Source organism: Shimia aestuarii (genome assembly GCF_022814865.1).
GTDB classification, from domain to species: Bacteria; Pseudomonadota; Alphaproteobacteria; order Rhodobacterales; family Rhodobacteraceae; genus Shimia; species Shimia aestuarii_A.
Map to the genome: position 1 here is coordinate 56,087 of NZ_JAKVRD010000007.1, position 55,904 is coordinate 111,990.

The following is a 55,904-nucleotide window of genomic DNA, read 5'->3' on the forward strand; positions in this document are numbered from 1 at the left end:
AGGCCTTTCTCGCCGACCTTGCAGCGGCGCGGCGCATGATCTAACGGAGCAATCGCCCGCCAACCTCGATTTGAGCGATCAATAACTCTTCCCAAGGACATTTCGACCCGGCCCGTGTGAAGCTCGGCGCATGAAATACCTTGAGAAGAAACCAGCCGAAGATGAGGCGCGCGGCTCATGCGGCGTCCTCCTCGGATTTGGACGCACAAAGCTCATCGACAGCTTCGAGAACTTGGGTCCAAGTGCTCATATTCGGACTGGTGAGGTCGGATTTCCATCGCTGCCAGGTCGACCGTGCCATGGGAACGGCTTCGCAAAGCTCCGAAACCTGCTTCCCGTGACGCTTAAGGCGATCCTCGATCTTTTCAATCTGGGGCTTCAAAGACACGACATGACCTTCCACTTGAGCGAATTGAGCATTTGTAAGCACGTTTGCTCAATTTTAGTCAAGTGCATTTTTGCTCAATGCGCAAAGTTGCGCAAAGTGAGACAATGACAAAATGAAAGACTGGGCGATCGATTACATCCTACATGTCCTTGAAAAGAAGGACTGGTCAGCAAACCGTCTCGCGACTGAAGCGGGGGTTGCGGCGTCAACCATCAACCGACCCCTACGGGAAGCGGATAATTGGGATTATCGCCTCTCACGAAAAACGATCATGAAGATACAGGCCGCATCCGGTATCGACCCGACACCCTTTATTCCAAAGGGTTTTTCTGAAGAGGTCGCGCTCTTTTCGCACACCCCTCCCCCAAAAATCGGGAGCAGCGAGATCGCTGCACGTGAAAATCCTCCCCCACGTCAACCGCCCCACAACGTCAATGAAGTGCGGATCACGGTATCAGGTCCAACCGCCCAGATCGTGGCAACAGTGAACAAGGAAGGCATTGAAAGTCTTCGGAAAAAGCTGGACGCACTCGAATCAATTCTCGACACCCAATAATTCTTGTTGAGCATTATTGCGCTTTTCTGCTTGACCTAAATTGAGCATTTGTGCTTAGCATGCCCCCATCACAACCGATGGAGGCCCCCATGCCGACACAGAAACCTATCGAGCCCCTTGAGGTCGTAGAGAACCCTGAAGAGTTCTGCGACCGCCCGTCCCTCCTGCGTGCCTCCTGGGCCGAGCTGAAAGCCCGGCGCGGGCAGAGCGTCAACTTCGACACGATCGGTGATCCTGCCTATCGCATCGAGCAGGGCCCTGCGCCCGAGCCGCGAGTCATCCCGATCACGCACGGGGATGACGCAGCATGAGCGCCCCGATCGATCTCTCCGCCCGCCGCGCTGCGCGTCGTGCAGCTGCAAAACTGCCGACCCTGCCGCTGACCCCGACCGAGATGCTGCCAGACGATGTGCTGGTCGATCTTGGTGAATGGCGCGTAAGCCTTTCCGAGCAGGACATTGCCGCTCTGGTCATGTATCTGCCCGAGATCTGTGGCGAGATCATTGCATGGCGCGCGGGCCGCAAGCCCGAAGGCATGTTGAAGACGCTCGGCATCCTCATGCCCAACGCGCGCCTCTTTCATCTCGCCAACGGCGGACCGGAGCGCGCCATGGGCCTGCTTTCCGCCGCCGATCACGCCGAGGTCCACGAACATCTACCCGCCCTGTGCAGCGAGTTGCTGATCTGGCGGGCCATCGAACGCGGGGCCGTCAAACCTGACGCCGCAAACTCGGGCGGAGGCGACTGCTCGACCTCCGCCCGCTCTTTCCAGTTCACGTCCCGCCGATCCTCCAAGCTCCCCTCCCAGGGCGGGACACGCGGGGGCGCAAAATCCACTCACGGAACCTGCGCCCCCGCGCCAAAAACTTTTGCAGCCTGCGCCGATGAAGACCACGGCACCGCGCTCGACCAGCTCGACCGCGCGCAGCTGCTCGCCATCGCGATCCTCGTCGGGATCACGGTCTTAGTCTCAGCCTACGCAGGAGTGTTCCCATGAGCGATACGACACCAGACGCAATCGACGCATCGCTCAAACGCGCGCGCGGCGATCTCCCTCCTCCTCCTGATGTACTCGACGTCATTGATATTGATTGCGTGCCTGTCGAGGCGCTCTTCGTGGACGAGAGCTATCAGCGCAAGGTATCGCAAGCCTCGGCATCCCGTATGCGCAAGATCGCGCGCGAGTTCGACTGGTCGCGCTTTGGCGCCCTGATCGTCTCGGGGTCATATCGGGACGGCTATGCCGTGATCGATGGCCAGCACCGCATGCTCGTCGCCCGCGCGCTTGGCATCCGGGAAGTGCCCGCCGTTGTTCTGAAGTCCGAGATCGCCGAACAAGCGCTCCACTTCGTCGGAATCAATACCACACGCACCAGCGTCGCCTCGATCGACAAGTTCCGCGCCCGTGTGACCGCAGGTGACAAGACCGCAGAAACGGTCGCCGATATCCTCCGCGACCTTGAAATCTCCTACGACCTTCCCGCAGGTGTCCCGCTCGGTGTGCGTCAGACGCGCGCCGTCAGCCTTCTGGAGAAACTGGTGAAGACACTCGGCCGCGGCGAGGTCTTTACCACCCTGCAGATGATCATCGAAAGCCAACCCGAGACCCCCGGCCTCCTCACGGCCTTCGCGATCGAGGCCACGGCCATGACGCTTCACAGGGTGATCGAGGGCGAAGGCGATACCGAGCGCCTCTTCAAAGTGCTCGAGGACACCGACTTCGAAGACCTGAAGGATCGCGCCGCCGGCATCACGAAACAGCGCGGCAGCGGCAAGCAATCCCACGAGGGACACGCGCTCCTGCTCGCGACCTACAACAAAGGCCTGCACAAGAGGATCAGCTGATGGTTTCGGTGAGCACAGCACCCCATTCGAACCGCGCCCGCGAGATCGCATTGGCGGTTCACAAATTCCGCCTGCGCGACTGCACAACAGGCGAGTTCCTGCATCTCTCCGGTCAAGGCCGCACCCGTGACATCAAGCTCTCGTGGCTCGGCTTCTCTCACCAGGCGCAAACACTGCGCGATCGAGCTCTTGCGCGCGGCGAACCTTGGCCCTTCACCCCGATCCGCCGGTCTCTCTTTGAGATCGACCGCGCCAGTCAGGTGATGGAGTAGCAGCAAGGGAGTGCACGGACCCGCGCCTAGCGACCCTCCAAACGGATGACGCACGGGATGTTTGGCCAGCAGAGGGGCGAGGTTGATCGCTTTAGGAATGGGCTTGGTGCGGGTCGATATACCAGCGGCGAAAGTCGCGAAATACGTCCGGGGGCAACACGCCTGAACCCCCTTAACAAAGCTGGCACTTCAACCAAGGAGAAATACGCATGAAATTCACCTACGAACTCGACCAAAGGGTCAGACTTCTTATGACCGAGGAAACCGGCGTAATCATCGGTCGCGCTGAATACCAGACCGGCCCAAATAATTACTACGTTGCCTACAAGGCTGCGGACGGCCGGCAGATGTGCGCCTGGTGGGAGGAAAACCTGATCTGCGCAGAATCTTAGCGCCCAACAGCGGCGACGAGATCAGCATCGGAGAGCGCTTCAGGCGAGCGCTCTCTATCCCACCTATCGGAGAACTGACATGACAAAGACTGAAACCATCCAAAGCACGAGCGACGACCGCATCAAGAACAACGCGACGCGGCACACCTACCGCACCCTCTCTGACGCCGAGAAGGAACTGATGCAGGGCATCAAGGACCGTGGCGCGGAGCTGATCGAGGCGATCTGCATCATCGCCGGTCACCCTGTCCCGGACGACATGACCCCGCTGCCCGAACGCAACCTCGAACTCGCGCGCCAGCACATCGAGGACGGTGTTATGCGCGCGGTCCGCCACATCACGGCATGACGTCATAGCTGGCAGCCCCATCGAAACGCTGGGGCTGCTCCTGAGGAATACAGAATGAATTGGTTTGCCAATCACCGCCAAGAATGGATCGCCCAGATGCTGCGCACCTACGGCTTCGTCAACCGTCAGCACCTGATGCGCCACTTTGGGATCTCAAGCGCTCAAGCGGCCGTCGATTTCAGAACTTTCAACGACCAGAATCCCGGCGTCATGATCTACGACGCGCGCCGGAAAACCTACGTGGCATCAGAACCGCCACAGTCTTTCACATAAGGGGACGAAGTTCATGACCCACGAAACCCGCATGATCCCGAGCGACAAGCTCTACCTGCACCCGTTCAACCCGCGCCAGGACACCGACGAGGCCGACACCCTCGCCATGGCCGAAAGCATCGAGACATGCGGGCTGATCCAGAACCTCTCGGGCTATGCCGACGAGACAAGCGATGGCATCGGCATCGTGGCCGGCGGCCGCCGCATGCGCGCGATCCAGCTCCTTGCCGAGCGCAACGGCGGTGATCCGATTGAGGTGCCCGTGCGCGTCACCGAGGACTTCTTCGAGGCCCGTGCCTGGGCCGGCGCCGAGAACTCCTCACAGAAGCCCTTGCACCCGGCCGACGAGATCCGCGCCTACGCCCAGATGGCAGACCAGGGCGGCACCGTGCCGATGATCGCGCGGGCCTTCGCCGTGCGCGAAGGCCACGTCAACCGTCGTCTGAAGCTTTCAAAGCTTCCCGAGACCGCCCTCGACGCCCTGAAGGAAAACCGCATCACGCTCGATGCAGCCCGCGCCCTGACAGTTTGTGATGATCCCTCAAGCGTCCTTGCCGTGCTCGAGCAGATCGATGGCAAGGACATCTCGGCCGAGCGCATCAAGCAGATGCTCACCCCCGATGCGATCCCCTCGACAGATCGGCGCGCGGTCTTCGTTGGTCTAGACACCTACCGCGCAGAGGGCGGCGCCCTGACCGAGGATCTATTCGCCGAAGGCGCGCGCCTTCACAACGAGGAGCTCCTCGACACCCTCTTCAAGACCAAGCTCGAAATGGAATGCGAGCGCATCAAGGAAGAGGAAGGCTGGCAAAACGTGGTGCCGGTTCTGGACCATTACGTCACCTACACGCACACCGAAAAGCTCGAGCGCATCTACCCCACCCCGGTTGACCTGCCCGAAGCCGACGCCGAGGAGCTGGAGCAGCTGGAAGAGATCGGGATCGCTGGGCTGTCCGAGGAAGGCCAAGCGCGGCTGAAGGAACTCGCCGAGCGCGAGCGCGGCGACTATACCGACGAGGACCGGGAGACCGGCACTGTGTTCGTCTATGTGCGCCACAGCGGAGAACTTCAGGTCGAGCGCGCCTATGTCTCGAAGAAACGCGCCAAGAAATCAGCCGACACCGAAAAGGCCGGCGGCGGCGAGAAACCCCGCATGCCGCAGAACTGCCTCGATGATCTGCGCTCCGTCCAGACCCTCGCCCTGCAAACCGCGATGCTCGGCAAGCCCGACCTCCTGCTCGACATCCTCGCCTGGCAGATTGAGAGCGGCGTGAGCACCTGGTCCGCCCCGCTGGATGTGAAACTCGGCAAGACCGCGATCGAGCCCGAGAAATCGAGCAACACGACGATCGACGGACGCCTGGTCGCGGTCGAGGAAACGGACCACGACGCAAAGTTCTCGGCCGAGCAGCTGCACGAGTTTCAGCTTAAGGGCAAGAAACACCGCAACGCGATCCTCGCCGCCGGCCTCGCCCGCGCCATCACGGCGCCCGGCTTCACGGTCAGCCGGGATCTCCTCGACCTGGTCGAGATCGATATCCGCAAACTCTGGACCCCCGACGCCGAGAACTTCTTCTCGCGCATCCGGCCTGACCTCCTCGACGGGATCTGGGCCGACCTGCTCGAGCTCGAGGACGACGACGAGCGCCGCGCCGACTTTGCCAAGCTCAAGCGCGCTCAGAAGGCCAAGGAACTCGAAGACCTCTTCTCCAACGCATCCGTACAGGAAGCCCACGGCCTCAGCCGCGACCAGGTCGCCCGCATCGACGCATGGCTGCCCGAGGAGATGGAGTGATGGACGGAATCGAAAGCATCTCGGCAGAGCGCAAACGGCAAATCGAACAAGAAGGCTGGACGCATGAACATGACGACCAGCACACAGACGAAACCCTTGCCCTCGTCGCTGCGCTCTACGCGGCGCCGTTCCCACTGCTTACAGAGGAAGTCGAACAACACGATGACGGCCGGTCATACTTTGCCTTCATGGACCCTTGGCCAGCGAGCTGGGACAGTAGCTGGGATAGGAGAAGCGATCACAGCCGCCGGCGCCAGCTTGTGATCGCAGGGGCGCTGATCGCGGCGGAAATTGATCGCCTGGACCGTGAGGGGGCGAGAAATGCCTGACAAACCGATCCTCTTTTCCGGCCCGATGGTGCGCGCGCTTCTCGATGGTCGCAAGACGCAGACGAGGCGGGTGGTGAAACCGCAACCGAAATGGACCAGTGATGCGTGGCATTGGCAGTCGTCCCGCTATGACAACGGCTTGGGGGCTGACTACTTTCACACACCGCACGTCGCCGGGATCATGTCAGCATGGGTCAAGGCTATGCCCTACGCCATAGGAGACCGCCTCTGGGTGCGTGAGGCCCACTACCTCACCGACGATGGGGAAAGCGAATATGCCGTTTTTGCCGAAGATGAGGCAGGCGTGGCAGAGCACTTGCAGAACATGCAGACCACCATGACCAGCCACCCGCAGATTGACTGGTCAAAGCATATTCGCCTACGCCCCTCTATCCACATGCCCCGCTGGGCCTCGCGCCTGACGCTGGTCGTCACCGATGTGCGCGTGCAGCGGGTGCAGGAGATCAACCGAGGCGACGCAATGGAGGAAGGGTGCCCATTCCCGAACATGGCGGATGGCCAAAATCCCCGCGATTGGTTTCGCGCCCTCTGGGACAGCCTGAACGCATGTCGCAACTTCGGATGGGACGCAAACCCGTGGGTCGCCGCCTACACCTTCGCCGTCCAAAAGTGCAACATCGACCAGATGGAGATCGCAGCATGAGCAAGACACTGATCGCCGTAGACGAAGATCGCCTTGATCGCATCGAGGCACAACAAAAGGCCATTCTTGCAGCCCTTCAGGGCGCCCGAGTGCAGCCCGCTCCGGAGTGGGTCAGCATCACGGAGGCCAAAGCGATACTTGGCGTCTCCAAGAGCACGATCTACCGGAAGATCGAGGATGGTGAAATCGAAGTAAAGGGCCGTGGAAAGACCAGGAAGGTGCGGATCGGCTAGTCCAGCCGCCGCGCCAGATCCTCCGCGCTCTCGTTGTAATAGACCTGCAGCATGGCGATGTTTCGATGCCCTACCGCCCGCGCAAGAGCCAGAACATCCAGCTTTCGAGAGAGCCTTGTAATCGCGGCATGACGAGAGTCGTGAAACGTCAGACCATCGACCCCTGCTTTTCCCTTCACCTTCCGAAATAGCGCATCGAGCTGCTGAGAGGTCAGATCAAAGATCGGATCCGCATCAGGCAGATCCCGCAATAGTCGCACCGCTTCAGATGACAGAGGAACCTCCCGCGCAATCCCGCTCTTGGTCTTCTCGAGCCGCGCAACGCGCCGCGCTAGGTCAACCCTGCCCCATTCCAACCCGACGATCTCGCCCGCCCGCATAGCTGTCTCACAGGCAAACAAGAACGCGTGAAACGCTCGCGCCGTTGCATTGGTGAGATCCTTTCCCGCGACATGACTCATTCGCTCGAGCTCGTCATCGGTCGGCAGCCGATCCCTCGGAGGTGGTGATGCCGGCTTCCTGACATCGGCCATAGGATTGACCTGCATCAGCCCCCACTCCTTACGGGCCTGAGTGAGAACGGCCGCGATCAGCACCATTTCACGCCGCACGGTCCCTGAGGAGACCTCCTGAAGCCGTCGATCGCGCCAAGCGGCGAAGTCCTTTGGCGCCAGGTCGCCGAGCCGGATCCGTGCGATCGGATCGCGCTGGAGCTTCTCGAGGCGGATCACTTCCCACCTGTGCCCGCGCTTGCCTGGAGACGCTTCCCGCGCGTATCGGTCCATCAGCTCGCCAAAGGTGAGTGCGGCCGCATATTTATCCCCGTTCAGGATCTTATACTCTTCCCGCGCAGCCCAATCCTTTGCTTCTTGCTTGCTGGCAAATACCTTCGATCTGCGAATCCCCTTTCGCTCGATCAGCGCGCGCCATCCTTTGTTGTGTCTGATAATCGACGCCATATCCCTCACCTGTGCGTGATCCGTGAGGGATATGGTGCGTGAATTTGGGAGCGGTTTGCAATCAACCATTCCCAAAAGCGTATATTTTTCTCAAGTGTGGGAAAATTTGGGAGGCAGTTAGTCCCGCCTATTCTCAGTGGTGGTGCCCAAGGTGGGACTCGAACCCACACGATGTTGCCATCGGGGGATTTTGAATCCCCTGCGTCTACCATTCCGCCACTTGGGCCTTGTCCCTGATCTAGCCGGGAGCGCGCGGAGGGTCCAGCCCCAAAAAGCGCCGGACCCTATCAAAACATAATCTGTACGAGCCAGAGCGTGATTGGCGGAAACGCGACGAGCAAAAGCACCCGCACAAGGTCAGAGGCGATGAACGGTGCGACGCCGGCATAGGTCCGCGTGATCGGGATATCGGGCGCCACGCCGTTGATGATAAAAAGATTCATCCCCACGGGCGGCGTGATGAGCCCGACCTCCACCACGATCAGCGCCAGCACCCCGAACCAGATCGCGGTTTCCTCAGGCGTCAGCCCGAAATCAAGCACCTCAATCACCGGCAGGAAGATCGGCACCGACAAGAGGATCATCGACAGCGAATCCATGACACAGCCAAAGACGAGATAGGCCAGAAGCATCACCGCAAGCACAATGAGCGGCGACAGATCGGCAAGCTGCACCCAATCGGCCAGCAATGCGGGCGCGCGCGTCAGGGCAAGAAAACCTTTGAAAAGCTCCGCCCCAAGCAGGATCAGAAAGATCATCGCCGTGGCCTTGGCCGTCTCGAGGATCGACTCCCAAAGACCCGCCCAAGACAGGCGACGCCCGATCACCCCATAAAGCGTTGTCGCCACCGCCCCAAAGGCCGCGGCCTCATTCGGGGTAAAGAGGGCCTGTGCGCCGGGTTTGACCCAGTTCCAATCGCCGACGATCCCGCCCATGGTCAGGCCAAAGATCGCCAGAACCGGCCATGTGGCGGCCAGCGTCTTGAGCCGCGCCTTCATCGGAACGGAGGGCGCGGTATCCGCCGATCCGGGCCGCAACCTGACATAGAGTGCCACCGTAATCATATAGCCAAGCGCCGCGAGAAGACCTGGAATGAGCGCCGCCATGAACATCTTGACGATGTTCTGCTCGGCCATGATCGCATAGATGACAAGGATGACACTCGGCGGGATCAGGATACCAAGCGTGCCGCCCGCCGCGAGAACCCCGCTAGAAAGCGCATCGGAATAGCCGCGCTTGCGCATTTCCGGCAGCGCCACCTGCCCCATCGTCGAGGCCGTGGCCAAAGACGAGCCACAGATCGCGCCGAACCCCGCGCAGGCCCCGACCGAGGCCATCGCCACACCGCCACGCAGATGGCCAAGCCAATCGCTCGCCGCACGAAACAGGGCCGAGGACATGCCTGTCCGCGTCGCCACCTGCCCCATGAGGAGGAAGAGCGGCACGATGGAGAGGCCTTGGTTGGAGAAAGTTTCGTAGCTCATGGTCTTGAGCTGGGCCATCGGCGCATTGGCCGTACCCATAATAAACCACGTACCAAAGAACCCGGTCATCGCCATGGCAATGGCAATCGGCACCCTGAGGAAAATGCCAAGAAGCATGAGGCCAAAGGCCGAAAGAGCCAACTCAATCCCGGTCATACCGCATCCTCTCGGCCCGTGGCGCACCAGTTGAGGCTCCGCCAGACCGTATAAAGCGAGACCAGCGCGAAGAGCGTCGCCCCCAGAAGCGCAAAGCCATAAGGAATCCAGACCGGGATTTCCAATTCATAGGTGGTTTCAGGGTAGAACGGCTTATAGCCCATGGAAAGCGCCTCGCGCAGCGCATCGCTGCCATAGGGGAATTTCTCGGCAAAACCGAACCAGAGCTGGCGCAGGATCACCAGTGCCGCGAGCGTGATCAGAACATCCCCAAGCAGCCCCATCAACGCCCGCGCCCGCGCCGGGAAATGATCAGTGAGGATGTCGACCGTGACGTGGCCGCGTTTAAGTTGGCAATAGGGAAGAAAGGAAAACACCGCCAGCGCACAGCCATTGGCGACAAGTTCGTAGTCCCCCGGCACCGGCTGAAGACCATAGCCAACCCCGGCCCGCCCGATGATCGACACCACGGTCATGGCCGAGATCGCAAGCAGGACCAAGCCGCCGCCATAGGCCATGACCCTTGCAAGCATATCAATGACGCGGCCCATGCGTTTCTCAAGACGGGGGGCGAAATACATATCAGGGCTCCAGAAGCGGACCGCGCGCGTTCAGCGCGGCAATATCCATGCCTGCGATCTTCTTGTATCCGGATGCAAGCTCTTGCCGTTCGGAAAGCGGCATCACGGTTTCAATATCGTCAAACCCGTCCGGCGCGCGCGCCTCCACGATGTCGAGAACCTTGTCCGGACCGTCGCCGCGATTGCGCAGGACGAGCGCATTGACCGTCTCGCGGCGCGCCTCCTCATAGGATTTGAGCGCCGCTTGCGTGGCCCCATGCGCCTTGATCTCGCGGGCCAGGATGCGCGCATCGATGATCCCCTGGCTCGCCCCATTCGAGCCGATCGGATACATCGCATGCGCCGCATCCCCGAGAAGCGTCAGCGGTCCAAAGCTCCATTGCGGCAGCGGGTTGCGATCCACCATCGGGAATTCATAGATCGCCTCGGCATCGCGGATGATTTGCGGCACGTCGAGCCAGTCAAAGGTCCAATCCTCGAACGCCGGCAGAAAATCCTCGAGCTTACCGGGGCGATTCCAGTCCTGTTTGCGCCAATCGTAATCCTCGGGCATGGTCAGATCCGCGATCCAGTTCAACAGGCTGCCGCCGTCTTCTGTATCGCCGATTGGATAGATGACGAACTTGCACCGTTTCACGCCCGCCATCGCCATCGACCGTCCCGTCAGGAACCGCGGCCCCTTGGTCACGCCGCGCCACATCATCGTGCCGCCCCAATGGGCCGGACCCTCGTCCGGATATTGCCCGGCGCGTAGGACCGAGTTAATCCCATCTGCCGCGATAAGAAGGCTCCCCTCCTCTGCGCCAAGCGCCGTCCCGGTCTTGCGATCTTCGAGACTGACCAACACGCCGGTCTCCGTTTCCTGCCATCCCGTGACCGCATGGCCCATCTTCACCACGTCGGCCCCGCAGCGTTCGATCAACGTCTCCAGAAGGAGCATCTGCAAACCGCCGCGATGGATCGAGAACTGTGGCCAATGATAGCCCGCATCCATACCGCGCGGCTCGGACCAGATCAGTTTGCCCTGACGCGAGAAATAAGCGACCTCTTCGGTGCGCAGCCCCACCTTATCGAGCCCATCCTCAAGCCCCATCTCGATCAATTCGCGCGTCGCATGCGGTTGCAGGTTGATACCGACGCCAAGCGGCTTGATCTCGCGCACCGCCTCGTAAATCCGGAACGGCACACCGATCTGGTGCAAGGAAAGGCCAAGGCTCAGACCGGCAATCCCGGCGCCTGCAATCAATACGGTCATCTGTCTCTTGGTCTCCGGCCATCCCACGAATGCTTGGACAGTGGATTCCTTTACCCATCGCCAGAGGTCAACCCCTTATCCTGTCGCGGTTGTGATGTGACTTCGCCGAAAACAAAGATTCGGGGCTTGAATTTCGCGGCCAATTGCGGCCCAAGAGAGGAAACCAACCGGGATCCGCGCCGATATGCTCAATTCGCTTTATCAATGGACGCTTCGCCTTGCCGATCATCCCCGCGCGCTCTGGGCGCTGGCCCTGATCAGTTTCGTCGAAAGCTCCTTCTTCCCGATCCCGCCCGATGTCCTGATGATCCCGATGATCCTGGCACGACCCTCGCGCGCGTGGCTGATCGCGACCGTTGCGCTCGTCGCCTCGGTGCTTGGCGGTTTGCTGGGCTATGCAATCGGAGCCTTTGCCTTTGAACAGATCGGCCAACCGATCCTGACCAGCCTCGGCAAAGCCGACGCCGTGGCCGAGTTCAACACCCGGTTCAACGATTTCGGCTTCTGGGCCGTGCTCGCTGCCGGGGTGACGCCCTTCCCGTTCAAGGTCATCACCATCATGTCGGGGTGGACGGGCATGCCGCTCGCGACCTTCGTTGTGACCTCGATCCTCGCCCGCGGCCTGCGCTTCTTCATCGTCGCCGCGCTCTTGTGGAAATATGGCGCACCGATCCGAGACTTCATCGAGAAGCGCCTCGGCCTGATGGCAACGCTCTTTGTCCTGCTGCTTTTTGGCGGCTTCTTCGTCACGAGGTATCTATGACCCGTTCGTTTCTGACCCTGCTCCTGACCGCATTCTCCGTGCTCTCGATCCTCGGGGCTTGGGGGTTTCAGTTCATCGGCGGGCTTGATCCTTGCGCCATGTGCTTCTGGCAACGCTATCCGCACTGGGCCGCCGCCGGCTTCGGGCTCCTGATGCTTGCGATGCACAAACGCCTTTTCGCACTGCTTGCCGCCCTTTCCACCTTCACCACCGCCGCCATCGGCGCCTACCATTCCGGCGTCGAGCGCAAATGGTGGGATGGCCCGGCGAGCTGTACCGGGCGTGGGCTCACGAATGACGGCTCGGGCAATCTCCTCGATTTCGCCAATGCCAAACCGCCCGCGCTTTGCGATGAAATCCCGTGGGAAATGTTCGGCGTCACCATGGCGAATCTGAACGCCATCGGCTCTTTCGTCGTGGCGCTTCTATGGATCTACGTCGCCTTCATGCCCAAAGACGCCCGCTAGATTCTTCACCCCGCCTTGCGCGTCGACAAGAGGAGGCTCGTCTCGCTCGTCGCGACGCCTTCGAACTTGCGGATGCGCGCCAGAACCGCATCCAGCGCCTCGAGCGTGTCCGTGCCAATCTCCACGATCAGATCCCAACGCCCATTGGTCGAATGAATAGCGCGTACCTCCGGCAGACCGCCAAGCTGGCGGGTGATCCGCTCTGCGCCGCGCCCCTCGATCCCGATCATCATCAGGCCCCGCACCGAGTCACGATGCGCATCCTGACGCAGCACAACCGTAAACCCCACAATGTCGCCCCGCGCCCGAAGCCGCTCGATCCGTCCCCGTACCGTGGTGCGTGACACCCCGAGCAAGAGCGCAAGATCCGAAAGAGAGGCCCGTGCATCATGCCGTAGAGCCGAAACAAGCTTGCGATCCAGATCATCCATTTTGGCGCAACCCACCTCCGTTATGTCAGGTTGAGGCCCAGTTTGCGCAAAATGTCGGCTGTTATTCAACCCATTTCGCACGCATCTTCGCGTCAGACCCGGAAAATGGAAACGCGACATGACCACCAAACCCATTCATCTGATCGGGGTGCCTATGGATTGCGGCAAGCGGCGACGCGGCTGTCTCATGGGGCCCGACGCCTATCGCACCGCAGGCCTCTCCGAGAGCCTCATCGACCTAGGCCATACCGTCACCGACACAGGCAATGTTCAGCCCGGCGCTTTTGCTCCCGAGGCCAAAGACACCCATCTGCACGCGCTCAATGAGACCGTCGCCTGGACCCGCGCGCTACAGAAAAGCGCCGAGGCGGCGATGGCCGACGGTTTGCCGATTTTCATGGGCGGCGACCATGCGCTCTCCGCTGGCACGGTGAGCGGAGTCGCGGCTCATGCGGCGCGCGAAGGCCGTCCGCAATTCGTGCTCTGGCTGGATGCCCATACCGATTTTCACACCCCCGGCAGCACGGATTCCGGCAATCTCCACGGCACCCCGGTCGCCTATATCAGTGGTCAGAAAGGTTTCGACGCCTTCCCGCCCCTGCCCGCTGCCGTGCCAGAAGAGAACATCTGCCTCCTCGGGCTGCGCTCGGTCGACCGCGCCGAACGTGCCGCGATCGAAAAGACGGGAATCCACGCCCATGACATGCGCGAGATTGATGAGCACGGCATCGCCCGTCCCCTCGCCGCCTTCCTCGACCGCGTCGCAGCAGCCAAGGGTATGCTGCATGTGAGCCTCGATGTGGACTTTCTCGACCCCGATGTGGCCCCTGCCGTCGGCACGACCGTTCCCGGCGGCGCTACGGTGCGCGAGGCGCATCTGGTGATGGAAATGCTCTATGACAGCGGGTTGATGACCTCTCTCGACCTCGTGGAATTGAACCCTTTCCTCGATACCCGCGGCCGCACCGCCAAACTCATGGTGGACCTCGCCGCGTCGGCCCTTGGCCGCAACATCTTTGACCGCGTGACCCGGAGCTACTCATGATCCAACCCTCTCACAAAGCCCTCGTCCCCTTCGTCAGCGTCGAAAACATGATGCGCCTCGTGCATCATGTCGGCCTTGAGAAGATGCTCACCGACCTCGCCGCCTATATCGAGGACGATTTCCGCCGATGGGAGCTTTTCGACAAGACCCCGCGCGTCGCCTCGCATTCCGATGTCGGCGTGATCGAATTGATGCCGACCTCGGATGGCGAGGCCTATGGCTTCAAATACGTGAACGGCCACCCCAAGAACACCTCCGAAGGGCTTCAGACCGTGACCGCCTTTGGCCTGCTTGCCAATGTCTATACCGGTTACCCAACGCTCCTTACGGAGATGACGCTGTTGACCGCACTGCGCACCGCCGCCACCTCAGCAATGGTCGCCAAGCATCTGGCGCCAAAGGGGTCTTCGACCATGGCCATGATCGGCAACGGGGCGCAGTCCGAGTTCCAGAGCCTCGCCATGAAGGCCATCGTCGGCATCGACACCGTGCGCCTCTTTGACCGCGATCCAAAGGCGACCGAGAAATGCGCAGCGAACCTCGAAGGCACCGGCCTCACCGTGATCCGCTGCACCTCGCCGGAAGAAGCCATCGAGGGCGCGCAGATCCTCACCACCTGCACCGCCGACAAGCAATATGCCACCATTCTCAGCGACAACATGGTCGGCGCCGGCGTGCATATCAATGCCATCGGCGGCGACTGTCCGGGCAAGACGGAACTGGCCAAGGGCATCCTCGAGCGCTCTGACGTCTTCGTCGAATACCCGCCTCAGACCCGCATTGAGGGCGAGATCCAACAGATGCCCGAGGACTTTGCCGTGACCGAGCTTTGGGAAGTCATCACCGGCGCGAAACAAGGCCGCCGCGATGCGCGCCAGATCACGCTCTTTGACGGGGTCGGCTTTGCCATCGAGGATTTCTCGGCCCTGCGCTACGTGCGCGACACGGTGCTCGAGACCCCGTTTCACCAGGATCTCGATCTTCTTGCCGATCCCGACGATCCGCGCGATCTCTTCGGGATGCTGACCCGCGCGGCGGGCTAGGCCACCATCGCCGCCAGCCATGCATAGAGCGGCAGGCCAAGCGTCAGGTTGAACGGGAAGGTGATCCCGAGCGAGGCGGAGAGGTAGACCCCCGCCTTCGCCTCGGGCAAGGCAATGCGCATGGCGGCGGGCACGGCGATATAGGAGGCCGACGCCGCCAGCGTCATCATCAGGAACACGCCCCCCTGCGACAGGCCGATGGCCACCCCCGCGCCGAGGCCGAGGACGCTGCCGATCACCGGCATGAGACAGCCGAAGGCAAAGAGCCCGAGGCTCAGTTCGCTGCGATGGCTGAGAAGGCTGCGCCCTGCCGAAAGGCCCATGTCGAGGAGGAAAAGGCAAAGTACGCCGGTAAAGGGCACGACGATGAATTCATCAACCTGTTCAAGTCCCGGCTTGCCCGTCACCGCGCCGATCACGAAGGCCCCGACAAGAAGAACGATAGAACCGTTGGCAAGGATATCGCGCAAGAGCGTCGCGTCGAGCTTGGTGCCCGGGCGGCTCCGCGCCGCGAGCCAGAGCGCCGAGAGGATCGCCGGAACCTCCATCACCGCGGCCACCGCCACGATGTAGCTCTCCGAGGAAATCCCTTGTGTTTCCAGAAGGTTCGACGCCGTCACGAAAGTCACGATGGAGATCGAGCCATAGTGCCCGGCAACCGCCGCCGCATCGAGCTGACCAAGCCGCGTGAGCGCGCGCAGGAGGATATAGGCGAGGAACGGCATCAGGAGCGAGAGCACCGCCCCCGCAAAGAGCGTCGCGATGAGCTTGCCAGAGGCCCCGGACTCGGAGACACCCACACCGCCTTTGAAGCCGATGGCAAAGAGGAGGTAGATCGACATGACCTTCGCCGCGCCCACGGGAATCGAAAGGTCGCTGCGCATGACCGCCGCCACGAGGCCGAGCGCGAAGAAAAGGATTGTCGGAACGAGAAGATTGTCCGCCAGCATGGTCAGGGCCGTATCCATCACGGGCCTCCTTATTTTTCGTTATTTCACTGGGCTGGCGGTATGGCTTGAACCAAATCATATCTCCAATATATTGTTTCAACGATTTTGATAGTTTTGGACTATGTAAATGCGCCCAACCCTGCGCCAGCTTCAATATCTCGTCGAAGTCGCGGATTGCGGGCGTTTCGGACTCGCCGCCGAGCGGCTCAATATCAGCCAGCCAAGCCTCTCGACCCAGATCGGAGAGGCCGAGGCCGATCTCGGCGCGCGGGTCTTCAACCGGGGGCGCCACGGCGCGACACTGACCGAGGCCGGGGTCGAGATCGTGCGCCGGGCGCGGCGCATCCTGAACGAGATGGAAGACCTGCGCGCCTCCGTGACGGGCGACGGGATTTTTGACGGGCGCCTGCGCCTCGGCGTGCTGCCGTCCATCGGCCCCTACCTCCTGCCCGGCGTGGTGCGTGAATTGCACCGCGACCACCCGAGTTTTCGCCTCGTGATCCGCGAGGAGGCCACGACGGATCTTGAGCAGGGACTGCGCGCGGGACGGCTCGACATGATCCTGTCCACGCCAGAGGATCACCCCGGCACGCTTCAGACGCCGCTCTTTCACGAAAGCCTCTGGGCCGCGCTCGCCCCGGATGACCCGCTTGCCGCAACTGACGCGCCTCTCGCCCCCGACGCGCTCGCCGGGCGCAGCCTGCTGACCATCGGGCCGCGCCATCGTCTCTCCGGGATCGTCGCGGAGCTCGCCGCGCAGGCCAATGCCCATGTGCCGGATGAGTATGAAGGCACGAGCCTCGCCGCGATCCGTATCATGGCGGCGGCGGGAAATGGGGTCGCGGTCCTCCCCCGGCTCTATGCCGCCGCCGAGGCGCGCCGGATCGGCGATACCGTCATGCGCCGGATCGACGCCCCGCGCACGCAGCGCACGATCGCCCTGATCCAGCCCGCCGCGTTCGAACCCCGCCCCGGCACCGACATCCTCGCCGGCGCGCTGTCGCGCGAGGCCAACCGCCTCATGGATGATCTCTGATCACGCCTCAAGCTCGGCATCCCAGTAGAGAAAGTCGAGCCAGCTTTCGTGCAGGTAGCCCGGCGGAAAGCGCCGCCCCATATTGCGCAGCTCTTCTGAGGCTGGCTGCCGGGGCGGCTTGCGCAGGTGCATCCCTGCCTGACGCAAGGATTTTGACCCCTTGCGCAGGTTGCAGGGACTACAGGCTGCAACCACGTTCTGCCAGCTCGTGACCCCGCCCGCCGCGCGCGGCACCACATGGTCAAAGGTCAAATCGCCCTTCGCGCCGCAATACTGACAGCGGAATTCATCCCTCAGAAACAAATTAAAGCGCGTGAAGGCCACGCGCTTTTGGGGTTTGACATAGTCTTTGAGGACGACGACGCTCGGGATCCTGATCTCGGTCGAGGGGCTTCGCACGACCGCATCATATTCCGCCACGATATCGACCCTGTCCATGAACGCCGCCTTGACCGCATCCTGCCAAGGCCAAAGAGAGAGGGGGTAATAAGAAAGCGGCCTGTAGTCCGCATTGAGCACAAGCGCCGGGTGCTGACGCATCCCCGCCGGTTGCCGTGTGAATTCTGTCCTGAAATCGCCGTCCATTGTTCCGAGTCGCCCTTCGCCTCGCCTGCCCAGTCTCATGGCACCGAGGCGGGCGAACCCGCCCCTGCCTGTACCCACTATATCTCGTGGCAAGCATCTGACAAGCCTCATGATATATGCGGATGACAACAGGGATAGAGTGTGTCCGTAACGCCCATATGACAGGCAGACGCGCAGAAAAAAGGCCGACACCCCAAGGGCATCGGCCTACGATCTGTGGCTTTGCGTCGTCGAAAGGGCTCTAACGGAACCCGCGCGCGTCAAGCGCCAGCGTGATACCAAGCGATACGCGCACATCCGATTGCCCGATCATCGACCCAAGCGCTTCGCTGCCAATGGCATTCGTCGCCGAAAGATCGATGCTCGCACTGCTGTTCTTCGGATAATAGCGCAGGCCCGTCGCCCACACAGTGCGCTGTCCTGCACTGACCGGTGTCACTTCGCCGATGACCTCAAGGCCCGGCGCGATCTCATAGTTCACACCAAGACCGAGACCATAGTACTCTTTCGAGCTAAAGGCAGCCGCCTTCGGACTTGCCATAAGGGCGAGTTTCGGGCTCGCCTTATACATCATCGGCATCGCAATGAAGAACGTCCCATTCTTCGACCCGGACCGATCACGACCCAACTTCGCCAGCATCGAGAGAGAGAACGGGCTACCGTTGTTCTGATCCATGAAGCGCAGCTTCAGACCCAGCGCATAGCTTGCGGCGCGGCTCGGGATCGTGCCAACCGGCACCGAGCCGTCATTGGCAAATTTCTCATAGCTGACATCGATTTGCCCGTCATAGTCGGGGCTGAACTGAAGCTCGCCAGCATAGGCGCCATCCGATCCGCCGCTCGCGCGCCCAACGAATATCCCGGGCGTGAGCGTATCCGCGGATGCAAGGGTAAAGCCGTCGCGCTGCAAATGGCGTTGCCGCATGGTCAGCGGTTCGGCTGCAAGACCGCGGTAGTTCGGCCGATAGGCCGGACCGCGCCCCGGCGTATAGGTCATGGTCGCACCAACCATAAACTGATCGCCATCGGGGAACATGGTCATGATCCGCGTCGCGGGAGACACCCCAAGCCCGTTGGTCACAAAAACATCAAGCGCCCCTTTGGGAGAGATGTTGAACCGCGCCCCAAGTGTTAGAACCGGTTTCTTCTCAATCGCGCCCGCGCTCGAGATCGAATTGCCTCCCGAGAGCGGAACATTCACCGCCCCATAGGTGGTCCAACGCAGCGACGGTTTATAACTAAACCCAGCCCCGAGGCTCGCCACCGTGCCATAGAACGGCAGCCCGCCAATCGTATCGGGCAGCGCGCTGACCCCCGGCGTCACATGAAGTTGCAACGCATCGGACACAGAATAGCTCACCGGTACGTGCAGCGAACCCACCACATGCGAATTGCTCGCCGCAGTTGGGATGCCGAAATAGGGAGAGCGGAAGATGAACTGCTCGACCGAGCCTTGCACAGCCACTTTCCAAGGGCCGGATTCGACAAGGCCAACCTTGCCCTCAAGGCTCGTGGTGTGGAACCGAATCTGCGAGGTCACACCGCCAATCGGTGACACGGGCGGATCATGAAACTCCGAGTGTCCGATCCCGATCTGGAACCGGGGACTAACCGCATAGGTCACACCGCCGTAATAGGTCTGGTTCGCGGTGCCAACTGCGGCCTTGCCCGGCGCGGTCTGGTGCGATCCAACCCAAAGCCGAAGCGTGCCAGCCGGCAAAAGGTTCGCGGTGGTGAAATTGACAAAGCGATCCGGATGCATCTCGACGGGGGTGCGCAATCCGGTCCCTTGGGCCGCAACCGCCCCCGCGGTCATCACGAGCCCCGCTGCGAGGCCGAAAAGCCTCTTGTTGTTGGACGGTTTGAAAGGCGTTTTGGTAAATACGGTCACGGGTTTCTCCGGTCCTGAAATGGGCGCATCTGCCCCATCTATAGGCCATTGCGCGTGGCGCACGAAACCCAAAATGCCCCGCCGACGCAATCCCGCCGAGGAACACGATGGGCCGTGCATAAATGTCACGCGCTTCAGAGGCTAAGCTTGTCGCGCATGAAGGCAAGCGCCACCGAAAGACCGTCCGGTGCAATACCGTGGCCAGTGCCTTTCATGATATGGGCGTAGACATCGGTCCACCCGGCCTTTTGAAGTGCCTCTGCCGCCTCCGGCAAGGACTGTACCGGCACCACATCATCGGCATCCCCATGCACAAGAAGCACCGGAGGACGGCAAAGCGCCTCATCCTCAAGCGTTTCCGGCGCAAGAAGCCGCCCGGAGAAAGCCACGATCCCCGCCACCGGGTCTTCCCGACGCGGAGCGACATGCAGGCTCATCATCGTGCCTTGGCTGAACCCGAACAGGACAACCTGCTCTGGCAGCACGTCCTCGTCGACCATTACACCATCGAGATAGGCATTGAGATCGTCGATCGCCGCCCGCATCCCGCGCTCGCTTTCTTCTTCCGACGAGCCGTCGATCCACGGGATCGGAAACCACTGGAACCCGAACGGCACCCCGGCACAGCTTTCCGGCGCATCCGGCGCAAGGAAAAGCGTGTCCGGCAAATGCTCGGCCAGCGGATCAGCAAGCCCGAGAAGGTCCGCCCCATTGGCGCCATAGCCATGCAGGAAAATCACCACCGAACGGGTGGTGCCCGATTGCGGCTCCTTGCGGCCACTGGTCAAAACACGAGTCATCTGATCCCTTCCCTGTCCTTTGCATGATGGTAGTAAGCCCACAAAAGCCGCGCTGCAACCGCCCGCCACGGTGCCCAGCCCTCGGCCAGCTCGCGAAAGGCGCGTTCCTTGGGGCGTTCGTCAAGCGCAAAGAGAACCCGCGCCGATTCCTGAAGCGCAAGATCGCCCGGCGCGAACACATCCGCCCGCCCAAGCGAGAACATCGCGTAGATCTCTGCCGTCCACACACCGATCCCGCTCACCTGCGTGAGGGTCGCGATCACCTCTGCATTCGGAGCATCTCGCAACCCTTTGAAATCAATGCGCGCTTCAGCCAAAGCACGGGCATAGCGCACCTTCTGACGACTCAGGCCACAGGCCCGCAACGCGTCATCGCTCGCCCACATGATCTTGCGCGGCCCGGTCAGACGCGCCGCCCGCATCCGCTGCCAGATCGCCTCCGCCGCCGCCACGCTGACCTGCTGGCTCACGATCGCGCTCAGAAGCGGCTCGAACCCGTCCTTCTTGCGCCGAAGCGGCAAGCTCCCGGTCACGGCAAGCGCCTCGGCAAAGCGTGGCTCTTGCGCAGCAAGCCACGCCGCCCCTTCCGCCACGCAGGCATCGCTCTCGATAATCCGTCCGACCGTCATCTCATTCGCCCCCGCGTCCCGCTGGACGCGCTTCACATATCAAGCTAACGCTTTGTCCATGATTCATACCGTAGACGATAGCACCGCCAAACGCAGCGTGATTGTGCTGGTCCTGGCACAGGCTTTTCTCGGCGCCCAGATGCCGATGATCTTCACCATTGGCGGCCTCGCCGGGCAATCGCTCGCCTCCAATCCCTGCTTCGCAACTCTGCCGATCTCGCTGATCGTCATCGGCTCCATGCTTGCCGCGACACCGGTCTCGATGATCATGCAGAAATATGGCCGCCGCGCGGGCTTCATGCTCGGGGCGATGGGCGGGGCGATCGGTGCGGCCATCGGCGCCTACGGCCTCTACCTCAACTCCTTCACCGTCTTCCTCATCGGCAGCCTGTTTACCGGCATCTACATGAGCGCGCAGGGTTTCTACCGCTTCGCCGCCGCCGATACTGCCTCCGACGCCTTCCGTCCCAAGGCGATTTCCTATGTTATGGCCGGGGGCCTCGCCGCCGCCATCATCGGCCCACAACTGGTCAAGGTCACAAGCCAGTCGATGGTGATTCCCTTCCTTGGCACCTACCTCACCGTGATCGCCATCAACGTGGTCGGCTCCGCGCTCTTTCTTTTCATCCACATCCCCCGCCCTCAAGCCCCAAGCGCCGATGCCCCCTATGGCCGTAGCCGCTGGGAACTCATCACCACGCCGCGCATTGCCGTGGCCGTGATCTGTGCCATGGTCTCCTACGCGCTGATGAACCTGGTGATGACCTCAACACCGCTCGCAGTCGTCGGCTGTGGCTTTGAGGAAGGCATGGCTGCGGATATCGTCTCGGCCCACGTGCTGGCGATGTATATCCCCTCCTTCTTTACCGGCCACCTGATCGCCCGCTTCGGCACCGAGAAGATCGTCGCCCTCGGCCTGCTGATCCTCGCCGGGGCCGGGGTCGTCGCTCTGCAAGGCGTGGAGCTCGAAAACTTCTTCATCGCTCTGATCCTCCTGGGCGTGGGCTGGAACTTCGGCTTCATCGGCGCAACCGCCATGCTCGCCGGGGCGCATGAGCCGCATGAACGCGGCCGCATGCAGGGCCTCAACGATCTTCTCGTCTTCGGCGGCGTCACCATGGCCTCGCTCGCCTCGGGCGGCTTGATGAACTGCTCCGGCGGCACGGCAGAGGTCGGCTGGACCTCGGTGAACCTTGCCATGGCCCCGTTCCTGATGCTCGCAGGCGGCGCGCTGATCTGGCTCGTGCTGCGCCCCAAGGAAGACTGAGCAGGGCCTTTTCCTCTTGCCGAAAATATCCCGGGGTGAGCGTTGCTTTTGCTCCGGCAAAAGCAAGGTGAGGGGCTGGCCCCTTCCTCGCGCCAAAGGCGCTCATCCTGTGCGCGCCCTCGGGCGCGCGCCGCTTACCAACGGCCCGTGAGCGCCCGACGCATCAACCCGGCCTTGCGCGCAAATTCGCTCGCCGCCAAGTCGCCCGACGCCACACGGCCCGGGGCTTCAATCGCCCGACGCAGCACGCCTTCAGCCTGCCAACCCGCCAACAACGCCTGACCAGCCGCGCGCGACACCGCGCCACGCTGCGCCCGCGCTGCCAATAGTCGCGCAAGCGCTTCGCGGGCAAGCTCCGCAACCGCCTCGGGGCGCCCATCGACAAGCGGGAAACATCCCCGCCCCTCAAGGTCAGGGATCGCCAAAAGCCAATTGGCCACACCAACCCCATAGGAGAAATCGCGCACGACACGCTCTTGCGCTGCGCCAAGCGCGCGCGCCGCGACCCCAAAAAGCCCGCCGGTCGTGGCGTCGATATGCGCGGCAAAGGCAGCCTCATCCTCGAACGGCTCGCGGTAAAGATCCCAACGCCGCGCTTCTACGGCCGCATCAAGCACCGCCGCGCCTTCTGGGTCGAGCCATGCGGCAAGCGGCGTCACAACCTCGTGGCGCCGCACCCTGCCGCCGCTGCCGATCTCCTCGAGCGCATCGCGCCACCATTGCAGGCGCATCTCGCCGATCATCGCTTCCTGCGTGACCCACGGCGCGCGCGCGATCTCGATGGCAAAGGCATGTAGCGGGAAAAGCACCTCGCGCGCCGCCGGATTCGCGGCCATCGTGGCAAGGAACCGATCCGGATCACCCTTCTGCACGATCAGCGCGCAAGCCCCAAGATCGTCCCCTGCGCTCATGACAAAAAGCCCCGGATCAACTCTGCGGTGCGCGCCGCGTCAACCACGCCGAGATGCGTCACCCCGTCGAGCACATGGTACTGCCCGCTGTCATTGACCGGCGCAAGAAGCGGCTCATAGCCTTGCGCAACAAAGCTCTCGTCATCCTTACCTACGACCAAAAGGAATTCGGGCAACGCGGCTGCATCCGCAAGATAGTCTCCGCGCGGCGCATAGGATTGGTTCAAGCGCCAGGAATAGGCCAGCGTCGCCTCGTTCCCGCGCTCCCCCTCACGGATGGCTTTCGGCATGGCAAACTGAATCACCGTCAGATGGTCGAGCGCGTGAATGCCCGCTGTATTCAGCATCGACAGGCCAATAATCCGCCGCAAGAGCACATGCGCCCACCCGCCGGATTTCGCCCGCGTCGTGGGCGCGTTGTGCTTGAGGAAAGGCGCGAGCAAAACCGCCTTGTCGATCATCCCGCCATGCGCGCCGCCTGCAAACCGCACGACAAGCCCGCCGCCAGAACTATGACCGAGAAGGACAACCTCCTGCCCCGGCTTGCGTTTGGCTGCGATCAGATCGGCCAGATCGTCCTCCAACTGGCCCATATAGGCGATATCACCGCGCATCCCCGGCCCGTTGAAATGGCCACGTAGATTGACCGCCAAGACATCCGCCGCCCCCTCGAGCCGCGCCGCAAGACCGGCGAATTGCCCGCCATGCCAGCCCGATCCATGCACCATGACCACAAGCGGCACATCTTGGCGCGATGCGGGCAACGACCAGGCGCTGAGTGTCTCGCCATCGCGCGCCTCGACCTGATCAAGCACCATTTCGGCGCGCGGCCTGTCGGCTGTCACATCATCAAAGCTCATCTTCCCCGCCGGGAGATCCTCTGGATCAACGGGCCTCTGCGACAGGATAAGAACGATCGGAATGATCGCGGTAATTGCGATCGAAATCAGGAGGAATTTCAAAATCGAAAAAAACAAAAACAAGACTCCCATAGGGGTTAGATCTGAACCCGCGCATCCCGCGTGAGCTTCCAGTTGATCGCATCAAGAAGCGCATCGAAAGACGCATCAACGATGTTCGCCGAAACCCCGACCGTCGCCCAACGCCGCCCGGCGTCATCCTCGAAGTCTATGATGACACGCGTCACGGCCTCAGTGCCGCCATTGGTGATCCGCACCTTGAAGTCGACGAGTCGCACCGCGTCGATGCTGTCCTGATACGGGCCAAGGTCTTTCTTGAGCGCCTGCCAGAGCGCGTTGACCGGCCCCTCGTCGCTCATGTCATGCTCATGCTCGTTCTTGAAGAAGGAGGTGACCTTCGCCCCGTCCGGCATCTGCACGGTGATCACCGCCTCGGATTCCACGACGAGCTGCCCGCGCGCATTCCGGCGGCGCTCAGAGATCACCCGGTAGCGCTCCACGTCAAAGTACACCTCGGTGAGGCCAAGCTCTTCGCGCGCCAAGAGCTCGAAACTCGCCTGCGCGGTGTCATAGCTGAACCCCTCGGATTCCCGCGCCTTGATACGGTCGAGGATACGCCCCAGCGCTGGGTTCCCCTTCTCGACCTCAAGGCCCGCATCCGCCAACCGCTTGCGCAGGTTCGACTGCCCGGCTTGGTTTGACATGGGGATGATGCGCTCGTTGCCGACAAGGCCCGGCTCCACATGTTCATAGGTCGACGGGTCCTTGAGGATCGCGCTCGCATGAAGCCCCGCCTTGTGGGCAAAGGCCGAGGCCCCCACGTAAGGCGCCTGTTTCATCGACACACGGTTCAGGATATCGTCGAGCAATCGGCTCGCCCGCGTGATCCCTTTGAGCGCCTGACGCGTGATCCCGGTCTCAAACCTCGAGGCATAGGGCTCCTTAAGCAAGAGCGTCGGAATGAGCGTCGTCAGGTTCGCATTGCCACAGCGTTCGCCAAGCCCGTTGAGCGTTCCCTGCACCTGTCGCGCGCCCGCATCCACCGCCGCCAGTGAGTTGGCCACCGCGTGTTCGGTATCATTGTGGGTATGGATGCCCAGATGATCGCCCGGCACGCCCGCTGCGATGACCGCCTCGGTGATCGCCCGAACCTCGCCCGGTAGCGTCCCGCCATTGGTATCGCAAAGAACAACCCACCGCGCCCCAGCGTCATAGGCCGCTTTCACCGTCTCGATCGCATAGGCCGGATTGGCCTTGTAGCCGTCAAAGAAATGCTCGGCATCAAAAAGCGCCTCCCGGCCTTGCGCGACAAGATAGGTCAGGGATTTCGCGATGTTCTCGACATTCTCCTCAAGCGTAATGCCAAGCGCGGTCGTGACATGGAAATCATGCGTCTTGCCGACAAGGCACACCGCCGGCGTGTGCGCATTCATGACCGCCGCAAGCACGTCATCGTTCTCCGCCGACATCCCCGCCCGCTTGGTCATGCCAAAGGCGGTGAACGTCGCGCGCATCTCGGGGCGGGCCTCGAAAAACTCGCTGTCGGTCGGGTTCGCGCCGGGCCAGCCGCCCTCGATATAGTCGATCCCCAACTGATCAAGCACCTTGGCGATCTGCATCTTCTCGGGCGTCGAGAATTGCACGCCCTGCGTCTGCTGCCCGTCGCGCAGCGTCGTGTCATAGAGATAGAGGCGGTCCTTGGTCATAGCAGCCCCTCCAGCTTGGCCGGATCGAACCCCGCCGCCGGGAGCAACTCGACCCCTGCCTTGCTCATCCGTACCTCAACGCCCGCCGCAACCAGCGCCGCCTTGAGGCGATCTACTTCGGAGAAGTCCTTGGTTTCCATGGCTTTGGCGCGGGTGTTGGCGAGCAGGATTTCATAGTTGGAAAGATCAAAGTCCGGGGCTTCGTCCCATCCACCCATTTCATCTGTTAACAAGCCAATTAGTTGAGCTCCGCGGAGCAATGCCGCAGCTTGTCCTTCCTTTGCATACACCCTCAGGAAATACATTGCGCTGCCAAAGTTAAGGTCGTCGCACAGTGCTTCTAGAAAGCGAGGAGGCATTTCTTCTTGCGGAGTAACTCCGCGGCAAAGGGCACGCCACTTTCGCAATGTTCTCTCAGCCTGCGCTCGTTTGTTCTCGGTCCAGTTCATTGGCTTTCGGTAGTCGGTCGAGAGGAACACGAACCGGATCACCTCGCCTGGCACGCCCTGCTCCAACAGATCATGCACGGTAAAGAAGTTGCCCAGACTCTTGGACATCTTCTTGCCCTCGACCTGCAACATCTCATTATGCAGCCAGTAATTCGCAAACCCACCACCGTCCTCGGCATGGCCCGACGCACAACAGCTTTGCGCGACCTCGTTTTCATGGTGCGGAAACTGTAGATCGTTGCCACCGCCATGGATATCAAAGGTCTCGCCCAATAGGTCCTTGGCCATGGCCGAGCATTCGATATGCCAGCCCGGACGCCCCCGCCCCCACGGGCTATCCCAACCGGGCAAATCCTCCGAAGACGGCTTCCAAAGCACGAAATCCATCGGATCTTCTTTGTAAGGTGCAACTTCGACCCGCGCGCCCGCGATCATGTCATCGACCGAACGACCAGAAAGCGCGCCATAATGCTTGTAGGCCCGCACACGGAACAGGACATGCCCATCCTTGGCATAGGCAAAGTCATCCGCGATGAGCTTTTCAATCATCGCGATCATCTGCGGGATATAGGCGGTCGCGCGCGGCATCTCATTGGGATCCATCGCCCCAAGCGCACGCATGTCGTCGAGATACCATTGCGTCGTCTCCGCCGTGATTTCTCCGATCTCGCGCCCCGACTCCTTGGCGCGTGCGTTGATCTTGTCATCCACATCCGTGAAATTGCGCACATAGGTGACGTGATCCGCGCCATAGACATGGCGCAGAAGCCGGTAGAGCACGTCGAACACCACCACGGGCCGCGCATTGCCGATATGGGCGCGGTCATAGACCGTCGGACCACAGACATACATCCGCACATTCTCGGGGTCGATCGGGGTAAAGACCTCTTTCTTGCGGGTCTTGGTGTTGTGCAGTTTGATCGTCGTCATGTCTCGTCCTTCGGGCACGCAAAGAGAGCTTGCGCGGCGGGCTTAACAACTTCAGATCATGTTTGGAATAGAAGAACGGCCCGCCGGAATGTCTCAGCAGGGAATGCAGCAAATAATGATGGTGCAGGTGATCTTCATGCGCCAGACCCTAGGCTGCCCTTTCGGAGCGGTCAAGACGCTTGACGCAGGCCAGCCTGCACCTCACCCTACGAGCCATGAGCCGTGACACCGTCAATACGATCTGCGCCGCCCTGCCCGGTGCCGACTGGTCCGAACCTTTCGGGCCGGGGCATGATGTCTGGAAGGTCGGAGACAAGATCTTTGCCGCCATCGGCGCGCAAGGCACTGGTGTCTCCGTGAAGACCCCCGATGTCGAGACCGCGCAGATGCTGATCGACGCGGGCGTCGGCGTGAAGGCCCCCTATTTTCACAAGAGCTGGATTCACCTGCCACTGGATGCCGAGACCGAGGAACTGCGCCACCGCATCACCGCCTCCTACGACCTCATCCGCGCGAGCCTGACCAAGAAGGCCCAAGCCGCGCTCGCGCCGCGCGCCTGAAATCTGCACTGACGCAATACCGACGTAATACCGACGCGATACATATCCCGGTTTTGATACCTCCCATCACACAATTGCATTTGACTTCCCCGCGTCGCTTTGGCCCTCTCTGGGCTCATTTTCACGCAGCAAGGACGCCCCATGAAGCTCTCCCATCGCATCACGCACCTGACACCCTCCGGCTCTGACGGATGGGAGGTTTTCTACCGCGCCCGCCAGATGGTCGCCGCAGGTGAGGACGTGATCGAACTGACGATTGGCGAGCATGATATCGGCACCGATACCGTGATTCTCGACGCGATGGACCGCGCCGCCAAAGGCGGGCACACGGGCTATGCCATGGTCCCCGGCATCCAGTCCTTGCGCGAAAGCGTAGCGCGCCGGATCGAGGAAAGAACTGGCGTGCCAACGACTTACGAGAATATCCTCATCACACCCGGCGGGCAATCAGCCCTTTTCGCCGCGCATCTTGCGGCCTGTGACGAGGGCGACACCGCGCTTTATATTGACCCCTATTATGCGACCTATCCCGGCACAATCCGCGGCATCGGTGCCAAGCCCGTCGCCATCCAAACCCGCGCCGAAGACGCGTTTCAGCCCCGCGCCGAGGATATCGAGGCGCACGCGAAAGGCGCGTCTTCGCTCCTCATCAACACGCCGAACAACCCCACTGGCACGATCTATTCCCGCCAAACCCTCGACGGCATTGCCGAGGTCTGCCGCAAGCACGATCTCTGGCTAATCTCCGACGAAGTCTACGACACCCAAGTCTGGGAAGGCCAACACCTCTCCCCCCGCGCCCTCCCCAACATGGCCGACCGCACCCTCGTCGTCGGTTCCATGTCGAAGTCCCACGCCATGACCGGAAGCCGCGTCGGCTGGATTTGTGGCCCTGCCGACGTCGTTCAGCACCTCATAAACCTCGCCACGCATACGACCTATGGCGTGCCGGGATACATTCAGGACGCCGCCGATTTTGCCATCGCGCAAGGCCCTGATCTCGAAGAAAAAATTGCCGAACCCTTCCGCCGACGCCGCGCCCTTGCACGGGATATTCTCGCACGGCACAACGCGGTCGGTCTGATCCCCTCGCAAGGCGCGATGTATCTCATGCTCGACCTTCGCGCGACGGGCCTGAGCGGGTTCGAATTCGCCAATCGCCTGCTGGATGCGCATCGCATCGCCGTGATGCCGGGCGAGAGCTTTGGCAAGGCCGCTGCGGGTCACGTGCGCGTCGCCATGACCATCGAAGACAAGGCCTTCGCCGCAGCGCTTGAAACGATCTGCACCTTCGCGGAATCACTCTCGAAATAGCCATTCGCGACATTCTGTCGCTTTCCGCACAGATTTCGCCGCTTTTCCCGCCCAGACTTTCCCAAAACAGGGAGAGTTCACATGCGTCGGAAAATTTACCTGACGCGCCTTGTCATCGGGGCGGCCCGTGGCCGTGCTGCCCGTGGGCGGCCAAGCCCGTCCTGTCACCAACACAGATTCCAGACAGGACTTCAAAGGCTTAGATCCCATGACACAGATTCAACCCCGTCGCTCTGGTGGCCGCGCAGCACGCCACATCAGCCGTAGCACCCCGCTCGCTTCCAACGAACGCCCGATCCGTCCCGGTCTTGAAGGGGGGCGCTATAATCCCTTGGGCGAAACAGACATGGCCCGCATACACGCCGCCGCCCTGACCGCGCTTGAAGAGATCGGCCTCGCGGGCGCACCCGAAAGCGGTATCGCCGCCCTAACAGGCGCTGGCGCGGTGCTTGGCAGTGATGGCCGCCTGCGCTTCCCACGCGCGCTCGTCGAAGACACATTGGCCAACGCCAACCGAAGCGTAACGCTCTTTGGCCGCGATCCTTTGCAAGATATGCAGCTCTCCGGTGCACGTGTCCACTACGGAACGGCCGGGGCTGCCGTGCACGTGGTTGATCCCGAGGGGCGGCATTATCGGGAAAGCACCCTGCAAGACCTCTTTGAGGCGGCAAAGATCACAGACCACCTCGACAACATCCATTTCCTACAACGTCCGATGGTCGCCCGCGATATCACGGATAACCGCGAAATGGATTATAACACGGTCTATGCGTGCTGTTCCGGGACGCGAAAACATATAGGCACCTCTTTCTCTGATAAGGCCCATGTGGCCGACGCCCTTGAGATGCTTCACCTTATCGCGGGCGGCGAAGACGCTTGGCGTGCGCGACCATTTGTTAGCAATTCCAATTGCTTCGTTGTGCCACCCATGCGTTTCGCAACAGAGAGCTGCGAAGTGATGGAGGCCTGCATCGCGGGCGGCATGCCTGTCCTTTTGTTGTCGGCTGGCATGGCCGGGGCCACGGCGCCTTCCACCGTCGCAGGCGCCATCGTGCAATCGACCGCAGAGTGCCTTGCCGGTCTCGTCTATGTGAACGCCATCAAACCCGGTCACCCGGCGATCTTTGGCACCTGGCCTTTCGGCCTCGACCTGCGCACCGGCGCAATGAGCGTCGGGTCAGGCGAACAGGCACTTCTGTCGTCGGGCTGCGCCCAGATGCACCGCTACTATGATCTCCCCGGCGGCTCAGCGGCCGGTGCGGCGGACTCCAAACTCCCAGATATGCAGGCCGGTTGGGAGCAGATGTGCTCGGCCGTGATGACCGGGCTTTCCGGTTGCAACATGGTTTATGAAGCTGCGGGAATGCATGCCTCTCTCCTAGGATTCTGTCAGGAGTCCCTAATCCTTGGGGACGATCTCATCGGGCAGGCGTTGCGCTGTGTACGGGGCATCGAGGTCGATGATGAAACCCTTGCCCTCGATCAGATGCGCGAGGTTTGCTTGGAGGGACCAGGACATTACCTTGGAACCTCGCAAACCCTTGGGCGAATGGAAAAAGATCATGTTTATCCAAAACTTGGGGACAGAACCTCACCCAAAGAATGGGATGAAAAAGGGAAACCTGACTTGATTGCCAAGGCCACGGCTCGCAAGAATGACATCCTCGCCGCGCCAGGCCTTGCCCAGTTTGATCCGCGCATTGATCGGGAAATCCGGAAGCGGTTCAATATCCACCTGCGCCCCTAAGGAGCGCGCGCGGGCATCTTGCAAGGTGCTTTCCGTCATCCCTTTGGAGTTTGCGCTGGCAACCGAGCTATGGGAATCCCGAACAAAAATATATAAATAATTACAATAACCTAAAGAACAAACCAGATCTTCCAACTGGCCCTCAAGGCCGGGCGTGCGGCAGTACACGCCCGGCCTGATCGCTCCGGCCCTGGGGGGGGAATGAAAGGCGACCGGAGCTTTGTGCTTTGCGTCAGCCGTCTTTCTTGGCAAGCACGCCGGCTTCCACGGCCGCCTGATATTCTTCCTCCGAGACGCTCCCATCGGCATCCGCATCGATCGCGGCAAAGACCTCCTCGGTCACGTCGGGGTGCACCTGCTTGATTTCTTCCATGCTGATAGCCCCGTCGCCATTGGCGTCTGCGGTCATGGCGTAGGCGGGAAGAGCGGCACCGGTGAGGGTCAGGACGGTGGCAATCATTGCACGTTTCATTTGATGTACTCCTATGTCGATCAGATTGATCTTGTTTCATTGTGAAGGCGCGTTGCTGATGCCTTCGAAACCATAGACGCGGGAAATCCCATTATCGTTCCTCGCCGCCGCCGTTTCCCCGGAACTGGCCGAAAACTGCCAAATTCGCCCTGCGCGACCGGCAAACCGGTGCCGAAAAAGCCCCCTTCCCGTTCCTCGGCGGAAAACCCCGGCCTTTTCAAAGGGTTCTGCCTCACCAATGTTCTGGACAAGACAACAGGCACGAAGGAAGCTCCCGATGAAATGCACGAAAACACGCGAGAAAGAGGTCGATTTCGCCCAGCTTCGCACAAGGCTGCTTCGGAAATCGCGGCGCTATGGATCAGAGGCCGAAGACCTTGTGCAGGAGGCGATCCTGAAACTCTTCACGCATCTGGCAGAGGGGGCCGAGATCGACAATCTCGAGGCCTACGCCACGACAACGCTGCACAATCTGGCCCGCTCCAGATGGCGAAAGATGGTCGCAACCGAAGAGTTTGACGAGGGAATGACAGTCACAGAGGCGGACGCCAGCGTCCATCTCGAAGCGAGAGAGACCCTCGCGGCCATAGACGCCTTGCCCGACCATCAGGCCAGCTTGCTGCGCCTCGTCGCCAAAGGGACACAGAGCCCCTATGACATTGCCTCCCGGACCGGTCTGCCGCTTGGAACCGTGAATTCTCGCCTCGCCCGTGCCCGCGCGCGGCTACGCGATCTTACGGATTCATAACCCGGTCAAAAAATAGGGGGGCTAACGCCCCCCAGTTTCGCCACTCAAGCTCACTCTATGTACCGCCCGTAGTTTTTGCCTGCGGCCTGAGCGTCGTCGGGGCGAGCGCACCCGCCCCGTGTTCTGGCGAGAGAAGGCGGCTGTCCGCCTTCTCTCTAGTTCTTTTTTAGCCGAGATTATCGCTCTCAGTCCCATTCGGGTTAGATGCGATTATCCTACGACCTTCCACGCGACGGACGTGGTAACCATCGTGAAGACCTGCTTCAACTTCATTTGCCAATCGTCCTCGGGTGATTTCCCCCCGTCCTGGCACATTGAAGTGAGTGTTCAACCCGGTTTCGGTTTCACGTGTGACCGTGATTTTCTTTCGAGGCACTAAATTCACCTCCTTTCCACTTTTCCACAGGTTGCGAGCTTTTCTTGGTGGCAAACCTGTGAGTAAGTCCGTGCGCTATTGATCGCCTCCTTCGGCTATGGTTCGTTGATATTCATCGACCCAACGGGGCCGAATTAGGTTGTTCCACCGCCCACACGGATTAAGCGGGGGAAAAGCCGGGGAGCGGTGTTGGCGCACCGTTCCCCAACTCTCAATCTCTTAGCTACACCCGCTTGTCGCGCCGCAGGTGTTGCATTTCATGCAGGTGCCATTGCGCACCAGCGTGTAGTTGCCGCAATCGCCGCAAGGATCGCCTTCGTAGCCCTGCATTTTGGCCTTGGTGCGCGCATCCATCGACACGGTCCCTGTCGATACGGCGGTCGTGGTCGTGGTGGCGCTGACCGTCGCGCCGCCGGTTTCGGGCACGAGTGTCTGTAGCGCGACCTCCGGGTCGACCGTATTGAGCGCCACCGCCCCGGCACCGCCGTTCAGCACCACAAGTTCTTGCGGAAGGCGCTTGCGCAGATAGCCGGTCGAGGAGATCTGCTTAAGCACTTCGAGCGATTTCGACGCCGCGCTTTCGCTGAGTTCCTGCACGTTCGACACGCCCTCTTCCTCGCCACGACCGAGGTCATCGAAGGACGCACCCTGCGGCTTCACATGTGCCAGGTCTGTTCGATCAAGATAAGAAACAGCCAGTTCCCGGAAGATATAATCGAGGATGGATGTTGCATTTTTGATAGAATCGTTGCCCTGGACCATGCCCGCCGGCTCGAATTTCGTGAAGGTAAAGGCGTCGACGAACTCCTCAAGCGGCACGCCATACTGAAGGCCAACAGAAACCGCGATGGCAAAGTTGTTCATCATCGCCCGGAAGCCCGCGCCTTCCTTGTGCATGTCGATGAAGATCTCGCCAAGCGAGCCATCCTCATACTCTCCGGTGCGCAGATAAACCTTGTGACCCCCGACAACCGCTTTCTGGGTATAGCCCTTGCGGCGCTCTGGCATCTTGGTGCGCTGAGACTTGATGATCTCCTTGACCACGACTTTCTCGATGATTTTCTCGGCGAGAACGGTGGCCTTTTCCTGCATCGAGCCGCTCTCGAGCACCTCGGCCGCCTCGTCGTCATCCTCGACCAGCGCCGCCGCGAGGGGCTGCGAGAGTTTCGAACCGTCACGATAGAGCGCGTTGGCCTTCACACCGAGCGACCAGGACAGCTCATAAGCCTTCTGGCAATCCTCGATGGTCGCATCGTTGGGCATGTTGATCGTCTTGGAGATCGCGCCCGAGATGAACGACTGCGCCGCCGCCATCATGGTGATGTGGCTGTTGACCGAGAGATACCGCTTACCCTTCTTACCGCAGGGGTTGGCGCAGTCGAAGATCGCATAGTGTTCTTCCTTGAGGAAGGGCGCCCCTTCGAGGGTCATCGTGCCGCAGACGTGGTCGTTCGCCGCGTCGATATCCTTCCGCGAGAACCCAAGATGGGTCAGCATGTCGAAGGTCGGATCGTTGAGCTTCTCCGCCGGGATGCCAAGCACATTGGTGCAGAAGGCCTCTCCAAGGGTCCACTGATTGAACACAAAGCGGATGTCGAACGCGGTTTCGAGCGAGGCTTCGATCTTGTCGAGTTCCGCCTGACCGAACCCATGCCCGATAAGCGAGGTGTGGTTGATGCCCGGCGCGTTGCCAAGGCTCCCATGGCCCACCGCGTAAGACACGATTTCTTCGATCTGCGAGGAAGAATAGCCAAGTTTCTCGAGCGCCGAAGGCACAGAGCGGTTGATGATCTTGAAGTACCCACCACCAGCGAGCTTCTTGAATTTCACCAGAGCAAAGTCCGGCTCGATCCCGGTCGTGTCGCAATCCATGACAAGGCCAATCGTGCCGGTCGGCGCGATGACCGAGGTCTGCGCGTTGCGATAGCCGTTCTTTTCGCCAAGGCGCAGTGCCTCGTCCCAGCTCGACTGTGCGAGCGCGACGAGCTTCTGATCCGGGCAGCTATCAAGATCAAGCGCGACCGGCTTCACCTCAAGCCCTTCATAGCCTTCCGTTTCGCCATAGGCGGCCCGGCGGTGGTTGCGAATGACCCGGAGCATGTGATCGGCGTTGCGTTTGTAGCCCGAGAACGGCCCGAGTTCGCCCGCCATCTCCGCCGAGGTTGCATAGGCGACGCCGGTCATGATCGCGGTGAGCGCGCCGGTGAGCGCCCGGCCCTCCTCGGAGTCATAGCTCATGCCCATGTTCATCAAGAGGCCACCGATGTTGGCATAGCCAAGTCCGAGCGTCCGGAAGTCATAGGACAGCTGCGCGATTTCCTTCGACGGGAACTGCGCCATCATCACCGAGATCTCGAGGGTGACGGTCCAAAGACGCGTCGCGTGCATGTAGTCTTCGGCGTTGAACTTGCCGTCTTCAAGGAAGGTCAGCAGGTTCATCGACGCGAGGTTACAGGCCGTATCGTCAAGGAACATGTACTCCGAGCACGGGTTGGAGCCGCGGATTTCGCCGTCTTCCGGGCAGGTATGCCAGGCGTTCACGGTGTCATGGAACTGAATGCCGGGGTCGGCACAGGCCCAGGCCGCGTGGCCCACGTCTTCCCAGAGCTTCCGCGCCTTGATGGTCTTGGCGACCGAGCCGTCCGTGCGACGGATCAGCTCCCAATCTGCGTCGTCCTTAACCGCCTTCAGGAAAGCATCAGTGACGCGGATCGAGTTGTTGGAGTTCTGACCGGAGACAGATGCATAGGCCTCGCTATCCCAATCAGTGTCATAGGTCGGGAACTCGATGGAGCCATAACCCTGCTTGGCGTAATCAAGCACACGCTTGACGTAAGTCTCGGGGATAGCAACCTTTTTGGAGTCCCTGATCGCCGCCTTCAGGCCTTCGTTGACCTTCGGATCATAGGCGTCCTCTTCCTTGCCGTCCCAGGCACGGATCGCTGCGAAGATCGCATTGAGCTTCTCTTCGTGCATCTTCGAGCCGGCCACGATGGAGGCGACCTTCTGCTCTTCCTTGACCTTCCAGTTGATGTATTCCTCGATATCCGGGTGATCGGCATCGACGATGACCATCTTGGCCGCGCGGCGCGTCGTGCCGCCGGATTTGATTGCGCCCGCCGCGCGGTCGCCGATCTTCAGGAACCCCATCAGGCCCGAGGATTTCCCACCGCCCGACAGATTCTCGTTGGCCGCCCGTAGCGACGAAAAGTTGGTGCCGGTGCCGGAGCCGTATTTGAACAGGCGTGCCTCACGCACCCAGAGATCCATAATACCGCCATCGCCAACAAGGTCGTCGGCCACGGATTGAATAAAGCACGCATGCGGCTGCGGATGCTCATAAGCGGATTTCGAGCGGGTCAGCTTGCCGGTCTTATGGTCGACATAGTGGTGTCCTTGGCTCGGGCCATCGATGCCATAGGCCCAATGCAGGCCGGTGTTGAACCATTGCGGAGAGTTTGGTGCCGCGCGCTGGGTCGCAAGCATGTAGCGCATTTCATCGAAATAGGCGCGGGCGTCCTTCTCGGTCGAGAAATAGCCCCCCTTCCAGCCCCAGTAGGTCCATGCGCCTGCGAGGCGATCAAAAACCTGCTTGGACGAGGTCTCGCCGCCCATCTCTGCGCCCTCGGCCGGAACCGAGCGCCAAAGGAACTCTGGCACGCCCTTTTCTTTGACCTTCTTGGTCTTCGAGGGCACGCCTGCTTTGCGGAAATATTTCTGGGCGATCACATCGCTTGCAACCTGGCTCCAGCTCGTCGGCACTTCGACATTGTCGAGACGGAACACGATCGTGCCATCCGGATTGCGAATCTCGCTCACAGTGCTTGCGAAATCCAAGCTTGCGTATGCGTCCTGCCCTGCCTTGGTGAAATTTCTTTCGATTTTCATTGTTATGCCTCTGCTTCCCAGCGTGTTGTCGTCCCCAAGGGCGCCTGTGCGCCCTGTCCGCCGGTGGCTCTGGAGGAAGAGACAAGACAGCCCCGCGCGGCGCCCATAGGTGCGCCGGTCTCCCGAACCATCCCGCTGTTCGGATCGCTGTTTGGTGTTCTGTCCCTGCTCCAGCCTGCGTCACCACTATATGTTGTGGCGCTCTCGGCTGACCCCCACAACCTGACGCATTCGGCACAAGACCGTCAAACATTTTATTTGGCTTCTGAGGGGATTTTTGATGTTGACCAGAAAGGCTGATTTTGACGCTCGCTGCCGTCGTCCGATTCCTTTCTTAACGCGAAGTCGCCGTCGAGTTGGCGCATCACTTCGGGAGCTTTGGCGAAGCGCCTAAAATTCAAGGAAAATCCGGAACGGGTCCGAAACGGTCCAAGATATCCACAACATCTAGCGAGACCGAAAAGGTTAACACAATATATATGTCACCTTCATGCGAATGACATGAAAATCGAATCTTGCAAGAAGGTGATTCTTCGCAAAAAGCGCCCGCAAGGCGCCAAAGCAAAAAGCAGTTGCCCGCTAAACAGGCGCCAAAGATGTGTCTTTGAAAATTGGTCGGGGCGGCGAGATTCGAACTCACGACCCCCTGTACCCAAAACAGGTGCGCTACCAGACTGCGCTACGCCCCGAACCGAGGCTGGGTTTAGCGGCTTCGTCTAGCGCGAACAAGGCCAAACAGCGTTGCTTTCGGAAATAGATGCATGACGCATCTCGCTGCCGACCGTGATCCCAAGCGCATCCGCCATCCCGCCGTTGATCTCGAGCACATAGCGCACAGGTGCGCGGCTTGGAATCTGGGTCCGGTCGCCGGGGATGGCCTCGTGGTGTATGCGAACGACCGCGCCAGCCTCATCGATGAAGAGCATGTCCAAAGGGATCAGCGTATTCTCCATCCAGAAACTGACCGGGCGCGTCCTGTCGAAGATGAAAAGCATGCCTGCCCCACGCGGCAGCGACTCACGCATCATCAATCCGCGCGCGCGTTCCGTCTCGTCATCAGCGATCTCGACACGGAAATGAGCTTGCCCCCAAGCGCCGCGCAAACTGACACGATCTTCTCGGCAGGTGGTCTCAGCGGCCCCGCCCGTCACGGACAAGAGCAGCCAAACCCCGGCGACAAGACCGCGTCGGATCATACGGTTTCCTTATCGAGCGCGTTTTCCCATGCGCTGACCTCGATGGCCATGAGGCCCCGTTTGCCTTCTATGGCGCGGATTGCAAGGGCTTCGCCTGGCTGCAGGTCCGCAAGACCCGACCGGCGCAGGACTTCTATATGCAAAAAGACGTCTTCAGGGCGCCCAAAGATATTGGCAAAGCCAAACCCCTTGCCCTTGTCGAACCATTTCACCCGCGCGGGTTCGAGCCGCGCATTGCGAATGTCTTCTTCATCCAGCTCGATGAAATCGGCGAGCGTATGCGACTCACTTGCGCCCGGCACTTCGATCCGGATCACTTCGACGGCCTGCACCCCGCGGTCGGTCTTTTGCGCATCAATCTCGATCCGGGCGCTATCTGCGACGGTGCTCTGACCGAAATTTCGCAAAACGTTGGCGTGCAACAACACGTCCGGCCCGCCCTCATCGCTGACGACAAATCCAAATCCCTTGACTGGATCGAACCATTTTACTTCCCCAATGATCCGAGTCAGCTCTCTTTTTGTATCACTCAACAGCTTAACCTTACGCCTTTCGTGAGTCGCGCCCCATGCGGGCGCCAGTCTGCGCGATTTTTCCAACTTGGGCAAGAAAAGCAGTAATTTGTTTTCAAGGACTTGCATTCCACGTTACGTGAATGACGCGTCCTGCCTTGCCCCCTTAGGGGTTGAGCCGTGTCACGCTCCAAGCCTCGTCAAAGGAAGCGCGACGCCAGACAAAACGATCATGCAACCTGAAGGCGCCATCGGCCCAGAACTCCATCTCCAAAGGTGTGATCCGGTAGCCCCCCCAATAAGGCGGTCGCTTGGGATTCGTCCCCTTCTGCGCCGTGATCTTCGCCACATCCGCCATCAGCGCCGCACGCGACGACAGTGGCTCGGATTGGCGCGAGGCCCAGGCCCCAAGACGGCTCTTGAGAGAGCGGGACTCATAATACTCATCTGCTTGCGGCCCTTCTTCACGGCTGACAAGCCCGCGCACCCGCACCTGACGGCGCAGCGATTTCCAGTGCATCACGAACCCCGCCTTGCCCGCGCTCTCGATCTCCCGCGCTTTGGCACTGCCGTAATTGGTGTAAAAGACAAAGGCTGCGTCTTCGATTTCCTTGAGAAGGACCATCCGCACATTCGGCAGGCCATCCGCATCCACCGTCGCAAGGGCGATGGCGTTTGGGTCATTGACCTCGCTTGCCTCTGCCTCACTCAACCATGCGCGCGCGATGGCGAATGGATCATCCCCTGCGAAAATCCCGGTTCTGTCTGACATGGTGCAAAGCCTCTCTGCTGCGTCTCACCGCTCTTGATGCGATCATGCGGATCGCCTAAACGTCCCTCTAACCGAATTGCGACGGAGACTGACGGAATGTCAAACAATCTGATGGCGGGCAAGCGCGGCGTGATCATGGGCCTTGCCAATGACAAGTCGATTGCCTGGGGCATTGCAAAGGCTTGCGCCGATGCGGGCGCCGAGATGGCCTTTACCTATATGGGCGAGGCGTTCAAGAAGCGCGTGGCCCCGCTGGCCGAACAACTGGGTGTCGAGACGCTGATCGATTGCGACGTGTCCGACATGGCCTCCGTCGATGCGGCCTTTGCCGAGATCGAAGCCAAATTCGGCAAGATCGACTTCCTCGTCCACGCCATCGGCTTTTCCGACAAGAACGAACTGCGCGGGCGCTATGTCGATACCAGCCGCGATAACTTCCTGATGACGATGGATGTGAGCTGCTACAGCTTCACCGCCGTGATGCAACGCGCTGAGAAGTTCATGAACGCGGGTGGCTCGGCCCTGACCCTGACCTACTACGGTGCAGAGCAGGTCATGCCGCATTACAACGTCATGGGCGTCGCCAAGGCCGCGCTTGAGGCTTCTGTAAAGTATCTCGCCGAAGACCTCGGCAAGGACGGCATCCGCGTCAATGCGATCTCGGCCGGCCCCATCAAGACGCTCGCCGCCTCCGGCATCGGCGATTTCCGTTATATCCTGAAATGGAACGAGCTGAACTCGCCGCTGCGCCGCAATGTCACCATCGACGACGTTGGCAACTCGGCGCTCTACTTGCTCTCCGATCTCGGAAGCGGCGTCACGGGCGAAAACCTGCATGTCGATGCGGGTTATCACGTGGTCGGCATGAAAGCGGTCGATGCGCCGGATATCGACGCTGTCACCGGAAGGAAGTAAACCATGAGCGACCGCCTGCCCCACGAAAAAGGCTTTCACATCAGCTGGGACCAGATCCATCGCGACTCCCGCGCACTTGCGTGGCGTCTTGACGGGCAAGGGCCGGACGACGGGGCTTGGCGCGCCGTGGTCGCCATCACCCGCGGTGGCATGGCGCCAGCAATGATCGTCAGCCGCGAGTTGGACATTCGCACCGTCGACACGATCAGCGTCAAGTCCTACCACTCCGGCGGTGGCAAGCAGGACCAGCAGCGCGAGGCGGAAGTCCTGAAATCCCCCGACGCAGACCTGATGGGCGACGGCACCGGCATCCTCATCATCGACGACCTTGTCGATAGCGGCAAAACGCTCGAACTGGTGCGGGAAATGTATCCCAAGGCACATTTTGCCACCGTCTATGCCAAGCCGAAGGGCCGTCCGCAGGTTGAGACCTTCATCACCGAGGTGAGCCAGGATACCTGGATTTTCTTCCCCTGGGACATGGCGCTGCAATATGTAGAGCCCTATCGCGGCACCGACTGAGACCGGCGCTGGCGTCTAGGGCGGATGCCTCCGGCGGGAGGTATTTTTACAGAGAAGAAGACAGGGGCGCATTGCCCCCGGTGAGAGCGGCCCTTAGGGTCGCTCTTGTTGTTTGAATCCCACGGAGAGCGCTCATGTCCTTGCCCCGCACAGCCGCCAGTTTTGCCCCGCCTGTCATGGAGGCCCGGCGCTGGCTTGAGGGGGTGACCTTCCCGCAGGACCGCCCCCTCATCAACGTGAGCCAAGCCGCGCCCGTCGATCCGCCGCCGGAAGCCCTGCGCCGCCATATCGCTGACGTCGCACTCAACCTGCCGGAGGCGCATCTCTACGGTCCCGTACTCGGCCTGCCCGGGCTGCGCGAAGAGGTCGCGACACAATTTGGCACGGCCTACGGCGGCGAGATCAGCGCCGCGCAGGTCGCCGTCACCGCAGGCTGCAATCAGGCGTTTTGTGCTGCGATCACAGCCACTTGCGGCGAGGCAGACGAGGTTATCCTCCCGGTGCCGTGGTACTTTAATCACAAAATGTGGCTCGACATGATGGGCGTCAAAGCCGTGCCGCTTCGCACCGGGGATGACCTTCTTCCGAATCCGGAAGCCGCCCGCGCGCTCATAACGTCTCGCACCCGCGCGATTGTGCTTGTGACCCCGAACAACCCCGGCGGCGTGGAATATCCCGCCGCGCTCGTGCGCGCCTTCTATGAGCTTGCGCGCGAAACCGGCCTGCGTCTGATCGTCGATGAAACCTACCGCGATTTCGATGCGCGCAGCGGCGCGGCGCATGATCTCTTCGCCGATCCGGACTGGCCCGAGACCTTGGTGCAGCTTTATTCCTTTTCCAAAGCCTATCGCCTCACCGGACACCGCGTCGGCGCGATGATTGCCTCTGAAACGCTCTTGTCAGAGGTCGAGAAGTTCCTCGATACGGTCACCATCTGCCCCAATCAACTCGGCCAACATGCCGCGCTCTGGGGCATGCAGAACCTCTCGCAATGGCTCTCGGGTGAGCGCGCCGAGATTCTCGACCGCCGCGCCGCAATTTCAGAGGCCATGCCCGCGCTCGAAGCGGAAGGTTGGCATCTCATGGGCGTGGGGGCCTATTTCGCCTATCTTCGTCACCCGTTTGCCATGTCCTCCCGCGATCTCGCCCCTGCGTTGGTGCGCGAGGCCGGGGTGCTCTGCCTGCCCGGCACGATGTTTATGCCCGAGGATCACGCAGCGGGCGGCGAACAGCTTCGTATTGCCTTTGCAAATGTGGACCGGGCGGGCATTGCCGCGCTCTTTGACCGCCTTGCCGCGGTTTCCTTCGAGAAACGCTAGGCCCCGGGGCTGCATCGCCCCTTGCTCCCCTTCTTCTTGCGTCGTAGACATCGCTCGATAAACGCAATGGAGAAGGCAGGGAGCCGTCATGTCCAAGTCAAGCACGTCGAAAACCCTCGTCTGGATTCTGATGGCCATGCTCATCTTCGGTCTGGGCGGGTTCGGGATTACCAATCTCGGGGGTTCGGCAACCTCTGTCGGCTCTGTCGGCGACAAGGAAATCGACATCAACGAATATGCCCGCGCCCTGCAAAACGAGCTGCGCGCTGTCGAAGCACAGACCGGCCAATCGCTGAGCTTTGCCGATGCGCGCGCTATGGGTCTCGATCAGATCGTGCTTGGTAATCTTGTCACCACCCGCGCGCTTGACGCCGAGAATGATCGCCTTGGGATCTCGCTTGGCGACGCCCGCCTCGCACAGGAACTTCGGGCAATTTCCGCCTTCAAATCGCCGGATGGCCAATTTGACCGCGAAGCCTATAAATTCGCGCTCGAGCAGATCGGCATGAGCGAAGCCGAGTTCGAAACCTCCATGCGCGAAGAAAGTGCCCGCGCCCTGCTTCAAACGGCGATTGTTTCTGGCCTTTCCATGCCGGTCTCCTACGGCGAGGTGATCTTGAACTTTGTCGGTGAAGAGCGCGATGTGACCATTGCACGTCTTGACGCCGAAGCGCTTGCCTACCCGGTTGCAACGCCGAGCGACGATCAACTCTTGGCCTATTACGAGGCCAACATCGACGCCTTCACACGTCCCGCCATGCGCGAGATCACCTATGCATGGCTGTCGCCTTCGATGCTGATCGACACGGTTGAGATCGACGAAGAGACCCTGCGCGCGCTCTACGAAGAGCGCAGCGCAGAGTTCAACACGCCCGAGCGCCGCCTCGTGGAACGTCTCGCCTTTGCCGACATGGACGCCGCAGAGGCGGCCCGCGCAAAGCTTGATGCAGGCGAAAGCAGCTTTGAAGATCTGGTCGCGGCGCGCGGTCTTGAGCTTTCCGATACCGATCTCGGCGACGTGAGCACCGCCGATCTTGGCGCCGCTGGTGAGGCCGTATTCTCCGCAGAGGTCGGAAGCGTTGCTGGCCCGATCCAAACCATCATCGGCCCGGCGCTGTTCCGTGTGAACGGTGTTCTGCCTGGCAACGAAGTCCCCTTTGACGAGGCCCTTCCCGAACTGCGCGAAGAACTAGCCGCTGAACGGGCGCGCCGTGTGATCGACTCCGAGATGAGCGCGATTGACGACCTTCTCGCGGCCGGGGCCACGCTCGAAGAACTCGCCAAGGAATCCGACATGCAGGTGGACCAGATTTCCTGGCATGACGGGTTGGGCGATGGCATTGCGGGCTATGAAGAATTCCGCGCACTTGCCGCGACACTGACCGCCGAGGACTTCCCCCAGATCGAGACCCTCGAGGATGGTGGCATCTTTGCCATGCGCCTTGATGGCGAAACCCCGGCCGCACCCGCCCCCTTTGACGAGGTGCGCGATGAGGTCGCCGCCGCGTGGACCCGTGATGAAACCGTGCGCCGCCTTGAAGAGATGGCTGCAAACCTGACGCCGATGCTCGGCGGGGATGCGGACCTTTCGGTCTATGGACTCGCACCGCGTACCGAGACCGGCATCCTGCGCAACGGATTTGTGCCCGATACACCCGCGACCTTCCTTGAGACCGTGTTCTCGCTTGAGGACGGTGCGGTTGCGACGCTGCCGCATGACGATACCGTGCTGATCCTGCGTCTCGACGCAGTGCGTCAGCCGGACAAGGAGAACGAGGAAATCTCCTCCCTCGCCAATACACTCCTGCGTCAGGCGGCCGAAGGCATCGCACAAGATGTGTTCCAAGCCTACGCCACCGAGATTCAGGCGCAGAAGGGTGTCACCCTCGACCAGCCTGCAATCAACGCCGTGCACGCGCAATTCCAATAAGCACTCCGACGAAAAGGCCCCTGCCGTGGAACTGACCCCCTCCTACGAGACCTTCGCCGCCGCTTATGAGGCCGGTCACAATCAGGTCGTCTATGCCCGGCTGGCCGCCGATCTCGACACCCCAGTGTCGCTCATGCTCAAGCTGACGGGCGCACAGAAAGACGCGTTTGTCCTTGAATCGGTGACTGGCGGTGAGGTGCGTGGGCGGTATTCGATCATCGGCATGAAGCCGGATCTGATCTGGCAATGTCATGGAGAGACGGCCCGGATCAACCGCAATGCACGGTTTGACCCCGAAGGGTTCGTGGACCAGAAAGAAGACCCCCTCGCCGCCCTGCGCGCCCTCATCGCCGAGAGCCGCATCGACCTGCCCGAAGACTTGCCCCAAGCGGCGGCAGGTCTTTTTGGCTATCTCGGGTATGACATGATCCGCCTCGTCGAACACCTGCCGGATGTGAACCCCGACCCGCTCGGTCTGCCCGATGCCTGTATGCTGCGCCCCTCGGTGGTTGCCGTGCTTGATGGGGTCAAAGGAGAGGTCACGGTGGTAAGCCCGGCCTGGGTCACCGATGGCATGTCCGCGCGTGCCGCCTATGCGCAGGCCGCCGAGCGCGTGATGGACGCGGTGCGCGACCTTGAACGCGCCATGCCGCAGGCCGCGCGCGATCTTGGCAAAGCCCACGAAATCGCCCCGCCCCAGTCCAACTTTACCAAGGACGCCTATATGGCGGCGGTTGAAAAGGCCAAGAACTATATCCGCGCCGGCGACATCTTTCAGGTCGTGCCCGCACAACGTTGGACACAGGAATTCCGCGAGCCGCCTTTCGCGCTCTACCGGTCCTTGCGGCGCACCAACCCCTCGCCCTTTATGTTCTATTTCAACTTCGGCGGCTTTCAGGTCATCGGTGCCAGCCCCGAGATCCTCGTCCGAGTTTTCGGCAACGAAGTCACGATCCGTCCCATCGCTGGCACCCGCCCGCGCGGCGCAACGCCGGAAGAGGACAAGGCGCTCGAAGAGGATCTTCTGGCGGACAAGAAGGAACTCGCCGAACATCTCATGCTCTTGGACCTCGGGCGCAATGACGTGGGTCGCGTGGCCAAAATCGGCAGCGTGCGCCCGACCGAAAAATTCATCATCGAACGCTACAGCCACGTGATGCACATCGTCTCAAACGTGGTGGGCGAATTGTCCGAGGACCATGATGCGCTCTCGGCCTTTTTCGCCGGTATGCCCGCAGGCACTGTCTCGGGCGCGCCCAAGGTCCGCGCGATGGAGATCATCGACGAGCTGGAACCAGAGAAACGCGGTGTCTATGGCGGCGGCGTCGGCTATTTCTCGGCAGGCGGCGACATGGACATGTGTATCGCCCTGCGCACGGCGATCGTGCAGGATGAAAAGCTCTATATCCAAGCCGGGGGCGGCGTCGTCTACGACAGCGACCCGGAGGCCGAGTATATGGAAACCGTCCATAAATCGAACGCCATCCGCCGCGCCGCTGCGGACGCCTCGCGCTTTACCGGTGACGGGAACTAACAACCACACGCGTAGGGTGGGTTTTCAACCCACCTTCCGACCTTAGTTCTCTTTGGCGCGCAACACCGCCGACACCGGCGCAAGCGCAACGGTGCGCGCCCTGTCTTGAATGCCCCAGACCAACAGCGCTGAAAGCGTCTCTTCGCGCACCCTCCCCACCATAATGACGCCACCTTCCTGATCGGCCTTGAACGCGGCTTGATCAAGGAAGCGGCGGATCACCGTCGCATTCTGGCCCTTGCCGTCGAAGTCGCGGAACACGGTCGCCGCCGGAACACCTTCGCGGCTGGCAAGCTTTTGCGCCGTGTTGAGACCGTTGGGGAACATCACGAGCCCATGCCCCGACGCAAGTAGCACCTGTGCCACCTGATCGGACAATGCCCGCGCGCCCTGAAGCCCGTCTTCGCCCCCTTCCATCACGGCCACGGCCCCCGGCATCGCCTTGAGATGCGCTTCCATCGCGATCTCCACATCCGCCGGAGCGGCTGCGGCGGGAATATCCACCATGGCAAGCGTCTCGAACCCCATCTCGCGATAGGCCGCCTCGCGCGCCGCGGCATCAGGCGCCAGCGTATTGATCGCGAAACTCAGCGGATAGGGAAAGTCCGCGAAGGCAGTGACATCAACCGGTGCGCTGCCATCATCCACAAGGACGATCGACATCAGAGGCTTGCCGTCTTCCGCCTCGAACGCCACTGCATTGACGTCGAAAGGACGCGGTGCGGCCTCATCGGCGCCCTCGTCGCCCACAGTGGGGAGCCGCGAGGACTTGTGCTGCGGAAAGCTCTCTTCGAGCGTTCCCGCCGGCTGCATAAGCGGCGCGGGCGTGTCGTTGCCAACCTCATCCGCCTCGGCCCCCGGTGTCAGGTCCGCATCCCCTTCGGGTGTCTCAAACGCACTGCCAACAGCAGGCACAGTCGGCGCGGCGGGTTGATCTGGATTGGTCGTGATCGACGCCTCGGCCTCGGCTTCAGGCAGTGCAGCCACTTCGGCCTCGGGCGCTTCCGGTGCACGGGCCTGCGGGGCCGGGATCACGGGATTTTCCGCATCGCCCTCTCCTCCAAGACCGCTTTCCGAGGTCTCAAGGTCGGGGGCGGTCAGGCTATCCTGCGGAACGGCCGGGTCCGGTTTCGGCGCCGAGGCCGTGTCGGCAAGCGGCGAGTCATCATCCTCTGACGCCGCGGCTTCGACAGTGCCGCCCGCATCGCCGCCAAGGCTCTCATCGGCCTGCGACGGGCTTTCGATGCCGCCCGTGTCTTCCTTGTCAGAGCCAGTGGTCGTCTCCACGGCGCTGGTCTGCGGCGCAACGGTCGCCGGCAATGGTGCCAGAAGCGATGCCACAGCCACGACAAGGCTGACGAACACGCCGCCCCAGATCACACCGCCTAGAAACCCTCGAAACATCTGCCCTGCCCTCCATTCGCCGCCAAACTGGTCTCTTGGTCCATTCCGGGAACCGAAAAGGGGTCTTCGCGCCCCGTGGCCCCCTTGACCCCCAGCGTCAAGCCTGAGCATGTATACCGCGACCATGGCCGGGGTCTCCACCCCGTTTCAAGAACTTTGAGCGAAGAACTTCAAAATGCTGCTCCTGATCGACAATTACGACAGCTTTACCTACAACCTCGTGCACTATCTTGGCGAGCTTGGCGCAGATGTGAGCGTCTACCGCAACGACGCCCTGACAGTGCAGGATGCGATGGCACTGCGCCCGTCCGGTATTCTGCTGTCCCCTGGTCCCTGCGACCCCGACCAAGCAGGCATCTGCCTCGCCCTGACACAGGCCGCCGCAGAGACCAAGCTGCCGCTGCTCGGTGTCTGCCTCGGACATCAGACCATCGGACAGGCCTTTGGTGGCAAGGTCATCCGCTGTCATGAGATCGTCCACGGCAAGATGGGCACCATGCATCATAGCGGCAAAGGCCTTTTCAAGGGCCTGCCCTCGCCCTTTGCCGCGACGCGTTACCATTCCCTCGTCGTCGAACGCGAGAGCCTACCTGAGTGCCTCGAAGTCACGGCCGAGCTCGAAGATGGCACCATCATGGGCCTTGAGCACCGCACGTTGCCAATACAGGGCGTTCAGTTTCACCCCGAATCCATCGCATCCGAACACGGCCATGCGATGCTGAAGAATTTCCTCGACATGATGCCGGCCAAAGAAGGGGAACCCGCATGAGCGATGCCATCAAACCGTTGATTGGCGCCGCCGCCGATCGCCCCCTGTCCCGTGACGAGGCTGAAACCGCCTTCGAAATCCTGTTCGATGGCGAAGCGACACCGTCGCAGATCGGTGGCCTGCTGATGGCGCTGCGCACGCGCGGTGAAACGGTAGACGAATATGCCGCCGCCGCCGCTGTCATGCGCGCCAAATGCAAGCCGGTCAAAGCCCCCGCAGGTGCGATCGACATTGTTGGCACGGGCGGTGATGGCAAGGGCACGCTCAACATCTCGACCGCGACCGCCTTCGTCGTCGCGGGCGCAGGCGTCCCCGTCGCCAAACACGGCAACCGCAACCTGTCGTCCAAATCCGGCGCGGCAGATGCCCTGACACAGATGGGTGTCAACGTCATGGTTGGCCCGGAAGTCGTTGAAAAGGCGCTCGAAACCTGCGGTATCGCCTTCATGATGGCGCCGATGCATCACCCGGCGATTGCCCATGTGATGCCAACCCGACAAGAGCTCGGCACGCGCACGATCTTCAACATTCTCGGCCCGCTGACCAACCCGGCGGGGGTGAAACGCCAACTCACCGGTGCCTTCTCACGCGATCTCATTCGCCCGATGGCCGAAACCCTCGGCAAGCTCGGGAGCGAACACGCCTGGCTCGTCCATGGCAGCGACGGCACCGACGAACTGGCAATTTCCGGCGTCAGCTGGGTCTCTGCGCTCGAAACCGACGGCTCGGTGAAGGATGTAGAGATTCACCCCGAAGACGCGGGCCTCCCGGTGCATCCTTTCGAGGACATCCTTGGCGGCACGCCGGAGGAGAACGGCAAAGCCTTCCGCGCCCTCCTTGACGGCGCCCCGAGCGCCTATCGCGATGCGGTCCTGTTGAACTCCGCCGCTGCGCTCGTTGTCGCCGATGCCGTGAACGATCTGCGCGAGGGCGTTGAGAAGGCACGCGAAAGCATCGACAGTGGGAAGGCGCTCGCCGCGATCCAAGGGCTCGCCAAGGTGACCTCCGCGGCAAGCTGAACCAAGGGCGGCAGCGGTTTCAATACCGCTTGCCCGCGCCAAGAGGAGAGCAACAGGATGCCGATCCCCGCGGCTTGGGCGCATCTGCCCTTCTTTGCAAACGACTACCCCGCCCTCAAAGCGGCACTGGTCGCCGAGACACGGGTCATTCTGCCTCCCGAGGCGCAACGCTTCGCCGCGCTCGACGCCTGCGCGCCCACCGACACGCGTGTGGTCATCCTCGGCCAAGACCCTTACCCGACGCCCGGCCACGCGCATGGCCTTGCCTTTTCGGTCGAACCGGACGTGCGCCCTCTGCCGCGCTCACTTGGCAATATCTACAAGGAAATGCGCGAAGACCTTGGCGACGCGCCCGAGAACGGCGACCTGCGCTTCTGGGCTTCTCAAGGCGTGCTCTTGCTCAATACCGCCCTGACCGTCCCTGCCGGAGAGGCTGGAGGCCATGCGAAACTCGGCTGGAACCGCCTTGTCGAAGAAGTGCTCACCGAAATCTCGTCCCGCCCCACCGCCTTTGTCCTCTGGGGCAAACAGGCACAGACCCTTGCGCGCCATATTTCAGCGCCTAAGAATGGGGGCCAACATCTGCTGATCGAATCCGCGCATCCCTCGCCGCTTTCGGCCCGGCGCGGTTTCTTCGGCTCTCGCCCGTTTTCACGGATCAATTCATGGCTTGCCGCCCAAGGCCAGCCCGCAATCAACTGGACCCGCCCATGACCGCTACCGTGCTCGACAAGATCAAGGCCTACAAGCTCGAAGAGATCGCCGCCGACAAGGCCGCCAAGCCTTTGGCCGAGGTCGAAGCCGAAGCCAAGGCCGCCGATCCGACCCGTGGCTTTGCCGAGGCCCTGCGCATGGCAAGCCGAGAGGGCTATGGCCTGATCGCCGAGGTGAAAAAGGCCTCGCCCTCCAAGGGGCTGATCCGCGAGGATTTCAACCCGCCCGCCCTCGCTCAGGCCTATGAGGCGGGCGGCGCAACCTGTCTCTCGATCCTGACGGACACGCCTTCGTTTCAGGGAGACAAAAGCTTCCTGACCGAAGCCCGCGCCGCCACGTCCCTGCCGGCCCTGCGCAAAGACTTCATGTATGACACCTATCAGGTTGCCGAGGCCCGCGCGCTTGGGGCCGACTGCATCCTCATCATCATGGCTTCTGTCTCCGACGCACAGGCGCAGGAGCTTGAGGATGCTGCCTTCGGCTGGGACATGGATGTTCTGATCGAAGTGCATGACGCCGAAGAACTCGAACGTGCCGCGCATCTGAAATCGCCCCTGATCGGCATCAATAACCGCAACCTCAAGACTTTCGAGACCACGCTCGACACCACCCGGCAGCTCTCGAAACTCGTTCCCGTGGATCGCCTCATGGTCTCGGAAAGTGGCCTCAACACACCGCAAGACCTTTCCGAAATGGCCCGCTATGGTGCACGCTGTTTCCTCATCGGCGAAAGCCTGATGCGACAGGATGACGTTGAGCTTGCCACGCGCACGCTCCTTGCCAACCCGCTGCGCCCGGGAGGCATGTGATGAGCGACGCCAAGGGCCTTACGCATTTTGACCAGAAGGGCGACGCCCATATGGTCGATGTCTCCGACAAGGCGGTCACCTCGCGCATCGCCACCGCCGAGGGCTGGGTCAAGATGGCGCGCGACACCCATGACATCATCGCCGAGGGCCGTGCCAAGAAGGGCGATGTGCTCGCCGTGGCCCGTCTTGCCGGGATCATGGGCGCCAAGCAATGTTCTAACCTGATCCCGCTTTGCCATCCCCTACCGATCACCAAGGTTGCCGTGGACCTCGTGCCAGACGCCGACCTTCCCGGCGTGCGGATTGAGGCGACGGTCAAGACCACGGGCCAGACCGGGGTCGAAATGGAAGCGCTCACAGCGGTCAATATCGCGGCGCTGACGGTCTATGACATGTCCAAAGCCGTGGACAAGGACATGGAAATAGGCGGCATCCGAGTGATCCTCAAGGACGGCGGCAAATCTGGCCGCTACGAAGCGCAATGATCTCGGTTGCCGAGGCGCTCGACAAGCTTTTCGCGTTGGCGCGACCGCTTGAGACGGAAACTGTGCCCCTTGCCCAAGGTCATGGCCGCGTGCTCGCCGCGCCGCTTGCCGCGCGCCTCACGCAACCGCCGTTTTCCGCCTCCGCCATGGACGGCTATGCGATTTGCGAAGAAGATGCTTGTCCAGAGATCCAATTGCGCGTGATCGGAGAAGCGGCAGCCGGGCACCGTTTCGAAGGCGCCGTCGCACGCGGCAAAGCAGTGCGCATCTTCACCGGCGCTCCGATACCCGCAGGCGCCAGCCGTGTCATCATTCAGGAAGATGTGATCCGCGACGGGGATATGATCACGCTCAGCGATACGCTCGACAAAGGCCCCCATATCCGCCCGGCCGGCGCAGACTTTGCCGAAGGCACGCCCTTTCACGCGCCCAAGCGCCTGACACCCGCCGATATCGCCCTTCTGGCCGCGATGAACCTCGCCGAGCTGCCGGTCATCCGCCGCCCCCGCGTCGCCATCATGTCGACGGGCGACGAGCTGGTCATGCCCGGCGAAACGCCCGGCCCCGATCAGATCATCGTCTCCAACTCCTTTGGCCTTGCCGCGCTTCTCTCCGATCTGGGTGCGGAACCGCGCCTGCTGCCGATTGCCCGCGATAACCATGACTCTCTCAGGACCGCATTTTCGCTCATCGAGGATGCCGATCTCGTGCTGACCATCGGCGGAGCCTCCGTGGGCGACCATGATCTCGTGGGGGAGGTCGCTGCCGATCTCGGCATGGAGCGCAGTTTCTACAAGATCGCCATGCGCCCCGGTAAGCCGCTCATGGCGGGCCGTTTGGCAACAGGCGCGATGATGATTGGCTTGCCCGGTAACCCGGTCTCGGCCATGGTCTGCGGTCATGTCTTCGTCACTCCGGTGATCCGCGCGCTACAAGGCTTGCCCCCTGCACCGGCGACCGAGGCCACAGCCGGCCTCGCCGCGCCCGTCGCGGCCAATGGCCCGCGAGAGCACTACATGCGCGCCCGGATCGAGAACGGCCAGATCACCGCTTTCAATCGCCAAGACAGCGCGCTGCTTTCGGTGCTCGCCGCCGCCAATGCCCTCTTGATCCGCCCACCGAACGATCCGGCACGCGAGGCGGGCGAGACGGTCCGGTACATCTCGCTCTGATCGCGTTTGTTTCCGCTCTGTTCGCGCCCCAGTTGACACAAAACGGGAACATGGGTAGAACAAAAGGAAATATCCGACGCGGAGATGCCCCATGCTGACCAAAAAGCAACTCGACCTGCTCGAATTCATCCACAAGCGCTTGCAACGCGATGGCGTCCCGCCAAGCTTTGACGAGATGAAAGATGCGCTCGACCTGCGGTCGAAGTCCGGTATTCACCGCCTCATCACGGCGCTTGAGGAGCGTGGCTTTATCCGACGCCTTGCGCATCGCGCCCGCGCTATCGAGATTGTCAAACTGCCTGAATCCCTTGGCGGTACCTCCGAAGTGCAGGGCGGATTTAAGCCTCGCGTCATCGAAGGCCCGCACCCCTCGCCCTCGCAGCCCGCCAATATCCTGCCCGAAGAGGTCGTGCTGCATGCCCGCGAACTGCCCGTGATGGGCAAGATCGCCGCCGGCGTCCCGATTGAGGCCATCAGTCATGTGGACCACCACGTCGCAGTGCCGGGGCAAATGCTGCGCTCGGGGGGCTCGCATTACGCGCTCGAGGTCAAGGGGGACTCGATGATCGAGGCCGGGATCAACGATGGTGACGTCGTCATCATCCGCGAAAGCGAAACCGCCGAGAATGGCGAAATCGTCGTCGCCCTCGTCGAGGATCAGGAAGCGACCCTGAAACGCTTCCATCAGAACGGCAATTCCATTGCGCTCGAGGCGGCGAACCCATCTTACGAGACCCGCGTCTACCCCTCCGACAAGGTCAAGGTGCAGGGCACGCTTGTCGGGCTGATCCGCACCTACTGAGGCCGAAGCGCCCTCGTATTCCACATGCGCCGCCCGCTGATGTCGCGGGCGGTTTTCATTTGCAGGCCATCCTTGCGCGCATATAGCGCAACCGCGCCCGATTTGCGGAGCCGCGCCGGGGTCCACACATCACAGGGCAAGTCGGTGTCGGTGTCGTGGCTGAGCACCACAAGCGCGGTCTCCGGACAGTCTGCCAGCGCCGCGACCTCGCGTTTCCCAAACACATGCCAGAGCGCGAGACCGCCAAGCTCCACCTTGCGCACCCTGCCCTCGCCAGCCCCCCATCGCGCCGCCGCATCCGCCTGATCCGCCCCGTCGCCATCATTCTCGAGCCAGTTGCGCGCCACAAATCCGGCGCCGCGCGGCTTGCTCAGCGCGCGCGCGCCCGTCTCCTGCATCACCCCCACAAGGCCACCTGTATCCGCGATGAGCGCCAGAGGTCGCTCTGTTCCGATCCATAGGACGCCCGCGACAAGCACCGGCACCGCGCCAAGACACCGCGCCCGCCCCTGCCAGAGGATCGCCCAAAGCATGCCAAGCGCCAAGAGCGGCAGTACCGCAGCAGGCGGGCGCGGCACATGACCGACCGCCCCCTCAAGCCCGGCAACCCACCGCGCCACCCATAGGATCGCATCAAGCCCAAGCCCCATCGGCACAAGCCCCACCGCCTCAAGCCCAATCGGCGCAAGACAGGCCGCAACCACAGCCGAAGGCACGACAACCGTCCCCATGATCGGCACCGCCAGAAGATTTGCCACAAGCCCATAATGCGACACCGTATTGAAATGCGCCGCCCCGAACGGCGCGGTGGCCAAACCGGCCACCAATGACGACACCGCCACAGCAAAGACCGGACGCAAGAAGCGCGGAATCCTGAGCGGTCCACGCTTGCGCAGAATCTCAAACACCGCGACAAGCGCCGTTGTGGCGGCAAAGGACATCTGGAACCCCGGACCCAGCATCGCCTCGGGCCGCAACATCAGCACCACCATCGCCGCCACCGCGACCGCCCGCAGGCTGATCGCGCGCCGGTCGACCATGACCGCCAAGAGCGCCACGGCCGCCATGGCATAGGCCCGTTCTGTCGCCACGTTCCCGCCCGATAAGAGCAGGTAACCCGTCGCAGCCCCAAGCGCGACCATTGCGGCGATTTTTTTGGTCGGCAGGTAAAGCGCGCTCCACTCATGCAGCGCCATGCCATAGCGCAGGCTGGCAAAGACAAAGCCAACCAAAAGCCCCATATGCAGCCCCGATATCGCCAGAAGATGCGCAAGGTTCGACGCGCGCAGCGCCTCGAGCGTCGATTGAGGCACGCCACTGCGGTCTCCGGTCGTCACCGCCGCCGCGAGGGCGCCCGTCTCCCCGGAAAGGCGGTTTCGGATGGCGTCGGACAGACGAAGCCGCAGCCGTAGCAAGCTCTGGCGGTCCGGCGCCGGGGCAAGCGCCAGAACCGGCACCCGCGTATAGCCGATAGCCCCGATCCCCTGAAACCACGCGTGGCGTTTGAAATCAAAGCCCCCCGGCTCCACCGGGCCGGACGGTGGCGCAAGATGTCCGGTCAGAATCACGGTCATATGGGGTTTCGGGTCGATGAACCTTTGGTCTCCATGCAGGGCCACCCGGACCCGTTTCGGAACCTTCTCTGACACCACCCGCGCAAGCACCACCCTATCCAATGTCAGGCGCAACGCATCTGAGGCCGAACGATCAATGCCCACGATCCGCCCCTCGACTGGTCCGTAGTAGCGCCAGTCCAACACCGGCGCGGCAACCCGGTGCGCCCGTACCCCGGCGATGGCGACGCCTAACAAACAGAACGCCACCCCAAGCGCCAACGGCCGCGCGGCTTCCGGCAGAGCCCAGACGCCCCCAAGCCCGGCAAAAGCCATTGCCCCACAGACACCGAGAAAGAGGACGGATGGCTCTTCTCGGCTTAGGAAAAAGGCCCCGATCCCAAGCGCGAGGCACACCGGTGCCCAAGGGAAGAGATAGCCGCGTTGCCCCTGAAGGGCCGCCCCGATCCGCGCCAACAGTTGCAAGCCTTGTCCTCTCTCGGGCAGGTCGCTAGACAGGCGCCAACGCTAGTCCAATCTTGGTTACGGAAAGGTTAACCCCCTCATGACACGCCAGGTCGTCACCCGTTTTGCTCCCTCGCCCACCGGTTTTCTGCACATCGGTGGCGCGCGCACCGCGCTGTTCAACTGGCTCTATGCCCGGGGGCGCGGCGGCAAGTTCCTCTTGCGCATCGAGGACACGGACCGCGAACGCTCCACGCCCGAGGCCACGGCAGCGATCCTTCAGGGTCTCGACTGGCTTGGCCTCGACCATGATGGCGAGGTGATCTCGCAATTCGAAGGCGCCGACCGCCACGCCGAGGTGGCCCGTGACCTCCTCGCCCAAGGCAAGGCCTACAAGTGCTTCGCGACGCAGGACGAAATCGCCGCCTTCCGCGAGACCGCCCGCGCCGAGGGCAAGTCGACGCTTTACCGCTCGCCCTGGCGCGATGCCGATCCCGCGACACATCCGGACGCGCCTTATGTCATCCGCATCAAGGCGCCACAGGATGGCGCCACGGTGATCCGCGACGAGGTGCAAGGCGACGTGACGATCCGCAATGATCAACTCGATGACATGATCCTGTTACGCTCCGATGGCACGCCTGTGTACATGCTGGCTGTTGTCGTCGATGACCATGACATGGGCGTCACCCACGTGATCCGGGGCGACGATCACCTCAACAATGCCGCGCGTCAGATGATGATCTATGAGGCGATGGGCTGGGACGTGCCGGTCTGGGCCCATATCCCGCTCATTCACGGCCCCGATGGCAAGAAGCTCTCCAAGCGGCACGGCGCGCTCGGGGCACAGGAATACCAAGTCATGGGCTATCCCGCGGCAGGCATGCGCAACTACCTCGCGCGTTTGGGCTGGAGCCACGGCGATGATGAGTTCTTTACCGATGCCCAGGCACTCGACTGGTTCGACCTTGATGGAATCGGCAAGAGCCCTGCCCGTTTTGACACCAAGAAGCTCGAAAACCTCTGCGGTCAGCACTTTGCTGTCGCAGAAAATGCTGCGCTGCTGCATGAGCTTCAGGCCTTTCTGACGGCCTCGGGCGAGACACCGCTCTCGGACGAAAAAATTGAGGGGATGGACCGGGCCCTCTACTGCCTCAAAGATCGCGCCAAGACCTTCCCCGACCTCATTGAAAAGGCTTACTTTATCCTGACTGACCGGCCTCTTCAGCCGGACCAGAAAGCGATGAAGAATCTCGATTCAGTATCCCGTGGTATACTGAATGAATTGACGCCGCAGTTGCAAAATGCTAGCTGGACGCGAGACGGTCTGGAGGCTGTTACCAACGCTTTCGCAGAGGCGAAAGAAATCAAGTTTGGCAAGATGGCAGGCCCCCTCCGGGCAGCCCTCGCCGGACGCGCGGTGACCCCCAGTGTATTTGATATGATGCTTGTTCTGGGCCGCGACGAATCCCTCGCCCGCCTGGAGGAAGCGGCTGATTTTGATCCGCAGGCCGGGGAGGCCTAATCCCCTGCCTGCGTTATGAGACGAACCG

Annotated in this window: 58 protein-coding genes and 2 tRNA genes (1 of these 60 cut by a window edge); 36 read left to right on the forward strand and 24 right to left on the reverse strand. The window is 61.6% G+C overall.

Annotated features, from left to right (window positions below):
• Positions 1-44 carry the 3' portion of a hypothetical protein gene (locus tag MK745_RS08970; protein WP_243612952.1) on the forward strand. The gene continues 781 nt to the left of window position 1, outside the view, so the window shows 44 of its 825 coding nt (coding positions 782-825); the start codon falls outside the window, past its left edge; the stop codon is at positions 42-44.
• A gap of 131 nt (positions 45-175) precedes the next feature.
• Here MK745_RS08970 and MK745_RS08975 read toward each other — a convergent pair whose 3' ends face one another.
• A complete protein-coding gene (locus tag MK745_RS08975) occupies positions 176-388 on the reverse strand; it encodes a hypothetical protein (protein WP_243612953.1) in 213 nt (70 codons plus the stop codon).
• A 112-nt stretch (positions 389-500) separates the two neighbouring features.
• On the opposite strand from MK745_RS08975, the gene MK745_RS08980 reads away from it, so the two are divergent.
• The 12 genes from MK745_RS08980 to MK745_RS09035 all read left to right on the forward strand — a co-directional run bounded on the left by MK745_RS08980 (position 501) and on the right by MK745_RS09035 (position 7,096).
• Entirely contained in the window at positions 501-944 is a 444-nt protein-coding gene (locus tag MK745_RS08980) for a hypothetical protein (protein ID WP_243612954.1), read from the forward strand.
• A gap of 89 nt (positions 945-1,033) precedes the next feature.
• Positions 1,034-1,255, forward strand: a complete 222-nt coding sequence (locus MK745_RS08985; RefSeq protein ID WP_243612955.1) for a hypothetical protein — start codon at positions 1,034-1,036, stop codon at positions 1,253-1,255.
• Complete coding sequence (locus MK745_RS08990) at positions 1,252-1,941, forward strand: hypothetical protein (RefSeq protein WP_243612956.1); 690 nt, start codon at positions 1,252-1,254, stop codon at positions 1,939-1,941. The genes MK745_RS08985 and MK745_RS08990 overlap by 4 nt, the downstream gene beginning before the upstream one ends.
• Positions 1,938-2,789, forward strand: a complete 852-nt coding sequence (locus MK745_RS08995; protein WP_243612957.1) for a DUF6551 family protein — start codon at positions 1,938-1,940, stop codon at positions 2,787-2,789. The genes MK745_RS08990 and MK745_RS08995 overlap by 4 nt, the downstream gene beginning before the upstream one ends.
• Positions 2,789-3,061, forward strand: coding sequence for a hypothetical protein (locus MK745_RS09000; RefSeq protein WP_243612958.1), 273 nt, complete (start codon positions 2,789-2,791; stop codon positions 3,059-3,061). The genes MK745_RS08995 and MK745_RS09000 overlap by 1 nt, the downstream gene beginning before the upstream one ends.
• Positions 3,062-3,270: 209 nt before the next feature.
• Positions 3,271-3,453, forward strand: a complete 183-nt coding sequence (locus MK745_RS09005) for a hypothetical protein (protein ID WP_243612959.1) — start codon at positions 3,271-3,273, stop codon at positions 3,451-3,453.
• 79 nt (positions 3,454-3,532) lie between these two features.
• On the forward strand, positions 3,533-3,802 hold the full coding sequence (locus tag MK745_RS09010) for a DUF7681 family protein (RefSeq protein ID WP_243612960.1): 270 nt from the start codon (positions 3,533-3,535) through the stop codon (positions 3,800-3,802).
• 54 nt (positions 3,803-3,856) lie between these two features.
• Entirely contained in the window at positions 3,857-4,075 is a 219-nt protein-coding gene (locus tag MK745_RS09015) for a hypothetical protein (protein ID WP_243612961.1), read from the forward strand.
• Between the two features lie 13 nt (positions 4,076-4,088).
• Positions 4,089-5,870, forward strand: a complete 1,782-nt coding sequence (locus MK745_RS09020) for a ParB/RepB/Spo0J family partition protein (protein ID WP_243612962.1) — start codon at positions 4,089-4,091, stop codon at positions 5,868-5,870.
• Positions 5,870-6,199 carry a hypothetical protein gene (locus MK745_RS09025; RefSeq protein ID WP_243612963.1) on the forward strand — a complete coding sequence of 110 codons (330 nt, stop codon included), beginning with the start codon at positions 5,870-5,872 and terminating at the stop codon, positions 6,197-6,199. The genes MK745_RS09020 and MK745_RS09025 overlap by 1 nt, the downstream gene beginning before the upstream one ends.
• Positions 6,192-6,863, forward strand: coding sequence for a hypothetical protein (locus MK745_RS09030; RefSeq protein ID WP_243612964.1), 672 nt, complete (start codon positions 6,192-6,194; stop codon positions 6,861-6,863). Before MK745_RS09025 ends, MK745_RS09030 begins: the two co-directional genes overlap by 8 nt.
• Positions 6,860-7,096 carry a helix-turn-helix transcriptional regulator gene (locus MK745_RS09035; protein ID WP_243612965.1) on the forward strand — a complete coding sequence of 79 codons (237 nt, stop codon included), beginning with the start codon at positions 6,860-6,862 and terminating at the stop codon, positions 7,094-7,096. Before MK745_RS09030 ends, MK745_RS09035 begins: the two co-directional genes overlap by 4 nt.
• Here MK745_RS09035 and MK745_RS09040 read toward each other — a convergent pair.
• The 5 genes from MK745_RS09040 to MK745_RS09060 form a co-directional block, all read right to left on the reverse strand.
• The gene (locus MK745_RS09040; protein WP_243612966.1) at positions 7,093-8,055 is read right to left on the reverse strand and encodes a tyrosine-type recombinase/integrase; all 963 of its coding nucleotides are present in this window, start codon (positions 8,053-8,055) and stop codon (positions 7,093-7,095) included. The genes MK745_RS09035 and MK745_RS09040 overlap by 4 nt on opposite strands.
• 140 nt (positions 8,056-8,195) lie before the next feature.
• Positions 8,196-8,281: transfer RNA gene (locus MK745_RS09045), tRNA-Leu, on the reverse strand.
• Between the two features lie 61 nt (positions 8,282-8,342).
• Complete coding sequence (locus tag MK745_RS09050; RefSeq protein ID WP_243612967.1) at positions 8,343-9,695, reverse strand: TRAP transporter large permease; 1,353 nt, start codon at positions 9,693-9,695, stop codon at positions 8,343-8,345.
• Entirely contained in the window at positions 9,692-10,276 is a 585-nt protein-coding gene (locus MK745_RS09055) for a TRAP transporter small permease (RefSeq protein WP_243612968.1), read from the reverse strand. The genes MK745_RS09050 and MK745_RS09055 overlap by 4 nt, the downstream gene beginning before the upstream one ends.
• Before the next feature lies 1 nt (position 10,277).
• On the reverse strand, positions 10,278-11,531 hold the full coding sequence (locus MK745_RS09060) for a flavin-dependent oxidoreductase (protein WP_243612969.1): 1,254 nt from the start codon (positions 11,529-11,531) through the stop codon (positions 10,278-10,280).
• Between the two features lie 184 nt (positions 11,532-11,715).
• On the opposite strand from MK745_RS09060, the gene MK745_RS09065 reads away from it, so the two are divergent.
• On the forward strand, positions 11,716-12,294 hold the full coding sequence (locus tag MK745_RS09065; RefSeq protein WP_243612970.1) for a YqaA family protein: 579 nt from the start codon (positions 11,716-11,718) through the stop codon (positions 12,292-12,294).
• Entirely contained in the window at positions 12,291-12,761 is a 471-nt protein-coding gene (locus MK745_RS09070) for a disulfide bond formation protein B (protein WP_243612971.1), read from the forward strand. The genes MK745_RS09065 and MK745_RS09070 overlap by 4 nt, the downstream gene beginning before the upstream one ends.
• A gap of 5 nt (positions 12,762-12,766) precedes the next feature.
• Here MK745_RS09070 and MK745_RS09075 read toward each other — a convergent pair whose 3' ends face one another.
• A complete protein-coding gene (locus tag MK745_RS09075; protein ID WP_243612972.1) occupies positions 12,767-13,192 on the reverse strand; it encodes an Lrp/AsnC family transcriptional regulator in 426 nt (141 codons plus the stop codon).
• Between the two features lie 118 nt (positions 13,193-13,310).
• Between MK745_RS09075 and rocF the strand changes: the two genes are divergently transcribed.
• Both rocF and MK745_RS09085 read left to right on the forward strand, forming a co-directional pair.
• Positions 13,311-14,237, forward strand: a complete 927-nt coding sequence (rocF, locus tag MK745_RS09080; protein ID WP_243612973.1) for an arginase — start codon at positions 13,311-13,313, stop codon at positions 14,235-14,237.
• Positions 14,234-15,280 carry an ornithine cyclodeaminase gene (locus tag MK745_RS09085; RefSeq protein WP_243612974.1) on the forward strand — a complete coding sequence of 349 codons (1,047 nt, stop codon included), beginning with the start codon at positions 14,234-14,236 and terminating at the stop codon, positions 15,278-15,280. Before rocF ends, MK745_RS09085 begins: the two co-directional genes overlap by 4 nt.
• On the opposite strand, the gene MK745_RS09090 is transcribed toward MK745_RS09085, so the two are convergent.
• Positions 15,277-16,248: a sodium-dependent bicarbonate transport family permease gene (locus MK745_RS09090; protein WP_243612975.1), complete on the reverse strand. Its 972-nt coding sequence runs from the start codon at positions 16,246-16,248 to the stop codon at positions 15,277-15,279. The genes MK745_RS09085 and MK745_RS09090 overlap by 4 nt on opposite strands.
• 109 nt (positions 16,249-16,357) lie before the next feature.
• Here MK745_RS09090 and MK745_RS09095 point away from each other — a divergent pair, with 109 nt between their 5' ends.
• Entirely contained in the window at positions 16,358-17,266 is a 909-nt protein-coding gene (locus tag MK745_RS09095) for a hydrogen peroxide-inducible genes activator (RefSeq protein WP_243612976.1), read from the forward strand.
• Here MK745_RS09095 and MK745_RS09100 read toward each other — a convergent pair whose 3' ends face one another.
• The 4 genes from MK745_RS09100 to MK745_RS09115 all read right to left on the reverse strand — a co-directional run bounded on the left by MK745_RS09100 (position 17,267) and on the right by MK745_RS09115 (position 21,171).
• Entirely contained in the window at positions 17,267-17,851 is a 585-nt protein-coding gene (locus tag MK745_RS09100; RefSeq protein WP_243612977.1) for an HNH endonuclease, read from the reverse strand. It abuts the gene before it with no gap.
• 241 nt (positions 17,852-18,092) lie between these two features.
• Positions 18,093-19,742 carry a hypothetical protein gene (locus MK745_RS09105; RefSeq protein ID WP_243612978.1) on the reverse strand — a complete coding sequence of 550 codons (1,650 nt, stop codon included), beginning with the start codon at positions 19,740-19,742 and terminating at the stop codon, positions 18,093-18,095.
• 134 nt (positions 19,743-19,876) lie between these two features.
• Positions 19,877-20,542 carry an alpha/beta hydrolase gene (locus tag MK745_RS09110; RefSeq protein WP_243612979.1) on the reverse strand — a complete coding sequence of 222 codons (666 nt, stop codon included), beginning with the start codon at positions 20,540-20,542 and terminating at the stop codon, positions 19,877-19,879.
• Complete coding sequence (locus MK745_RS09115) at positions 20,539-21,171, reverse strand: DNA-3-methyladenine glycosylase family protein (protein WP_243612980.1); 633 nt, start codon at positions 21,169-21,171, stop codon at positions 20,539-20,541. The genes MK745_RS09110 and MK745_RS09115 overlap by 4 nt, the downstream gene beginning before the upstream one ends.
• A gap of 58 nt (positions 21,172-21,229) precedes the next feature.
• Between MK745_RS09115 and MK745_RS09120 the strand changes: the two genes are divergently transcribed.
• Positions 21,230-22,438: an MFS transporter gene (locus MK745_RS09120; RefSeq protein ID WP_243612981.1), complete on the forward strand. Its 1,209-nt coding sequence runs from the start codon at positions 21,230-21,232 to the stop codon at positions 22,436-22,438.
• Positions 22,439-22,572: 134 nt separating this feature from the next.
• On the opposite strand, the gene MK745_RS09125 is transcribed toward MK745_RS09120, so the two are convergent.
• From MK745_RS09125 to cysS, 4 genes are read right to left on the reverse strand one after another with little or no spacing between them, the layout of a single operon-like run.
• The gene (locus MK745_RS09125) at positions 22,573-23,349 is read right to left on the reverse strand and encodes a squalene/phytoene synthase family protein (protein WP_243612982.1); all 777 of its coding nucleotides are present in this window, start codon (positions 23,347-23,349) and stop codon (positions 22,573-22,575) included.
• Entirely contained in the window at positions 23,346-24,326 is a 981-nt protein-coding gene (locus MK745_RS09130; protein WP_243612983.1) for an alpha/beta hydrolase, read from the reverse strand. The genes MK745_RS09125 and MK745_RS09130 overlap by 4 nt, the downstream gene beginning before the upstream one ends.
• A gap of 20 nt (positions 24,327-24,346) precedes the next feature.
• Positions 24,347-25,975: a citramalate synthase gene (cimA, locus tag MK745_RS09135; RefSeq protein ID WP_243612984.1), complete on the reverse strand. Its 1,629-nt coding sequence runs from the start codon at positions 25,973-25,975 to the stop codon at positions 24,347-24,349.
• Positions 25,972-27,354 (reverse strand): cysteine--tRNA ligase, encoded by a 1,383-nt coding sequence (cysS, locus tag MK745_RS09140; protein WP_243612985.1) that lies wholly within the window; start codon positions 27,352-27,354, stop codon positions 25,972-25,974. Before cysS ends, cimA begins: the two co-directional genes overlap by 4 nt.
• A gap of 179 nt (positions 27,355-27,533) precedes the next feature.
• On the opposite strand from cysS, the gene MK745_RS09145 reads away from it, so the two are divergent.
• From MK745_RS09145 to MK745_RS09155, 3 genes are all read left to right on the forward strand, one after another.
• Positions 27,534-27,914, forward strand: coding sequence for an MmcQ/YjbR family DNA-binding protein (locus MK745_RS09145; protein ID WP_431978966.1), 381 nt, complete (start codon positions 27,534-27,536; stop codon positions 27,912-27,914).
• Positions 27,915-28,055: 141 nt separating this feature from the next.
• Positions 28,056-29,228 carry a pyridoxal phosphate-dependent aminotransferase gene (locus tag MK745_RS09150; protein WP_243612986.1) on the forward strand — a complete coding sequence of 391 codons (1,173 nt, stop codon included), beginning with the start codon at positions 28,056-28,058 and terminating at the stop codon, positions 29,226-29,228.
• Between the two features lie 208 nt (positions 29,229-29,436).
• A complete protein-coding gene (locus MK745_RS09155) occupies positions 29,437-30,975 on the forward strand; it encodes a trimethylamine methyltransferase family protein (RefSeq protein ID WP_243612987.1) in 1,539 nt (512 codons plus the stop codon).
• Between the two features lie 232 nt (positions 30,976-31,207).
• Here MK745_RS09155 and MK745_RS09160 read toward each other — a convergent pair whose 3' ends face one another.
• Positions 31,208-31,447, reverse strand: coding sequence for an EF-hand domain-containing protein (locus tag MK745_RS09160; RefSeq protein ID WP_243612988.1), 240 nt, complete (start codon positions 31,445-31,447; stop codon positions 31,208-31,210).
• Between the two features lie 277 nt (positions 31,448-31,724).
• Between MK745_RS09160 and MK745_RS09165 the strand changes: the two genes are divergently transcribed.
• Complete coding sequence (locus tag MK745_RS09165; RefSeq protein WP_243612989.1) at positions 31,725-32,195, forward strand: RNA polymerase sigma factor; 471 nt, start codon at positions 31,725-31,727, stop codon at positions 32,193-32,195.
• 595 nt (positions 32,196-32,790) lie between these two features.
• Here MK745_RS09165 and MK745_RS09170 read toward each other — a convergent pair.
• The 5 genes from MK745_RS09170 to pdxH form a co-directional block, all read right to left on the reverse strand.
• Entirely contained in the window at positions 32,791-36,459 is a 3,669-nt protein-coding gene (locus MK745_RS09170; protein ID WP_243612990.1) for a vitamin B12-dependent ribonucleotide reductase, read from the reverse strand.
• Between the two features lie 612 nt (positions 36,460-37,071).
• Positions 37,072-37,148: transfer RNA gene (locus MK745_RS09175), tRNA-Pro, on the reverse strand.
• A gap of 27 nt (positions 37,149-37,175) precedes the next feature.
• On the reverse strand, positions 37,176-37,655 hold the full coding sequence (locus MK745_RS09180; protein WP_243612991.1) for a DUF192 domain-containing protein: 480 nt from the start codon (positions 37,653-37,655) through the stop codon (positions 37,176-37,178).
• Complete coding sequence (locus MK745_RS09185; protein ID WP_243612992.1) at positions 37,652-38,188, reverse strand: cold-shock protein; 537 nt, start codon at positions 38,186-38,188, stop codon at positions 37,652-37,654. The genes MK745_RS09180 and MK745_RS09185 overlap by 4 nt, the downstream gene beginning before the upstream one ends.
• Positions 38,189-38,333: 145 nt before the next feature.
• Positions 38,334-38,939, reverse strand: a complete 606-nt coding sequence (gene pdxH, locus MK745_RS09190; RefSeq protein WP_243612993.1) for a pyridoxamine 5'-phosphate oxidase — start codon at positions 38,937-38,939, stop codon at positions 38,334-38,336.
• 96 nt (positions 38,940-39,035) lie between these two features.
• On the opposite strand from pdxH, the gene fabI reads away from it, so the two are divergent.
• The 5 genes from fabI to trpE all read left to right on the forward strand — a co-directional run bounded on the left by fabI (position 39,036) and on the right by trpE (position 45,159).
• The gene (gene fabI / locus MK745_RS09195) at positions 39,036-39,854 is read left to right on the forward strand and encodes an enoyl-ACP reductase FabI (protein WP_243612994.1); all 819 of its coding nucleotides are present in this window, start codon (positions 39,036-39,038) and stop codon (positions 39,852-39,854) included.
• 3 nt (positions 39,855-39,857) lie between these two features.
• Complete coding sequence (gpt, locus tag MK745_RS09200; RefSeq protein WP_243612995.1) at positions 39,858-40,376, forward strand: xanthine phosphoribosyltransferase; 519 nt, start codon at positions 39,858-39,860, stop codon at positions 40,374-40,376.
• Between the two features lie 134 nt (positions 40,377-40,510).
• Complete coding sequence (locus tag MK745_RS09205; RefSeq protein ID WP_243612996.1) at positions 40,511-41,695, forward strand: aminotransferase; 1,185 nt, start codon at positions 40,511-40,513, stop codon at positions 41,693-41,695.
• Positions 41,696-41,783: 88 nt separating this feature from the next.
• Positions 41,784-43,625: a peptidylprolyl isomerase gene (locus tag MK745_RS09210; protein WP_243612997.1), complete on the forward strand. Its 1,842-nt coding sequence runs from the start codon at positions 41,784-41,786 to the stop codon at positions 43,623-43,625.
• 25 nt (positions 43,626-43,650) lie between these two features.
• Complete coding sequence (gene trpE / locus MK745_RS09215; protein WP_243612998.1) at positions 43,651-45,159, forward strand: anthranilate synthase component I; 1,509 nt, start codon at positions 43,651-43,653, stop codon at positions 45,157-45,159.
• 42 nt (positions 45,160-45,201) lie between these two features.
• Here the strand turns inward: trpE and MK745_RS09220 are convergent, their stop codons facing one another.
• Positions 45,202-46,563, reverse strand: coding sequence for a divergent polysaccharide deacetylase family protein (locus MK745_RS09220; protein WP_243612999.1), 1,362 nt, complete (start codon positions 46,561-46,563; stop codon positions 45,202-45,204).
• A gap of 175 nt (positions 46,564-46,738) precedes the next feature.
• Here MK745_RS09220 and MK745_RS09225 point away from each other — a divergent pair, with 175 nt between their 5' ends.
• From MK745_RS09225 to lexA, 7 genes are all read left to right on the forward strand, one after another.
• Complete coding sequence (locus MK745_RS09225; RefSeq protein WP_243613000.1) at positions 46,739-47,332, forward strand: anthranilate synthase component II; 594 nt, start codon at positions 46,739-46,741, stop codon at positions 47,330-47,332.
• Positions 47,329-48,351 carry an anthranilate phosphoribosyltransferase gene (gene trpD, locus MK745_RS09230; RefSeq protein WP_243613001.1) on the forward strand — a complete coding sequence of 341 codons (1,023 nt, stop codon included), beginning with the start codon at positions 47,329-47,331 and terminating at the stop codon, positions 48,349-48,351. The genes MK745_RS09225 and trpD overlap by 4 nt, the downstream gene beginning before the upstream one ends.
• 57 nt (positions 48,352-48,408) lie before the next feature.
• Complete coding sequence (locus MK745_RS09235; RefSeq protein WP_243613002.1) at positions 48,409-49,065, forward strand: uracil-DNA glycosylase; 657 nt, start codon at positions 48,409-48,411, stop codon at positions 49,063-49,065.
• Positions 49,062-49,874 carry an indole-3-glycerol phosphate synthase TrpC gene (gene trpC / locus MK745_RS09240; RefSeq protein WP_243613003.1) on the forward strand — a complete coding sequence of 271 codons (813 nt, stop codon included), beginning with the start codon at positions 49,062-49,064 and terminating at the stop codon, positions 49,872-49,874. The genes MK745_RS09235 and trpC overlap by 4 nt, the downstream gene beginning before the upstream one ends.
• A complete protein-coding gene (gene moaC / locus MK745_RS09245; RefSeq protein ID WP_243613004.1) occupies positions 49,874-50,359 on the forward strand; it encodes a cyclic pyranopterin monophosphate synthase MoaC in 486 nt (161 codons plus the stop codon). The genes trpC and moaC overlap by 1 nt, the downstream gene beginning before the upstream one ends.
• Positions 50,356-51,531: a molybdopterin molybdotransferase MoeA gene (locus MK745_RS09250; RefSeq protein ID WP_243613005.1), complete on the forward strand. Its 1,176-nt coding sequence runs from the start codon at positions 50,356-50,358 to the stop codon at positions 51,529-51,531. The genes moaC and MK745_RS09250 overlap by 4 nt, the downstream gene beginning before the upstream one ends.
• Positions 51,532-51,622: 91 nt before the next feature.
• Entirely contained in the window at positions 51,623-52,333 is a 711-nt protein-coding gene (gene lexA, locus MK745_RS09255) for a transcriptional repressor LexA (protein WP_243613006.1), read from the forward strand.
• On the opposite strand, the gene MK745_RS09260 is transcribed toward lexA, so the two are convergent.
• Positions 52,327-54,372, reverse strand: a complete 2,046-nt coding sequence (locus MK745_RS09260) for a ComEC/Rec2 family competence protein (protein WP_243613007.1) — start codon at positions 54,370-54,372, stop codon at positions 52,327-52,329. The two genes, lexA and MK745_RS09260, sit on opposite strands and share 7 nt — an antisense overlap.
• A 79-nt stretch (positions 54,373-54,451) precedes the next feature.
• Between MK745_RS09260 and gltX the strand changes: the two genes are divergently transcribed.
• Positions 54,452-55,876 (forward strand): glutamate--tRNA ligase, encoded by a 1,425-nt coding sequence (gene gltX / locus MK745_RS09265; protein WP_243613008.1) that lies wholly within the window; start codon positions 54,452-54,454, stop codon positions 55,874-55,876.
• Positions 55,877-55,904: the final 28 nt, after the last annotated feature.

Bases quoted from the DNA above. Each gene is read 5' to 3' on its own strand.
- MK745_RS08980 (WP_243612954.1), top strand. From the start codon at position 501: ATGAAAGACTGGGCGATCGATTACATCCTACATGTCCTTGAAAAGAAG.
- MK745_RS08985 (WP_243612955.1), top strand. From the start codon at position 1,034: ATGCCGACACAGAAACCTATCGAGCCCCTTGAGGTCGTAGAGAACCCT.
- MK745_RS08990 (WP_243612956.1), top strand. From the start codon at position 1,252: ATGAGCGCCCCGATCGATCTCTCCGCCCGCCGCGCTGCGCGTCGTGCA.
- MK745_RS08995 (WP_243612957.1), top strand. From the start codon at position 1,938: ATGAGCGATACGACACCAGACGCAATCGACGCATCGCTCAAACGCGCG.
- MK745_RS09000 (WP_243612958.1), top strand. From the start codon at position 2,789: ATGGTTTCGGTGAGCACAGCACCCCATTCGAACCGCGCCCGCGAGATC.
- MK745_RS09005 (WP_243612959.1), top strand. From the start codon at position 3,271: ATGAAATTCACCTACGAACTCGACCAAAGGGTCAGACTTCTTATGACC.
- MK745_RS09010 (WP_243612960.1), top strand. From the start codon at position 3,533: ATGACAAAGACTGAAACCATCCAAAGCACGAGCGACGACCGCATCAAG.
- MK745_RS09015 (WP_243612961.1), top strand. From the start codon at position 3,857: ATGAATTGGTTTGCCAATCACCGCCAAGAATGGATCGCCCAGATGCTG.
- MK745_RS09020 (WP_243612962.1), top strand. From the start codon at position 4,089: ATGACCCACGAAACCCGCATGATCCCGAGCGACAAGCTCTACCTGCAC.
- MK745_RS09025 (WP_243612963.1), top strand. From the start codon at position 5,870: ATGGACGGAATCGAAAGCATCTCGGCAGAGCGCAAACGGCAAATCGAA.
- MK745_RS09030 (WP_243612964.1), top strand. From the start codon at position 6,192: ATGCCTGACAAACCGATCCTCTTTTCCGGCCCGATGGTGCGCGCGCTT.
- MK745_RS09035 (WP_243612965.1), top strand. From the start codon at position 6,860: ATGAGCAAGACACTGATCGCCGTAGACGAAGATCGCCTTGATCGCATC.
- MK745_RS09040 (WP_243612966.1), bottom strand. From the start codon at position 8,055: ATGGCGTCGATTATCAGACACAACAAAGGATGGCGCGCGCTGATCGAG.
- MK745_RS09050 (WP_243612967.1), bottom strand. From the start codon at position 9,695: ATGACCGGGATTGAGTTGGCTCTTTCGGCCTTTGGCCTCATGCTTCTT.
- MK745_RS09055 (WP_243612968.1), bottom strand. From the start codon at position 10,276: ATGTATTTCGCCCCCCGTCTTGAGAAACGCATGGGCCGCGTCATTGAT.
- MK745_RS09060 (WP_243612969.1), bottom strand. From the start codon at position 11,531: ATGACCGTATTGATTGCAGGCGCCGGGATTGCCGGTCTGAGCCTTGGC.
- MK745_RS09065 (WP_243612970.1), top strand. From the start codon at position 11,716: ATGCTCAATTCGCTTTATCAATGGACGCTTCGCCTTGCCGATCATCCC.
- MK745_RS09070 (WP_243612971.1), top strand. From the start codon at position 12,291: ATGACCCGTTCGTTTCTGACCCTGCTCCTGACCGCATTCTCCGTGCTC.
- MK745_RS09075 (WP_243612972.1), bottom strand. From the start codon at position 13,192: ATGGATGATCTGGATCGCAAGCTTGTTTCGGCTCTACGGCATGATGCA.
- rocF (WP_243612973.1), top strand. From the start codon at position 13,311: ATGACCACCAAACCCATTCATCTGATCGGGGTGCCTATGGATTGCGGC.
- MK745_RS09085 (WP_243612974.1), top strand. From the start codon at position 14,234: ATGATCCAACCCTCTCACAAAGCCCTCGTCCCCTTCGTCAGCGTCGAA.
- MK745_RS09090 (WP_243612975.1), bottom strand. From the start codon at position 16,248: ATGGATACGGCCCTGACCATGCTGGCGGACAATCTTCTCGTTCCGACA.
- MK745_RS09095 (WP_243612976.1), top strand. From the start codon at position 16,358: ATGCGCCCAACCCTGCGCCAGCTTCAATATCTCGTCGAAGTCGCGGAT.
- MK745_RS09100 (WP_243612977.1), bottom strand. From the start codon at position 17,851: ATGGACGGCGATTTCAGGACAGAATTCACACGGCAACCGGCGGGGATG.
- MK745_RS09110 (WP_243612979.1), bottom strand. From the start codon at position 20,542: ATGACTCGTGTTTTGACCAGTGGCCGCAAGGAGCCGCAATCGGGCACC.
- MK745_RS09115 (WP_243612980.1), bottom strand. From the start codon at position 21,171: ATGACGGTCGGACGGATTATCGAGAGCGATGCCTGCGTGGCGGAAGGG.
- MK745_RS09120 (WP_243612981.1), top strand. From the start codon at position 21,230: ATGATTCATACCGTAGACGATAGCACCGCCAAACGCAGCGTGATTGTG.
- MK745_RS09125 (WP_243612982.1), bottom strand. From the start codon at position 23,349: ATGAGCGCAGGGGACGATCTTGGGGCTTGCGCGCTGATCGTGCAGAAG.
- cimA (WP_243612984.1), bottom strand. From the start codon at position 25,975: ATGACCAAGGACCGCCTCTATCTCTATGACACGACGCTGCGCGACGGG.
- cysS (WP_243612985.1), bottom strand. From the start codon at position 27,354: ATGACGACGATCAAACTGCACAACACCAAGACCCGCAAGAAAGAGGTC.
- MK745_RS09150 (WP_243612986.1), top strand. From the start codon at position 28,056: ATGAAGCTCTCCCATCGCATCACGCACCTGACACCCTCCGGCTCTGAC.
- MK745_RS09155 (WP_243612987.1), top strand. From the start codon at position 29,437: ATGACACAGATTCAACCCCGTCGCTCTGGTGGCCGCGCAGCACGCCAC.
- MK745_RS09160 (WP_243612988.1), bottom strand. From the start codon at position 31,447: ATGAAACGTGCAATGATTGCCACCGTCCTGACCCTCACCGGTGCCGCT.
- MK745_RS09165 (WP_243612989.1), top strand. From the start codon at position 31,725: ATGAAATGCACGAAAACACGCGAGAAAGAGGTCGATTTCGCCCAGCTT.
- MK745_RS09170 (WP_243612990.1), bottom strand. From the start codon at position 36,459: ATGAAAATCGAAAGAAATTTCACCAAGGCAGGGCAGGACGCATACGCA.
- MK745_RS09180 (WP_243612991.1), bottom strand. From the start codon at position 37,655: ATGATCCGACGCGGTCTTGTCGCCGGGGTTTGGCTGCTCTTGTCCGTG.
- pdxH (WP_243612993.1), bottom strand. From the start codon at position 38,939: ATGTCAGACAGAACCGGGATTTTCGCAGGGGATGATCCATTCGCCATC.
- fabI (WP_243612994.1), top strand. From the start codon at position 39,036: ATGTCAAACAATCTGATGGCGGGCAAGCGCGGCGTGATCATGGGCCTT.
- gpt (WP_243612995.1), top strand. From the start codon at position 39,858: ATGAGCGACCGCCTGCCCCACGAAAAAGGCTTTCACATCAGCTGGGAC.
- MK745_RS09205 (WP_243612996.1), top strand. From the start codon at position 40,511: ATGTCCTTGCCCCGCACAGCCGCCAGTTTTGCCCCGCCTGTCATGGAG.
- MK745_RS09210 (WP_243612997.1), top strand. From the start codon at position 41,784: ATGTCCAAGTCAAGCACGTCGAAAACCCTCGTCTGGATTCTGATGGCC.
- MK745_RS09220 (WP_243612999.1), bottom strand. From the start codon at position 46,563: ATGTTTCGAGGGTTTCTAGGCGGTGTGATCTGGGGCGGCGTGTTCGTC.
- MK745_RS09225 (WP_243613000.1), top strand. From the start codon at position 46,739: ATGCTGCTCCTGATCGACAATTACGACAGCTTTACCTACAACCTCGTG.
- trpD (WP_243613001.1), top strand. From the start codon at position 47,329: ATGAGCGATGCCATCAAACCGTTGATTGGCGCCGCCGCCGATCGCCCC.
- MK745_RS09235 (WP_243613002.1), top strand. From the start codon at position 48,409: ATGCCGATCCCCGCGGCTTGGGCGCATCTGCCCTTCTTTGCAAACGAC.
- trpC (WP_243613003.1), top strand. From the start codon at position 49,062: ATGACCGCTACCGTGCTCGACAAGATCAAGGCCTACAAGCTCGAAGAG.
- moaC (WP_243613004.1), top strand. From the start codon at position 49,874: ATGAGCGACGCCAAGGGCCTTACGCATTTTGACCAGAAGGGCGACGCC.
- MK745_RS09250 (WP_243613005.1), top strand. From the start codon at position 50,356: ATGATCTCGGTTGCCGAGGCGCTCGACAAGCTTTTCGCGTTGGCGCGA.
- lexA (WP_243613006.1), top strand. From the start codon at position 51,623: ATGCTGACCAAAAAGCAACTCGACCTGCTCGAATTCATCCACAAGCGC.
- gltX (WP_243613008.1), top strand. From the start codon at position 54,452: ATGACACGCCAGGTCGTCACCCGTTTTGCTCCCTCGCCCACCGGTTTT.